The sequence below is a fragment of the Pseudomonas berkeleyensis genome (assembly GCF_014109765.1).
Taxonomy (GTDB): Bacteria; Pseudomonadota; Gammaproteobacteria; order Pseudomonadales; family Pseudomonadaceae; genus Aquipseudomonas; species Aquipseudomonas berkeleyensis.
The window spans coordinates 5,527,259-5,584,929 of the sequence record NZ_CP059139.1 but is presented as its reverse complement, the minus strand read 5'-3'; the positions used below and the strand labels follow the sequence as shown (position 1 = coordinate 5,584,929).

General features: G+C 64.8%; 46 protein-coding genes, 3 pseudogenes and 2 riboswitches (2 of these 51 running past the window's edge). Of the genes and pseudogenes, 29 read left to right on the top strand and 20 right to left on the bottom strand.

The genetic code is table 11. The features are described from left to right. The 8 genes and pseudogenes from HS968_RS25945 to HS968_RS25910 form a co-directional block, all read left to right on the top strand. Positions 1 to 25, top strand: partial view of a 2-keto-4-pentenoate hydratase gene (locus HS968_RS25945; protein WP_182369437.1) — the end only. 758 nt of this gene lie to the left of the window's left edge; only the last 25 of its 783 coding nucleotides appear in the window; the start codon falls outside the window, past its left edge; it ends in the stop codon at positions 23 to 25. A 241-nt stretch (positions 26 to 266) separates the two neighbouring features. Continuing rightward, entirely contained in the window at positions 267 to 2,126 is a 1,860-nt protein-coding gene (locus HS968_RS25940; protein WP_182369435.1) for a feruloyl-CoA synthase, read from the top strand. Then, positions 2,123 to 3,064: an acetaldehyde dehydrogenase (acetylating) gene (locus tag HS968_RS25935; RefSeq protein WP_182369434.1), complete on the top strand. Its 942-nt coding sequence runs from the start codon at positions 2,123 to 2,125 to the stop codon at positions 3,062 to 3,064. The genes HS968_RS25940 and HS968_RS25935 overlap by 4 nt, the downstream gene beginning before the upstream one ends. Then, on the top strand, positions 3,061 to 4,080 hold the full coding sequence (gene dmpG, locus HS968_RS25930) for a 4-hydroxy-2-oxovalerate aldolase (RefSeq protein WP_182369431.1): 1,020 nt from the start codon (positions 3,061 to 3,063) through the stop codon (positions 4,078 to 4,080). Before HS968_RS25935 ends, dmpG begins: the two co-directional genes overlap by 4 nt. A 10-nt stretch (positions 4,081 to 4,090) precedes the next feature. After that, positions 4,091 to 4,531, top strand: coding sequence for a hotdog fold thioesterase (locus tag HS968_RS25925; protein WP_182369429.1), 441 nt, complete (start codon positions 4,091 to 4,093; stop codon positions 4,529 to 4,531). 22 nt (positions 4,532 to 4,553) lie between these two features. Further along, the gene (locus HS968_RS25920) at positions 4,554 to 5,543 is read left to right on the top strand and encodes a CDP-6-deoxy-delta-3,4-glucoseen reductase (protein WP_238338891.1); all 990 of its coding nucleotides are present in this window, start codon (positions 4,554 to 4,556) and stop codon (positions 5,541 to 5,543) included. Between the two features lie 126 nt (positions 5,544 to 5,669). Continuing rightward, entirely contained in the window at positions 5,670 to 7,304 is a 1,635-nt protein-coding gene (locus tag HS968_RS25915) for a methyl-accepting chemotaxis protein (protein WP_182369425.1), read from the top strand. 29 nt (positions 7,305 to 7,333) lie between these two features. Next, positions 7,334 to 7,513: pseudogene (locus HS968_RS25910) on the top strand (flavin reductase); the annotation flags it as partial. 8 nt (positions 7,514 to 7,521) lie between these two features. Here HS968_RS25910 and HS968_RS25905 read toward each other — a convergent pair. After that, positions 7,522 to 8,373 carry a LysR family transcriptional regulator gene (locus HS968_RS25905; RefSeq protein WP_182369423.1) on the bottom strand — a complete coding sequence of 284 codons (852 nt, stop codon included), beginning with the start codon at positions 8,371 to 8,373 and terminating at the stop codon, positions 7,522 to 7,524. Positions 8,374 to 8,480: 107 nt separating this feature from the next. Here HS968_RS25905 and HS968_RS25900 point away from each other — a divergent pair, with 107 nt between their 5' ends. Next, positions 8,481 to 9,782: an aspartate aminotransferase family protein gene (locus HS968_RS25900; protein WP_182369421.1), complete on the top strand. Its 1,302-nt coding sequence runs from the start codon at positions 8,481 to 8,483 to the stop codon at positions 9,780 to 9,782. Positions 9,783 to 9,805: 23 nt separating this feature from the next. On the opposite strand, the gene HS968_RS25895 is transcribed toward HS968_RS25900, so the two are convergent. The 7 genes from HS968_RS25895 to cobG all read right to left on the bottom strand — a co-directional run bounded on the left by HS968_RS25895 (position 9,806) and on the right by cobG (position 16,752). Next, entirely contained in the window at positions 9,806 to 10,402 is a 597-nt protein-coding gene (locus HS968_RS25895; RefSeq protein ID WP_182369419.1) for a LysE family translocator, read from the bottom strand. 77 nt (positions 10,403 to 10,479) lie between these two features. Next, the gene (locus HS968_RS25890) at positions 10,480 to 11,319 is read right to left on the bottom strand and encodes an AraC family transcriptional regulator (RefSeq protein ID WP_179623190.1); all 840 of its coding nucleotides are present in this window, start codon (positions 11,317 to 11,319) and stop codon (positions 10,480 to 10,482) included. A 77-nt stretch (positions 11,320 to 11,396) separates the two neighbouring features. Beyond that, positions 11,397 to 12,170 (bottom strand): TylF/MycF/NovP-related O-methyltransferase, encoded by a 774-nt coding sequence (locus tag HS968_RS25885; protein WP_182369417.1) that lies wholly within the window; start codon positions 12,168 to 12,170, stop codon positions 11,397 to 11,399. A gap of 116 nt (positions 12,171 to 12,286) precedes the next feature. Beyond that, complete coding sequence (cobJ, locus tag HS968_RS25880) at positions 12,287 to 13,945, bottom strand: precorrin-3B C(17)-methyltransferase (protein WP_182369415.1); 1,659 nt, start codon at positions 13,943 to 13,945, stop codon at positions 12,287 to 12,289. A gap of 134 nt (positions 13,946 to 14,079) precedes the next feature. Further along, a complete protein-coding gene (locus HS968_RS25875; RefSeq protein ID WP_182369413.1) occupies positions 14,080 to 14,823 on the bottom strand; it encodes a precorrin-2 C(20)-methyltransferase in 744 nt (247 codons plus the stop codon). Then, a complete protein-coding gene (locus tag HS968_RS25870) occupies positions 14,820 to 15,446 on the bottom strand; it encodes a precorrin-8X methylmutase (RefSeq protein WP_182369411.1) in 627 nt (208 codons plus the stop codon). Before HS968_RS25870 ends, HS968_RS25875 begins: the two co-directional genes overlap by 4 nt. Next, positions 15,439 to 16,752, bottom strand: a complete 1,314-nt coding sequence (gene cobG, locus HS968_RS25865; protein WP_238338890.1) for a precorrin-3B synthase — start codon at positions 16,750 to 16,752, stop codon at positions 15,439 to 15,441. The genes HS968_RS25870 and cobG overlap by 8 nt, the downstream gene beginning before the upstream one ends. A gap of 95 nt (positions 16,753 to 16,847) precedes the next feature. Continuing rightward, positions 16,848 to 17,042: riboswitch (cobalamin riboswitch) on the bottom strand. Between the two features lie 56 nt (positions 17,043 to 17,098). Between cobG and cbiE the strand changes: the two genes are divergently transcribed. Beyond that, entirely contained in the window at positions 17,099 to 18,301 is a 1,203-nt protein-coding gene (gene cbiE, locus HS968_RS25860) for a precorrin-6y C5,15-methyltransferase (decarboxylating) subunit CbiE (protein ID WP_182369407.1), read from the top strand. Further along, entirely contained in the window at positions 18,298 to 19,023 is a 726-nt protein-coding gene (locus HS968_RS25855; protein ID WP_182369405.1) for a cobalt-precorrin-6A reductase, read from the top strand. Before cbiE ends, HS968_RS25855 begins: the two co-directional genes overlap by 4 nt. A 94-nt stretch (positions 19,024 to 19,117) precedes the next feature. Here HS968_RS25855 and HS968_RS25850 read toward each other — a convergent pair whose 3' ends face one another. The 3 genes from HS968_RS25850 to HS968_RS25840 all read right to left on the bottom strand — a co-directional run bounded on the left by HS968_RS25850 (position 19,118) and on the right by HS968_RS25840 (position 22,089). Next, entirely contained in the window at positions 19,118 to 19,843 is a 726-nt protein-coding gene (locus HS968_RS25850; RefSeq protein ID WP_182369403.1) for a GntR family transcriptional regulator, read from the bottom strand. Positions 19,844 to 19,948: 105 nt separating this feature from the next. Then, a complete protein-coding gene (locus HS968_RS25845) occupies positions 19,949 to 20,638 on the bottom strand; it encodes a FadR/GntR family transcriptional regulator (RefSeq protein ID WP_119694982.1) in 690 nt (229 codons plus the stop codon). 116 nt (positions 20,639 to 20,754) lie between these two features. Continuing rightward, positions 20,755 to 22,089, bottom strand: a complete 1,335-nt coding sequence (locus HS968_RS25840) for a C4-dicarboxylate transporter DctA (protein ID WP_179623181.1) — start codon at positions 22,087 to 22,089, stop codon at positions 20,755 to 20,757. A gap of 362 nt (positions 22,090 to 22,451) precedes the next feature. Here HS968_RS25840 and HS968_RS25835 point away from each other — a divergent pair, with 362 nt between their 5' ends. From HS968_RS25835 to HS968_RS25815, 5 genes are all read left to right on the top strand, one after another. Beyond that, a complete protein-coding gene (locus tag HS968_RS25835) occupies positions 22,452 to 23,150 on the top strand; it encodes a (2Fe-2S) ferredoxin domain-containing protein (protein ID WP_182369401.1) in 699 nt (232 codons plus the stop codon). 101 nt (positions 23,151 to 23,251) lie between these two features. Further along, a riboswitch (cobalamin riboswitch) is annotated at positions 23,252 to 23,445 on the top strand. A gap of 264 nt (positions 23,446 to 23,709) precedes the next feature. Further along, on the top strand, positions 23,710 to 25,818 hold the full coding sequence (locus HS968_RS25830) for a TonB-dependent receptor (RefSeq protein WP_182369399.1): 2,109 nt from the start codon (positions 23,710 to 23,712) through the stop codon (positions 25,816 to 25,818). Next, positions 25,818 to 26,585: an ABC transporter ATP-binding protein gene (locus HS968_RS25825; protein WP_182369397.1), complete on the top strand. Its 768-nt coding sequence runs from the start codon at positions 25,818 to 25,820 to the stop codon at positions 26,583 to 26,585. The genes HS968_RS25830 and HS968_RS25825 overlap by 1 nt, the downstream gene beginning before the upstream one ends. Then, complete coding sequence (locus HS968_RS25820) at positions 26,585 to 27,565, top strand: ABC transporter substrate-binding protein (protein ID WP_182369395.1); 981 nt, start codon at positions 26,585 to 26,587, stop codon at positions 27,563 to 27,565. Before HS968_RS25825 ends, HS968_RS25820 begins: the two co-directional genes overlap by 1 nt. Next, on the top strand, positions 27,562 to 28,569 hold the full coding sequence (locus tag HS968_RS25815) for a FecCD family ABC transporter permease (protein ID WP_182369393.1): 1,008 nt from the start codon (positions 27,562 to 27,564) through the stop codon (positions 28,567 to 28,569). The genes HS968_RS25820 and HS968_RS25815 overlap by 4 nt, the downstream gene beginning before the upstream one ends. A 9-nt stretch (positions 28,570 to 28,578) precedes the next feature. Here the strand turns inward: HS968_RS25815 and HS968_RS26875 are convergent, their stop codons facing one another. Then, the gene (locus HS968_RS26875; protein ID WP_407681671.1) at positions 28,579 to 29,283 is read right to left on the bottom strand and encodes a methyl-accepting chemotaxis protein; all 705 of its coding nucleotides are present in this window, start codon (positions 29,281 to 29,283) and stop codon (positions 28,579 to 28,581) included. Positions 29,284 to 29,481: 198 nt separating this feature from the next. Continuing rightward, a pseudogene (locus HS968_RS26870) lies at positions 29,482 to 30,345 on the bottom strand (methyl-accepting chemotaxis protein); the annotation flags it as partial. Between the two features lie 630 nt (positions 30,346 to 30,975). On the opposite strand from HS968_RS26870, the gene cfaB reads away from it, so the two are divergent. The 9 genes and pseudogenes from cfaB to HS968_RS25765 all read left to right on the top strand — a co-directional run bounded on the left by cfaB (position 30,976) and on the right by HS968_RS25765 (position 43,641). Beyond that, on the top strand, positions 30,976 to 32,160 hold the full coding sequence (gene cfaB / locus HS968_RS25805; protein WP_182369389.1) for a C17 cyclopropane fatty acid synthase CfaB: 1,185 nt from the start codon (positions 30,976 to 30,978) through the stop codon (positions 32,158 to 32,160). 38 nt (positions 32,161 to 32,198) lie between these two features. Further along, the gene (locus tag HS968_RS25800) at positions 32,199 to 33,947 is read left to right on the top strand and encodes a sensor histidine kinase (RefSeq protein ID WP_182369387.1); all 1,749 of its coding nucleotides are present in this window, start codon (positions 32,199 to 32,201) and stop codon (positions 33,945 to 33,947) included. Positions 33,948 to 34,133: 186 nt separating this feature from the next. Next, positions 34,134 to 35,477, top strand: a complete 1,344-nt coding sequence (locus HS968_RS25795; protein WP_182369385.1) for a sigma-54-dependent transcriptional regulator — start codon at positions 34,134 to 34,136, stop codon at positions 35,475 to 35,477. Positions 35,478 to 35,740: 263 nt separating this feature from the next. Beyond that, complete coding sequence (locus tag HS968_RS25790; RefSeq protein ID WP_182369383.1) at positions 35,741 to 36,697, top strand: TAXI family TRAP transporter solute-binding subunit; 957 nt, start codon at positions 35,741 to 35,743, stop codon at positions 36,695 to 36,697. A gap of 117 nt (positions 36,698 to 36,814) precedes the next feature. After that, a complete protein-coding gene (locus HS968_RS25785; protein ID WP_182369381.1) occupies positions 36,815 to 38,878 on the top strand; it encodes a TRAP transporter permease in 2,064 nt (687 codons plus the stop codon). After that, on the top strand, positions 38,875 to 39,282 hold the full coding sequence (locus HS968_RS25780) for a DUF1850 domain-containing protein (RefSeq protein WP_182369379.1): 408 nt from the start codon (positions 38,875 to 38,877) through the stop codon (positions 39,280 to 39,282). Before HS968_RS25785 ends, HS968_RS25780 begins: the two co-directional genes overlap by 4 nt. Before the next feature lie 281 nt (positions 39,283 to 39,563). Further along, positions 39,564 to 40,073, top strand: a complete 510-nt coding sequence (locus HS968_RS25775; protein WP_119694969.1) for a DUF3617 domain-containing protein — start codon at positions 39,564 to 39,566, stop codon at positions 40,071 to 40,073. A gap of 171 nt (positions 40,074 to 40,244) precedes the next feature. Next, positions 40,245 to 42,381, top strand: a pseudogene (locus HS968_RS26865) (TonB-dependent siderophore receptor). A 48-nt stretch (positions 42,382 to 42,429) separates the two neighbouring features. Further along, on the top strand, positions 42,430 to 43,641 hold the full coding sequence (locus tag HS968_RS25765) for a PepSY-associated TM helix domain-containing protein (RefSeq protein WP_182369377.1): 1,212 nt from the start codon (positions 42,430 to 42,432) through the stop codon (positions 43,639 to 43,641). Here the strand turns inward: HS968_RS25765 and HS968_RS25760 are convergent. Both HS968_RS25760 and cls read right to left on the bottom strand, forming a co-directional pair. Further along, on the bottom strand, positions 43,624 to 44,352 hold the full coding sequence (locus tag HS968_RS25760) for a substrate-binding periplasmic protein (RefSeq protein WP_182369375.1): 729 nt from the start codon (positions 44,350 to 44,352) through the stop codon (positions 43,624 to 43,626). The two genes, HS968_RS25765 and HS968_RS25760, sit on opposite strands and share 18 nt — an antisense overlap. A gap of 40 nt (positions 44,353 to 44,392) precedes the next feature. Beyond that, positions 44,393 to 45,838, bottom strand: coding sequence for a cardiolipin synthase (gene cls / locus HS968_RS25755; protein WP_119694965.1), 1,446 nt, complete (start codon positions 45,836 to 45,838; stop codon positions 44,393 to 44,395). Positions 45,839 to 46,123: 285 nt separating this feature from the next. Here cls and HS968_RS25750 point away from each other — a divergent pair, with 285 nt between their 5' ends. Then, on the top strand, positions 46,124 to 47,785 hold the full coding sequence (locus HS968_RS25750) for a BCCT family transporter (protein ID WP_182369373.1): 1,662 nt from the start codon (positions 46,124 to 46,126) through the stop codon (positions 47,783 to 47,785). Between the two features lie 183 nt (positions 47,786 to 47,968). Here HS968_RS25750 and sstT read toward each other — a convergent pair whose 3' ends face one another. Then, on the bottom strand, positions 47,969 to 49,240 hold the full coding sequence (gene sstT, locus HS968_RS25745) for a serine/threonine transporter SstT (RefSeq protein ID WP_182369371.1): 1,272 nt from the start codon (positions 49,238 to 49,240) through the stop codon (positions 47,969 to 47,971). Positions 49,241 to 49,584: 344 nt separating this feature from the next. Next, positions 49,585 to 50,973 (bottom strand): L-serine ammonia-lyase, encoded by a 1,389-nt coding sequence (locus tag HS968_RS25740; protein ID WP_182369369.1) that lies wholly within the window; start codon positions 50,971 to 50,973, stop codon positions 49,585 to 49,587. Between the two features lie 192 nt (positions 50,974 to 51,165). Between HS968_RS25740 and HS968_RS25735 the strand changes: the two genes are divergently transcribed. Continuing rightward, positions 51,166 to 52,086, top strand: a complete 921-nt coding sequence (locus HS968_RS25735; RefSeq protein ID WP_182369367.1) for a LysR family transcriptional regulator — start codon at positions 51,166 to 51,168, stop codon at positions 52,084 to 52,086. A gap of 206 nt (positions 52,087 to 52,292) precedes the next feature. Here HS968_RS25735 and HS968_RS25730 read toward each other — a convergent pair whose 3' ends face one another. From HS968_RS25730 to HS968_RS25720, 3 genes are all read right to left on the bottom strand, one after another. Beyond that, on the bottom strand, positions 52,293 to 52,460 hold the full coding sequence (locus HS968_RS25730) for a DUF2986 domain-containing protein (RefSeq protein ID WP_182371693.1): 168 nt from the start codon (positions 52,458 to 52,460) through the stop codon (positions 52,293 to 52,295). A gap of 208 nt (positions 52,461 to 52,668) precedes the next feature. Next, positions 52,669 to 53,376: a 3'-5' exonuclease gene (locus HS968_RS25725; protein ID WP_182369365.1), complete on the bottom strand. Its 708-nt coding sequence runs from the start codon at positions 53,374 to 53,376 to the stop codon at positions 52,669 to 52,671. After that, positions 53,373 to 55,292 carry a DUF294 nucleotidyltransferase-like domain-containing protein gene (locus HS968_RS25720; RefSeq protein ID WP_182369363.1) on the bottom strand — a complete coding sequence of 640 codons (1,920 nt, stop codon included), beginning with the start codon at positions 55,290 to 55,292 and terminating at the stop codon, positions 53,373 to 53,375. Before HS968_RS25720 ends, HS968_RS25725 begins: the two co-directional genes overlap by 4 nt. A gap of 91 nt (positions 55,293 to 55,383) precedes the next feature. On the opposite strand from HS968_RS25720, the gene HS968_RS25715 reads away from it, so the two are divergent. Together HS968_RS25715 and HS968_RS25710 are read left to right on the top strand one after the other, a co-directional pair. Then, positions 55,384 to 55,950, top strand: coding sequence for a LemA family protein (locus HS968_RS25715; RefSeq protein ID WP_119694958.1), 567 nt, complete (start codon positions 55,384 to 55,386; stop codon positions 55,948 to 55,950). Positions 55,951 to 55,952: 2 nt separating this feature from the next. Continuing rightward, positions 55,953 to 57,671: the 5' portion of a DUF2207 domain-containing protein gene (locus tag HS968_RS25710; protein WP_238338887.1), read on the top strand. 261 nt of this gene lie beyond the right edge of the window; 1,719 of the gene's 1,980 nt are visible here — the first part of the coding sequence; the start codon lies at positions 55,953 to 55,955; its stop codon lies beyond the right edge, outside the window.

Below are 57,671 nucleotides of genomic sequence, written 5' to 3'. Positions count from 1 at the left end.
CGAGGTGAGCTGCCGGTTTATCTGACCCGAGCGTGCGTGCAGGGCCGTCAGGCCCAAACCAATAAGTGCTTTGAGCCCCTTCACGGGCTAGCGAGCTAGAGCCATGCAAGGCGAAAGCAAGCGAGGAAGCGGAGTTTACGAGTTGTAAATGAGCATTCCGAGCTTGGTTTCAACGAAGCAGGGCCGACGCGCAGCAGATCGTGAAGGGGGTCATACAAGAACAACCGTATGAGCGGCGCCCGCGCCGACTCACGAGGCACCTGGATATGACCGATTTCCCGAACCTTGCGGCGCGGCTGGCCCCTGCCGAGGTGATTTTCGAACCCCGTGACAATGGCGAATTCGTCCTGCGTTCGCCGCAACCCCTGCAACCCTACGCGCGCTGCATCGGCGAATGGCTGGAGCGCTGGGCGCGCGAGCGCCCGGATCAGGTCTATCTGGCCGAGCGGCACAATGGCGGCTGGCACCGCATGACCTACCGCGAGGTGCGCCAGCGTGTCGGCAGCCTGGCCCAGGGCCTGCTCGACCTGGACATTCCCGCCGGTCGTCCGCTGCTCAACCTGTCCGATATCGACGTCGACCAGGCGCTGCTGAGCCTGGCCGCGATGCACGTCGGCATTCCCGTGGCGACCACCTCGGTGGCCTATTCACGCAGCACGGGGGACGGCTGCAGCAAGCTCAAGGCGATCATCGAGGTACTCGACCCGGCCGTGATCTTCGTCAGCGACGGCGATACCTATTACCGTGCGCTGCAACTGGTCAAACCCGACTGCCTGGTGGTGGCCGCGCGCAACGCCCAGGAATACCCCGGCGCCTGGTCGCTGGCGCAGCTGTACAAGACCGAGACGCCTGCGGTGATGGAGGCCTTCGCCCGAATCACCGGCGACACCCCGGCGCGCTACCTGATGACCTCGGGCTCGACCGGCACGCCCAAGGCGGTGATCAACAGCCACGGCATGCTCTGCGCCAACCAGCAGGCCATCGCCCAGTGCTGGCCGTTCCTCGAACAGGTGCCGGTGGTGGTGCTCGACTGGTTGCCGTGGAGCCACGTGTTCGGCGCCAACCACAACTTCAATCTGGTGCTGCGCAACGGCGGCAGCCTGTATATCGACGATGGCCGTCCGGTGCCGGGGCTGATCGAGCGCAGCATCGAGAACATCAAGCTGGTCAAGCCGACCCTGTACTTCAACGTGCCGCGTGGTTACGACGCGTTGCTGCCCTATCTGGAGCGTGACGAGGCGTTGGCCCAGGCCCTGTTCGGCCGTCTGGAGCTGCTGTTCTATGCGGCGGCTTCGCTTCCGGGCAGCACCTGGGATCGGTTGGTCGCCTGTGGCCGCACGGTACGCAGCGAGCCGCTGTTTTTCGCCAGCGAATGGGGCGCGACCGAGACCTCGCCGGTGCTGACCAGCGTGCATTACCTGATCGATCGCCCCGGCACCATCGGTTTGCCGGTGCCGGGCACGGAGATCAAGTTCGTGCCTTCCGGCGACAAGCACGAGATGCGCGTGCGCGGCCCGTCGGTGTTTCGCGAATACCTGGGCGCGCCGGAGAAAACTGCCGAGGCCTTCGATGCCGAAGGCTTCTACTGCATCGGCGATGCCGGGCGCCTGGTCGATCCCGAACGGCCCGAGCTGGGTATCCAGTTCGATGGCCGGGTCACCGAGGACTTCAAGCTCAGCAGCGGTACCTGGGTGTCGGTCGGCACCCTGCGGCCCAAGCTGGTCAGCGCCCTGGCGCCCTATGCCACGGACTGCGTGATCTGCGGCCATGACCAGGAAATGATCGGCGCGCTGATCTACCCCGGCCCGGCCCTGCGTGAGCTGGCCGGCGCCGCTGGCGCAAGCATGAGCGCCGATGAACTGGCGTTGCTGCCGGAAGTGCGCCTGGCCCTGTGCGCCGGCCTGCAGGCATTGGCCAAGGAGTGTCCGGCTTCATCGCAGCATGCCTTCCGCGCGCTGATCCTCGATACGCCACCGAGCCTGGAAGCCGGCGAGATCACCGACAAGGGCTACATCAACCAGCGCACGGCCCTGAGCCTGCGTGCCGAGCAGGTCAAGCGGCTGTACGCCGACTCTCTCGACCCTGCCGTGATTCTGTTGGCTGAAGCCTATGGAGAACCCGCATGAGCAAGAAACTGAAAGTCGCCATCGTCGGCTCGGGCAATATCGGCACCGACCTGATGATCAAGGTGATGCGCAACGCCAAGCACCTGGAAATGGGCGCGATGGTCGGCATCGATCCGGCCTCCGATGGCCTGGCCCGTGCAGCGCGCCTGGGCGTGGCGACCACCCATGAAGGGGTCGAGGGTCTGACCCGCCTGTCGGTGTTCGCCGATATCGACTTCGTCTTCGATGCCACCAGCGCCGGCGCCCACGTGAAGAACGACGCCTTCCTGCGCGGCATCAAGCCGGGTATCCGCCTGATCGACCTGACGCCGGCAGCCATCGGCCCGTACTGCGTGCCGGTGGTGAATCTTGAGCAGAACCTGAGCCAGCTCAACGTCAACATGGTCACCTGCGGCGGCCAGGCGACCATCCCGATGGTGGCGGCTGTATCGCGCGTGGCCAAGGTGCACTACGCCGAGATCATCGCCTCGATCGCCAGCAAGTCCGCCGGCCCCGGTACCCGCGCCAATATCGACGAATTCACCGAGACCACCTCCAAGGCCATCGAAGTGATCGGCGGTGCGGCCAAGGGCAAGGCAATCATCATCATGAACCCGGCCGAGCCGCCGCTGATGATGCGCGACACCGTGTTCGTGCTCAGCGAAGCCGCCGACCAGGCGCAGATCGCCGCCAGCGTCGAGGAAATGGCCGCCGCCGTGCAGGCCTATGTGCCGGGCTATCGCCTCAAGCAGCAGGTGCAGTTCGACGTGATCCCCGAATCCGCGCCTTTGAACATTCCCGGCCACGGTCGCTTCAGCGGCCTGAAGACCTCGATCTTCCTCGAAGTGGAAGGCGCCGCCCATTACCTGCCGGCCTACGCCGGCAACCTCGACATCATGACCTCCGCCGCGCTGGCCACCGCCGAGCGCATGGCGCAGTCGATGGGAGCCTCGGCATGAGCAAGAAACTCTTTATCTCCGACGTGACCCTGCGCGACGGCAGCCACGCGATCCGCCACCAGTACTCGATCCAGAACGTGCAGGACATCGCCCGTGCGCTGGATCAGGCCAGGGTCGACTCCATCGAAGTCACTCACGGTGACGGTCTGCAGGGTTCCAGTTTCAACTATGGCTTCGGTGCCCACAGCGATCTGGAGTGGATCGAAGCGGCGGCCGACGTCATCGAGCACGCGCGCATCGCCGTGCTGTTGCTGCCGGGCATCGGCACCGTGCACGACCTCAAGGCCGCCTACGATGCCGGTGCGCGTACCGTGCGCGTGGCCACCCACTGCACCGAGGCGGATGTGTCGAAACAGCACATCGAATATGCGCGCAGTCTGGGCATGGACACCGTGGGCTTTCTGATGATGAGCCATATGATCCCGGCGGAAAAACTCGCCGAGCAGGGCAAGCTGATGGAGAGCTACGGCGCGCAGTGCATCTACATGGCCGACTCCGGCGGCGCCATGAACATGAACGACATCCGCGAGCGCATGCGCGCGTTCAAGGCCACGCTGAACCCCGAGACCCAGACCGGTATGCATGCCCACCACAACCTCAGCCTGGGCGTGGCCAACTCCATCGTCGCGGTGGAAGAGGGCTGTGATCGCGTCGACGCCAGCCTGGCCGGGATGGGCGCCGGTGCCGGTAACGCGCCGCTGGAGGTGTTCATCGCCGCCGCCGAACGCCTGGGCTGGAACCACGGCACCGACCTCTACAAGCTGATGGACGCCGCCGACGATCTGGTGCGCCCGCTGCAGGATCGTCCGGTGCGGGTCGACCGGGAAACCCTCGGCCTGGGGTATGCCGGTGTGTATTCCAGCTTCCTCCGTCATGCTGAAGTGGCGGCGCAGAAGTACGGGCTGAAGACCCTGGATATCCTCGTCGAGCTGGGCAAGCGGCGTATGGTCGGCGGCCAGGAGGACATGATCGTCGACGTGGCGCTGGATCTGCTCGCCGCCCGCCGGCAAGCCTGAGGAGACGGTCATGTCGATATGGTTCGGGGGCGAGTTCCCCCTTGAATACTGCAACCGGCGTAACGCCCGCACCCTCAACGGCAACCTCGGCATCGAGCTGTTGGAAGCCGGCGCGGACTACCTCAAGGGCCGCATGCCGGTGGACGAGCGCACCGCCAATCCGGCCGGCGTGCTGCATGGCGGCGCCTCCATCGCCTTTGCCGAAACCCTGGCCTCCTGGGCCGGCGCCTTCGTGCTGGACAGTGCCACGCATCACTGCGTGGGGCTGGATATCAATGGCAACCACGTGCGCCCGGCCATGGGCGGTAGCGTCGTGTATGGCACGGCCAAGCCCGCCTCGCTGGGGCGCAAGGTGCAGGTCTGGGAAGTGCGCATCGAGAACGAGCAGGGCGGTCTGGTCTGCCTGTCGCGCGTGACCATGGCGGTGCTGGAAGGCGCCAACCGGTATTGAGGGCAGGCTCATGAGTTATGCAGTGAAGATTCAACCCTCCGGCCAGCGCTTCGAGCTGGCGGAAAACCTGAGCATCCTCGATGGTGCCCTGGCCGATGGCCTGATGCTCAAGCACAGTTGCCGCGAGGGCACCTGCGGCAGTTGCAAGGGCCGGCTGGTATCCGGGGAAGTCGATCATGGCGACAGCCCGCTGGACGTGCTCAGCGCGGCGGAGCGTGAGCAGGGGCTGGCACTGTTCTGCTGCGCGCGGGCCAAGTCCGATCTGGTCATCGACGCTCCGGAAGTCACCGAGCTGCGTGGCATCAGCATCCAGCAGACGGCTGGACGGGTGATGGCGCTGGAGAAGGTCAGCCACGATGTGATGGTGTTGCGCGTGGCCTTGCCACCGGGCAGTACCTTCCGTTACCTGCCAGGGCAGTACGTGCAGTTCCTGCTCAAGGACGGCTCGCGGCGCAGCTACTCGATGGCCACGGCCGCGCTGCGTGACAACCAGCTGGAGTTGCATATCCGCCATATGCCGGGCGGGGTGTTCAGTGGCTTCGTCTTCAACGGTCTGCAACCCAAGGCGATGCTGCGCATGGAAGGGCCGTTCGGCTCCTTCTTCCTGCGCGACACCGCTGCGCCGATGATCTTCCTCGCCAGCGGCACCGGCTTCGCGCCGATCCAAGCGCTGCTCGAGCAACTGCGCGAGCAGGGCAATACGCGACCGGTCTACCTCTACTGGGGCGGTCGTCGGCGCGAGGATCTGTATCGTCACGAACAACTGCTGCAATGGGCCGCCGAACTGCCCTGGCTCAGCTACACGCCGGTGTTGTCCGATGCCAGCGAGACATGCGACTGGCAGGGTGCGACCGGCTTCGTCCATCAGCAGGTGCTCAAGGATTTCCGCTCGCTGCGCGAGTTCGAGGTGTATGCCTGCGGCGCGCCCATCGTGGTCGATTCGGCGCGGCGCGATTACGTCGAGCAGCTCGGCCTACCGGTGGACAACTTCTTCGCCGACGCCTTCGTCTAGCTGGCCGCCAGGTTCCTGAACGAGACCCGCTCGGCGAGCAGATAACGCTCGCCGTGTTGGGCGGCTGTACGCCTTGCGTGGTGCGTCATCTGGCAGAACAACAATAAATCGAGGCCAACTCCGATCATGCTCAGCTTGAGAAATCTGCGTATCCGTACCCGCATCCTGCTGCTGACCGGCAGCGTGGTGCTGTTCATCCTCTGCCTGAGCCTGTGGTTGGGCTCGGTGCTGCAGCGCAACCTGCTGCAGGAAAAGATGTCCGGCGTCGGTACCGCGCTGGATACCGCGAGCAACCTGCTGGCGCACTATGAGCGGCAGGTGCGCGATGGTCATCTGAGCCGCGAAGAGGCGCAGCGCCAGGCAGCCGATGTGGTTAGTACCATTCGCTATCTGGGCGACAACTACCTGCTGATCCTCAACCTGGACTACCGGATGGTCATGCACCCAACCGCACCTGCGCTGGTCGGTAAGCAGGTCGAGGGTTTCAAGGATGTCAACGGCAAGCTGTTCGCTCAGGACATGATCGAGGGCGCACGCAGCAAGGGCAGTGCGATCGTCGACTACTGGTTCCCGCGTGCCGGCTCCAGCGCGCCGGAATTCAAGGTGTCCGAAGTGCGTCTATTCCAACCCTGGGGCTGGGTGCTGGCCAGCGGTATCCACCCGCAGGACGTCAGCCAGGTGGTCAACCGTGTGCTGCTGGCGCCGGGCGTGGTCGCGTTGCTGGCGCTGATCGTCATGGCGCTGTTCGCCTGGCTGCTGATCCACAGCATCATCCGCCCGCTCAACGACACGGTCTCGGCACTGTCACGGGCGACCCAGGGGCAGACCGACCTGACCTTGCGTCTACCCACTGATGGCAACGACGAACTGACCCAGGTGGCGCACAGCTTCAACCGCCTGGTCGACGCTGCCCACCAGGTGACCAGCAGCATGGCACTGGCCAGCCAGTCGATCTCACGTGCCGGTGATGACCTCGGCGAGGTAACCGAGGCCGCAGAAAGCAGCATGGCTGCGCAGCAGCAGGAAACCGACAGCGTGGTGGCGGCGATGACCCAGATGGTCGCCACCGTGCAGGAGGTCGCGCACAACGCCAGCGTCGCCGCCAGTGCCACTCAGGATGCCGAACGCCAGGCCGGTGCGGGCAGCGGCGCGGTACGCGATACCGTCGGTTCGATTCGCGAGCTGGTCGATGAGCTGGAGTCGAGTCGCCAGGCGGTGGATCAACTGGCCATCGACTCCGGCAGCGTGGGACGGGTGCTGGACGTGATCACCGCCATCGCCGAGCAGACCAACCTGCTGGCACTCAATGCCGCTATCGAGGCGGCGCGTGCCGGCGAACATGGCCGTGGCTTCGCCGTGGTCGCCGATGAGGTGCGCACCCTGGCCATGCGAACCCAGCAATCGACTCTGGAGATCCAGCAGATCGTCGAGCGCCTGCAGTCCGGCGCGGCGCGGGCAGCAGGGCGCCTCGGGGCCACCGTCGAGGCCGCGCAGCAGCCGGTACGGGCATCCGGCCGCGCTGGTGAGGTGCTGGAACTGCTCAGTGCCTCGGCGGGTACCGTCAGCCAGATGACCTTCCAGATCGCCAGCGCGGCTGAGCAGCAGGCCGCTACTGCCGACGAGATCAATCGCAGCATCACCCGCATCCACAGCGCTTCGTCCAACAACGGCCAGGCGATCCAGCGCACGCGGCAATCCTGCGAACAACTGCGAGCCCTGGCGCGGCAGCTCGAAGAACAGGTGGGGCTGGTGATCATCTGAACCTAGCGCGCCCGCCGCAGTGCTACGCCGAGCATCACGGCCAGCAGAGACTCGACCACGGCGAGGTGATCGCGGCCTGGGCCGACGAGCGCGTATTCCGCGACGGTCGCTGGCATTTCGAGACGGCCGACCTGAGCCTGCGCAGCCTGCATCACGTGGCGGGCGGGCACTACTACGCGATTGGCGAGGCGCTGAAGAGTTCTCAGTGAGGCGTCGATCAGAGCAGCGGCAGGCTGCGCCGGGTGTGCTCTGCGAAGGCTTCGCTCAACGGTGTGCTGCGGCCCAGTTTCAGGCTGATCCCGACGCTCGGCAGCGCCGGTAGCGTTGCCGTGGTGTCGAGAATGCACAGGTCAGCCGGTACGGCGGTACGTGTGAGTACGGCGATGGCCTGGCCTGAGCGCACCAGTGCGGTCAGGCCGGCCAGGCTGTCGCTGGCATAGGCGATGCGATAACCCCGGCCGGCACGGTCGAGGCTGGCGCGGGCGGCCAGGTGATCCAGGGTATCGGGGCTCGACAGCGCCAATGGCAGCGGGTCGAAATCTGCGGTTTCGGTGCCGGGACAGCCGACCCATACCAGCGGCTCGCGGCGAATGATGGTCTCGTCCGGTGCACCGTCCGGCAGGGAGATCAGGGCCAGATCCAGTGCATGTTTGTCCCATTGCTGCAGCAGTCGTGGTGTGGGCGCGCAGATTACCTCGACCAGCACGCTGGGGTGCTGGCTGGCGAACTGGCGCAGCAGGTAGGGCAGGAATACGGCGGCATAGTCGTCCGGACAGCCGAAGCGGATGGTGCCGGACAGCCCCTTGGCGGACAGATCGGCCATGGCCTCGTCGTGCAGGCGCAGAATGCGCTGGGCATGTGTCAGCAGACGCTCGCCATGAGCGGTGAGCAGCACGCCGCGGCCGGTGCGCTGGAACAGCGGTTGTTCGACGATTTCTTCCAGACGCTTGAGTTGCTGGCTCAGCGCTGACTGGGTACGCCCGACGCGGCTGGCCGCGCGGCTGAGGGAGCGTGCCTCGGAGATAGCGACGAAGGAACGCAGCAGATCGATGTCGAGGGACAGGCTCAAGTTATTCGTCTCGCTTCTATCTTGTATAAGAACTATTCGTTTCCATGAAATCAGGCCGGATGCCTAGACTGCAAGCACTGCCTTCATGTCCTTTTAGGAGAGTGCCCATGTCCCGCAACGATGATCCGGCCTTCTGGCGCAACGCACGCAATCACCTGATCCGCTACGGCGGCACCTTCGAGCCGATGATCATCGAGCGTGCTCAGGGTTGCTTCGTCTATGACGCTGATGATCGCGCCATCCTCGATTTCACCTCCGGACAGATGAGCGCCGTGCTCGGCCACAGCCACCCTGAAGTAGCGGCGGTTATCGCTGAATACGCCGGTCGGCTAGATCATCTGTTCAGCGGCATGCTGTCGCGTCCGGTGGTCGATCTGGCCAGCAAACTGGCGGAGGTCACCCCGGCCGGGCTGGATCGTGCGCTGCTGTTGAGCACCGGGGCGGAATCCAACGAGGCGGCGATCCGCATGGCCAAGCTGGTCACCGGCAAGTACGAGATCGTCGGCTTTGCCCAGTCCTGGCACGGCATGACCGGTGGCGCCGCGTCCGCCACTTACAGCGCCGGACGACGCGGCGTCGGGCCCGCAGCGGTGGGCTCCTTTGCTATCCCTGCGCCATTCCCCTACCGCCCGCGCTTCGAGCGTCATGGCGAGTATGACTACCTGGCCGAGCTGGATTACAACTTCGACTTGATCGACCGCCAGTCCAGCGGCAACCTGGCGGCCTTCATCGCCGAGCCGATTCTCAGTTCCGGCGGCATCATCGAACTACCGCCGGGCTATATGGCGGCGCTCAAGCGCAAGTGTGAGGAGCGCGGCATGCTGCTGATCCTCGACGAGGCACAGACCGGCGTCGGCCGCACCGGGCTGATGTTTGCCTGCGAGCGTGAAGGCGTTACGCCGGACATCCTCACCCTGTCCAAGACGCTGGGCGCTGGCCTGCCGTTGGCGGCAGTGCTGACCTCGGCGGCGATCGAGGAGCGTGCCCATGAGCTGGGCTACCTGTTCTACACCACCCACGTCTCCGATCCGCTGCCCGCTGCGGTGGGCCTGAAAGTGCTCGAGGTGGTCGAGCGTGACGGCCTGGTGGCGCGAGCCAACCTGATGGGTGAGCGTCTGCGCAACGGCCTGCTGCGTCTGCAGGAGCGCTTCGAATGTATCGGTGACGTACGTGGCCGTGGCCTGCTGCTGGGAATGGAAGTGGTCAAGGATCGGGTGACCAAGGAGCCGGCCGATGGCCTCGGTGCGAAGATTACCCGCGAATGCATGAACCTGGGCCTGAGCATGAACATCGTGCAGTTGCCGGGTATGGGTGGAGTGTTCCGCATCGCCCCGCCGCTAACGGTCAGTGAGGCGGAAATTGACCTCGGGCTCGGCTTGCTGGAGCAGGCAATCGAGCGTTCGATCTAGTGGGTTGTTGAACACTCGATCGCTCAGCGCAGTAGCAGCGGCAGCCACACCGAAGCCAGCAGCAACAACGCCATGGCCCGGTTGAACAGCAGCAGCCTGGCGGGCTGTCGCAACAGGTGTGCGCCGCCCACGCCGAGCAGCCCCCAGACCAGCAGGCATGGCGTGGACACCAGCAGGAACAGCGCGGCATAGGCCGTCACGGCGGCGAATGAGGCGTCGCCGCCAAGGAAGATCGCCGTGACCGAGACGGTCATCAGCCAGGTCTTGGGGTTGACCAGTTGCAGGCCGGCACCGTGGATGAAGCCCTGGCGCCGGTCGATGGGCTTGTCGTCGATACCGGCCGCATCGCGGCGCATCAGCTTGCAGGCCATCCAGCTGATCCAGGCGACGCCGGCCCAGGTCATCGCCGTTTGCAGCAGGGGGGTACGTAGCAGCAGTTCGCCCAGGCCGAGGCCGATCACCAGCAGCATGAGGCTGGCGCCGACGCAGGCACCAAGGGCGATGGCCAGCGCAACAGGCAGCCCGAAGCGTGCGGCGCTGCCGAGGATCAGCAGGTTGGTCGGGCCGGGGGTGATCGACGCCACCGAAGCGAACAGGATAAAGGGCAGCCACTGGTTCATGGCTGGGCCCGGCAGGTGGTGAAAGGCATTGGGCGTCGCTCCATATGGGTTATGGCGCGATTGTCCGGCTCGCTCGGTCAGTGGTCTTGAAGCTTTGTGCAGAGGTTGCGGTAGGCGCCCGGGGTGAGGCCGTTGGCGCGGCGGAACCAGCGGCCCAGGTGGCTCTGGTCGGCAAAACCCAGGTCGCTGGCGACATCCGCGGGTGACGTGCCGATGGCCAGCAGGCGCCGCGCGCGTACCAGACGCAGCTGGATCAGGTAGCCATGCGGGGCGATGCCGAAGGCTGCCTTGAAGGCACGGCTCAGCCGGAAGCGGTCGACGCCGCAGACCTGCGCCAGTTCGTCGAGGCCGATGTTTTCGTGAAAGTGAGCATGCAGGTAGTCGCGAGCACGCAGGGCCACACTGGCGATCTGTGGGTTGCCCGACAGGCGCTGGCGCCAGTGCAGACTGCGCGAGATGCGTTCCAGCAGTGTATCCAGCGCGGCGTCGCGCACCATGCGTGGTTCACCGTCGCGCAGCGCCTGCAGGGCGTTGGCGATACATGGCAGTAATCCGGGGTCGTCCGGCTGGGTGCGCGGCACGCCGGGTAGGCAGTCGGCGGGTGCCTGTTCGAACAGCGCTGGCAATGCCTTTTCCAGCCAGGCTGGCTCAAGGTAGAGCGTGGAGTAGGTGAAACCGCCCGGCGTCGGCGCGTGGCCGTCGTGAATATCGCCGGGCTCGAGGAAGAAGGTCTGCCCGGGGACGCTACTGAACAGCGCGCGGCGGCAATGGAACTGCTGCACACCCTGTTCGGTGAAGCCGATCAGGTAGCTGTCATGCCAATGCGGATCGTAGGCGTGGCCCTCGAAATGCGCACGGATCACCTCGATGCCGGTATCGGCATCCTGCTTGAGGTCGACCCATGATTGCGCGTTCATCGCCTGTTGCCTGTCACTGCTTGTGAACGCCTGAGCTTAGCGCGTTCGCCGAGCAGGGCTAGAAGGTTTGTGCTGGGCTAGTACAGCAACAGCATGCCGCCGGTCTGTCCGGCCAGGGCCAGCTTGGGTGGGTACTCGGCGATGAATTCTTCGACAGCGGTCGTGGCGCCTGGGAAATGACTGGCGGCATAGTCGTCGACCACGATGACGCCACCCTCGCTCATGCGCGGGCCGAAAAAGCGCAAGGAAGCCAGGATCGGGGCGTACAGGTCAACATCGATGTGCACGAGGGCGAAGCGGCGTGAAGCGAGATCCGCTGCCTGCTCGAAAACCTCGGGAATCCAGCCCTTGTGCAGCTCGACGAAGTCAAACGGGCTGAGGACATTGGCCACTGCCTCCTGATTGGATGAAAACAGGAGTTTTTGCTTGAGCGTTTCTTCCGGGCTGGTATCACCCAGTTGCGTGCGATCCTGCGCGGTCTTGTCGGAAAGGCCGCCCTCGAAACTGTCGAAGATCAGGAAACGGCCCGACCAGGCGCTGGTAGCCAGCGCGCTGGCGATCATGTGGCTGGAGTGCCCTCTCCAGCAGCCACACTCGGCAATATCGCCGGTGACCTGCCCGTTGGCTACGCGCTGCACTGCCTGCATCAGCGTATGAAAGCGCATCTGCTTGGCCAGGTCGTCGCTGGAGGCGGTGAGGCGCCGGGAGTGCTGGTAGGCCTCCAGGTAGGCATCGCCCGTGCGTGGGTAATTCCAATAGCGCTCGATATCGTCGAGATTGAGTTTGCTATCGATGCGGCCTGTGGCCTTGTTGAACAGAAAACGCAGCCGCGATAACCAATTGATCGCCATTCGCCTCTCCAAGGCATATCCATGTAGTGAGACCACGGACAAGTATCCAGGCCTCGAACCGGCGGTACGTTAATGGAGTGGCTGCAGCAGCACCAGCTCTATGATGTGATTTTGCCTTAGTCGGTAGTGAGTGCCGGATACCAGCGCGGCGTATACACCCACTCACCACCATCGGCGCGGGGGAAGCGGCGGGTCTGGCTGGAGCCGATGATCACCAGGGTGCGCATGTCGACCATCTCCGGTGTCAGCTCGCCGAGGGTGAGGCTGCGTAGCGCCTCGGCAGGGCGGCCGATATCGCGGCCGAGCACCACCAGGGTTTCCGGCGCGCGGTGTTGGTGCAGCAAGTCGAGCGCGCGGCCGAGTTGCCAGGGGCGGGATTTGGAGATCGGGTTATAGAAGGCCATGGCCAGGTCGGCCAGGGCAGCGTGCTCCAGGCGTTTCTCGATCACCGCCCAGGGCTTGAGGTTGTCCGATAGCGAGATCAGGCAGAAGTCATGACCCAGCGGCGCGCCGGCCTTGGCGGCGGTGGCCAGAGCGGCGGAGACGCCCGGCAGTACCTCCAGCTCGACGCCTTGCCAGGCCTCGCTCTGCGGGCTTTCCAGGGCCTCCATCACGGCGGCGGCCATGGCGAACACGCCGGGATCGCCGGAGGAGATCATCACCACCCGGCGGCCGCTGGCGGCCAGTTCGAAGGCGTGGGCGGCGCGCTGCAGCTCCTCGCGGTTGTCGCTGGGATGCAGGCATTGATCGGCGCGCAGCGGGCCGGCCATCTTCACATAGGTGTCGTAGCCGAGCAGGTCTTCGGCCTCGTCCAGGGCACGGCGTACGGCGGGGGTCATGTGCTCGGCGGCGCCAGGGCCGAGGCCGACCACGCTGAGACGGCCACGGCGTTGGCCAAGGCGTTCGATATCCAGCGGTTGTTCACTCAGCAGCAGGTGCAGGCCGTCGCCGGCATGGTGCTCGGGCGGCAGTTCGGAAGTGCTATGGATAAAGCGCAGTGGCAGCTTCAACTCGGCTGCGGCGGCGTGCAGCTCGGTGTTGGCCATCCAGCTTTTCTCCGCGAGCAGGCAGGCCAGCGCTTGTGGTGCCAGGTTGGTGGTGCTCAGTGCTTGCTGCAGTCGAGCCGGCAGGTCGGCGCTGGGGCGGTCGATCAGCACGGCGACGCTGCGCGGATGGATCAGCAGTTCATCGGGCTGCGCCGGGCGGGTCTCGGGGGTGATATGGATAATCCGGCTGGCGGCGTTATCCACAGGCAGTTGTGCCGCTTCCAGCCAGGGCGCCTGGCCTTCGATGCGTACCGTCTCGCCGCCGAGCAGGTCGCTGACGAAGCGCTTGCCCTGCTGCAGGTCGGCCAGGGCGTAGCCGGCCGGTGGCTCCAGCAGGCAGGTGCCGAAGCGCAGCTCGCCACTGGTGGTGATGGCCGGTGTGACGCCCAGGTGCGCGGCGATCTCGCGGGCTAGGCGGTTGACCCCGGCCAGGCCGCCAAGCAGCGGCACCACGGCGCTGCCGTCTTCGGCCAGGGCGAGCACCGGCGGTTCAGCGCCTTTTTCCGCCAGCAGCGCGGCGAGGCTGCGGATAACGATACCGGCGGCGCACAGCACCACCAGCGGCTGGTCAGCGCGGTAGAGGGCGCGCAGGTGCTCGCCGAACTCGTCGTAGTGGCGCTCGGCGCCATCAGCACGGCCTCGCAGACCATGGATCACGGCCTGTGGATAAAGTGCCTTGAGGCGTTGTGCAGTGGCCAGCGCGCTGGCGCCGAGGATGACGATGTTCATGCGGTAAATCCTGTAGCCCGGATGCAATCCGGGGAATGGGGTTCCCGGATTTCATCCGGGCTACGGCCTTGTGACGGGTAGGGCGGGTATAACCCGCCGGTTCGCTGTCGGCGGGTTGCACCCGCCCTACGGGATTAGCCCCGCCATTTCTGGCCGGGCACCAGAATCATCGAGAAATACGGCGAATCCATCGGCTCTACCTCGTCCAGCGGCACGATCTTCTGGCTGGCCATGGTGGCGCGTTCGACGTAGTGGGCGCGGTCGTCCAGACCGAGCTTGCGCAGCACGCGGCGCACCTTGTCGAAGTTGCGCCCGAGCTTCATCACCACCGCCGCTTCGGCATCGCGCAGGCGTTGTTCCAGTTCGTCTTCCGGCAGCACGCCGGAGAGCACGCTCAAGCTCTGGTTGCGATACACCAGCGGCGTGCCGAGCACCGAGGCGCAGCCGAGCATCGAGCACACGCCGGGCACCACCTCGACGTCGTAGCGTTCGGCCAGACGGTCGTGCAGGTACATGTAGGAGCCATAGAAGAACGGGTCGCCCTCGCAGATCACCGCCACGTCCTGCCCGGCATCGAGCAACTGGGCGATCTGCTGCGCGCAGGTGTCGTAGAAATCGGCGATCACATCTTCGTAGCTCAGCGGCGGGGCGAGTTTCTCGGTGGTCACCGGGTAGACCAGCGGCAGGCGCTGCTGGGCCGCGTCCAGGTGCTCTTCGATGATGCCGAAGGCGTTACCGCCGTGGCCGGCGTTGTGCTTGGCCTTGGCCACGAAGTAGGCCACCACTGGCGCCGACTTCAGCAGGCGCAGAGCCTTGAGGGTAAGCAGCTCGGGGTCGCCGGGGCCGACGCCCAGACCAAGCAGACGGCCAGCCATCATTCCACCTCCGAGGCGAGTGCGTTGACCGCGGCCACCGCCATGGCGCTGCCGCCACGGCGACCACGGACGATCACGTAGGGCACGCCGCGGCTGTCTGCGGCCAGGGCGTCCTTGGATTCTGCCGCGCCGATAAAACCCACCGGCATGCCGACGATCAATGCCGGTTTCGGCGCGCCGGCGTCGAGCATTTCCAGCAGGTAGAACAGGGCGGTGGGGGCATTGCCGATCACCACTACGCTGCCTTCCAGATGTTCACGCCAATGTTCCAGGGCCACCGCCGAGCGGGTGTTGCCGACTTCGCGGGCCAGCTCCGGTACGCCGGCGTCGTGCAGGGTGCAGATCACCGCGTTGTTCGCCGGCAGGCGCGGGCGGGTGATGCCTTCGGCGACCATGCGCGCATCGCAGAGGATCGGCGCGCCGGCCAGCAGGGCGGCGCGGCCAGCGGCGCCAGCACCGGGGGAGAAGCGCAGATCCTCGACCACGTCGACCATGCCGCAGGCGTGGATCACCCGCACGGCGAGTTTTTCCAGGTCGGCGGGTATGCCTTCGAGGTTGGCTTCGGCGCGGATGGTGGCGAAGGAGCGGCGGTAGATTTCCTGGCCGTCGCGGATGTAATCAAGCATCGGGGGTTCCTGCGGGGTGTTGGCGGGCGAACCAGGCGCCGGCCTCGTCGATGGTCATGGCCGGCACCAGCAGACGACCGAAACCGGGCGCCTCGGGTGTGCGTCGATAGAGCTGATAGTGGTCGGGAGTGCTGGCGAGCAGGGTATAGGGCTGCACGCGAGCGCTGGCGCAACTGCGTGGGCAGGCGCTGAGGTGCACTTGCGGGCGGGCGCCGCTTTCGCGCAGCAGGTCGGCCAGGTGCAGGGCGTGGTGCTTGCTGTCGGCCAGACCGCGGGCGCAGGCCGCCGAACCGGTGCAGGCGACCAGGCCGAGAAGCGGTTCGTCGGCATGGTTCAACAGGCCCAGTTCGCCCAGAGCGGCCAGCACTTCGTCGGCCTGTTCCTCCGCCACATTGCCCAGCAGCACGCCTTGCCAGGGGGTCAGGCGCAGCTCGCTGTCGCCATGTCGCTCGCTCAGATCGGCGAGGGCGAGGAGTTGCTCGGCATGCAGACGGCCCAGCTGGGCGCCAGCTGCGACCATGCACAGGCCTCTCTGTGCTTGTGGATAAATACCTGCCGGTGGGCGCATGAGCGTCGCGCTGGGCCGCCAATTGGCCGGTGCCGGTTGCAGAGGGAAATCCAGTCGAGCTTGCAGGTGTTGCAGCAGGTCGTCAGGGGCGATGTGTGCCAGCAACTGGCGCATGCGCGACTGTTCGGGTGTGGCCTGTTCGAGGAACAGCAACAGGAATTCGCGCACCACGTCGAGCGCCTGCGTTGCCTCAATGCGAGCCAGTGGTTCGTCACCGGGGCAGCCGGCCAGGCCCAGCAGCAGGTGCTGGTCGTCTTCGGCAGCCAGCCACAGGTCATGGGGATGTTCGCGCATGGCCAGGGCTTCGCCGCCGTCCAGTTGCAGGGCGAACTTGGGTGACAGGGCATGCAGCGCCGGGGTGTCCTGCAGCAGATCGAGCAATTGGTTGGCCAACGGACGCACGTTCATCCGTGCCTGCGGGTCGAGGCCGGCGGCGGGACTGAGCATCAGGTTGCGTACATCGTCGGCGGCGGCCACTCGCGGGCCGAGCTCGGCGTCGAGCAGGGCATCGATCAGCGGTGCTTCCTGGCCGGGCAGCACGCCACGGATCTGCAGGTTGCTGCGGTTGGTCAGCTCCAGCACGCCGCTGGCATGGCGCCGTGCCGCCTCGGCAAGTGCCCGCGCCTGGGTGCTGCGCAGCACGCCGCCGGGCAGCTTGACCCGGCAGATGCCACCGTCCAGCGCAGGCACGATGCGCAGCAGGCCGGGGCAGGCGGAAGGGCGGATGGAGGCGTTCAAACGGTCACCTGTGGATAACGACGCGGCGACCGAACCAGCGAAATTCCCCGTAGGGGATTTCATGGCATCGGTACACCCCGCCCGATGTTGGCACTCGCGACCAGCGTTCGTCGGCAGGTCTCCTGGCTGACAGGTCTTGGTCTGTTGCGGCCTTCCCGGAAATCCAGTGGCGTGGGTGCAGCAGACTCGCTGTTTACAGTTGCGGGGGCAGCCACGGTTTAGCCGTGTTCCCTCTTAGGCCCGTTGCAGAGTCGTATCGACTCAAGGGCACCGACGAAGGCTGTATTATGCCCGCTTTGCCCGGCGCCGCGACACGCGCCTTGTCGGCTACTTGTGAGGTAGGTGGATGAAACCCTGGTTGACCCTGGTCGGCATCGGCGAAGACGGCTATCCCGGTTTGGGCAAGGCCGCGCGCCGTGCCCTGCTGGCGGCCACCCGTATCGTTGGCGCGCCGCGCCAGCTGGCGCTGCTGCCGCCGTGCATCAGCGGCGAGCGGGAAACCTGGCCGAGCCCCTTCGACCTGCAACCGCTGCTGGCCCGGCGTGGCGAGGCAGTGTGCGTGCTGGCCAGCGGTGACCCGATGTTCTATGGCGTCGGCGCCAGCCTGGCGCGCCAGGTGCCGGCCGATGAGTTGCAGGTGTTGCCGGCACCGTCCTCGGTGTCGCTGGCAGCGGCGCGCCTGGGCTGGCCGCTGCAGGAGGTGGAGGTGCTGTCGTTGGTAGGCCGGTCGCTGGCCACGCTCAACGCCCGGCTGTATCCCGGCACGCGCCTGCTGGTATTGAGCGCCGATGGCGACACGCCTGCGCAGGTCGCCGAAGCCCTGCGTGCGCGTGGTTTCGGCGCCAGTCGGCTGACCTTGCTGGAGCATCTTGGCGGGGCGGATGAGCGCCGACTCGATGGTCAGGCCGCGAGCTGGGACCTGCCGCGTGGCGCCGATCTCAACCTGCTGGCTGTGGAATGTTTGGCCGACGCTGGGGCGCAATTGCTGCCACCGACCTGCGGCCTGCCGGACGACGCTTACCGCCACGACGGCCAACTGACCAAGCGTGATGTGCGCGCGGTCACCCTGGCGCGCCTGGCGCCGCTGCCCGGCGAGCTGCTATGGGACGTTGGCGCCGGCTGCGGTTCCATCGGCATCGAGTGGATGCGCGCGCACCCGGCCTGCGGAGCTATCGCCATCGAGGCCAACGAGGGGCGCCAGGAACACATTCGCCACAATCGTGATGCCCTCGGTGTACCCGGTCTACAACTGGTCGCCGGGCATGCACCCGAGGCCTTGGCCGGACTGCCGGCGCCGGATGCGATCTTCATTGGCGGTGGCGTTACCGTGCCTGGCGTGCTCGATGATTGCTGGGCCGCGCTCAAGCCGGGCGGGCGTCTGCTGGCCAATGCCGTGACCATTCAGAGTGAGGCGGCGTTGGTCGCCTTCCGTGAGCAGCATGGCGGTGAGCTGCTGCGCCTTGTCGTAGCCCAGGCGCAGCCGCTGGGCAGCTTCGACACCTGGCGTGCAGCGCTGCCAATCACCTTGCTGGCGGTGCGCAAACCTTGAACCGGCGCATTCTGCTGCTCGGCGGCACCACCGAGGCGCTGCGCCTGGCGCGCCGGTTGGGGGCGGAGGCGATCTACAGCCTGGCCGGCCTGGGTCGTGTGCCGGATGACCTGGCCTGCCGCGTGCGGGTCGGCGGTTTCGGTGGCGCCGATGGCCTGGCTGCCTTTATCGCCAATGAAGGCATCGAGTTGCTGCTGGATCTGACTCACCCCTATGCGGCGCAGATCAGTCAGAACGCTGCGCGTGCTGCCGAGATCGCAGATGTGCCCTGTTGGGCGCTGCGTCGCCCTGGCTGGCAGGCCGGCCCTCAGGATGACTGGCGTGAGTTCGAGGATTGGGACGATCTGATCCGCCTGCTGGCGCCTTTCAGTAGGCCTTTCTTCACCTCCGGGCGTGAGCCGCTGGCGCATCTGCATGAAATACCCGAACACCAGCACTGGACGGTGCGCTGCCTGCAGGTCGAGCCGGCGCCAACCCGTGCCGAGGTGATCGGTGCGCGCGGGCCATTCAGCCTGGAAAGCGAGCGCGAGCTGTTTGCCCGTATCGCCTGCGACGTGCTGGTGAGCAAGAACAGCGGCAGCCACTCCACCGAGCCGAAGTTGCAGGTCGCCCGCGAGTTGGGCCTGCCGGTGCTGCTGCTGCGTCGGCCGGCGCTGCCGGTGGTGGATCGGGAGTTCGCCGAGATGGGGACATTGTGGGAGGCGCTGCAGCAGCGGCTCTGATACGGGGTCTGATAGCGACGTACCCTGACCTACCCTGTGTGTACGCGGGAAGCTGGTGCGCGTGGCGCACCCTACGGGGAGTCGTGATGGCTGATCAGGCTGTGCGTCTGACCTTGAATGCGGCATGCAGATCCGCCGTCGGCGTGGGCGCGAAGCACATCCTGTCGAACACGCCATGCAGGTGGTCGACCAGCAGTTGGGTCGCGCGGGTAATGTCGCCGGCTTGCAGCGCCGTGATCAGCGCCAGGTGTTCCTCGCAGGTTTGCGCCGAATAGACCGTACCCCTGCTCAGCGCGATGCTCAGCGATGATCGCGACAGCAGACCGCGGAGGAAATCCAGCAGCAGCTTGTTACCGGCAAGCTCCGCCAGCTTCAGGTGGAACTGGCCGGCCTGCTCGATCAGGCCGGCGCCATCGCCGGCAGCCAGGCAGCGCTGCTGGTTTTCCACCAGGGTGTGCAGTTCGTGCAATGGGCTGTCCGCCAGGTGCTTGCCGAGTTGGCGGATGACTTCCACTTCCACCAGCAGGCGCGCCTCCAGCACCTGTCGGGCCTGGCGTTCGCTGGGCCTGCTGACCTGGGCGATCTGCCTCGGTTCGAGGGTCACCGCGCCTTCTTCGGCGAGCTTGGTCAGGGCGCGTTGCACCGTCCATTCACTGACGCCGAAGATCCGCCCAAGGGTGCCTTTGTCCAGCTTGGCTGTGGGCGTCAGGCGTTTTTCCAGAATCGCCGCGTAGATGCTCTGGTAGACGAAGTGGCTGGTGGGTCTGCCTTCCTTGCGGGCAGTCTGGATTGGCTGCTGAACAGCTGCGTTTGCACTCATGATCACACCTGTCGACTGGTTCGGGGCTGCGTGCAGGCGAGCGCCTGTACCCACGTAGCGCCTGGGTGAAGAAGTTGTCTGGTTTGCCTGCCGGTTGGCGGCGGTTTATGCCTGCGGCACGCGCAGGTTGATGTTCAAGCGAGTGCCTTCGTTGAGGATGTGCTGGCGCATCGCCTGGCTGGCCTGCTCGCTGTCCTGGCGGCGAATGGCACGCAGGATCGCCTCGTGTTCCTGAAGGATTTCCTCGGCATATTCCGGGTGGCGCAGCATCAACTGATCGCTCTGTTCCAGGGCGCTACCGATCTGCTTGGAAACACTAAGAAAGATCGGGTTGGAGGTGAGCGCCACCAGCTTGCGGTGGAAGCTGGTGTAGGTGCCCGCCAGCGCTTGCATGTCGCCGTCCTCGACCGCCTCACGCATGTCCAGCAGCAGCAGGCGCAGCTGGCTCAGCTCGGCGCCGTCGAGTGTCTGCGCGACCAGCCCGGCCATGAACGGCTCCAGCGCATAGCGCAGCTGCAGCACATCGGCCATGGTGGCGCTCGGCGGCGCCTTCACTTCCGGCAGGGCAGCGCCCCGGCGTTCCAGCACCATGACGCCCTTGCCGGGCAGTGAGCGCAGCACGCCGAGGGTTTCCAGCACCGTGATCGCCTCGCGCAGGCTGGGACGGCTGACCTCCATCTGCTCGGCCAGCTCGCGTTGACCCGGCAGCATCTGGCCCGCAGGCCAGAGCCCCTGATCGATGGGTTCGAGCAGCTTGCGGACGACCGAATCGACCAGCTTGGATGAAGAAAACATGGGTCCCCCCTAATCAGCGAAACGATACGAGCGGCCGCACGCGCGGGCAGGGCGGCACTCACCGCCATGGGCTCCAGGCGCCGTGGCGATAAGAGCAGACCGAGCCCAGGTTGTCATCAGCCGCGAGCCTCACTCTCTTGCGGCAGCGCTACGCGCATGCTGGCCGAATCGTTGCTGGCGCTGGCTTGCACAGGTTTGCCGTCCAGCACCGCGTGGGCGCGTTGCAGGTCGATGTCATTGTCCCAGCGGGCGATGGCCACGGTGGCGGTGCAGTTGCCGATCAGGTTGGTCAGCGCACGGCCGATGCCCATGAACCAGTCGACCGCGAGCACCAGCACCAGGCCGGCGGCGGGAATCGCCGGCACGGCGGTCAGGGTCGCGGCGAGGATCACCAGCGCCGAACCGGGAATGCCGTGAGCGCCCTTGGAGGTGATCAGCGAGACCAGCAGGATGGTGATCAGGTCGCTCATCGCCAGATCGGTGCCGGTGGCGTGGGCGATGAACACCACCGCCAGGGTCAGGTAGATGGAGAAACCGTCCAGATTGAACGAGTAGCCGGTGGGAATCACCAGGCCGACCGTGGAGCTGCGCACGCCCATATGTTCGAGCTTGCGCATGATCTGCGGCAGCACGGCGTCGGACGAGGCGGTGCCCATGACGATGGTCAGCTCTTCGCGGAAGTAGCGCAGGAAAGGGAACAGGCCCACGCCGCACAGGCGCAACACGCCGCCCAGCACGATCAGCACGAACAACACGCAGGTCACGTAGAACACCGCCACCAGGGCGCCCAGGTGCTTGAGCGAGTCGATGCCGTACTTGCTGGTGGTGAAGGCGACGGCGCCGAACACGCCGATCGGCGCCAGGCGCACGATCATGCCCATGATGCGGAAGATCACATGGCTGAATTCATTGATCAGCCGGGCCACGCCGCTGGCCTGCTCACCGACGAGGTTCAGCGCGCTGCCGAACAGCACGGCGAACAGCAACACCTGGAGGATGTTGTTCTCGGCGAATGCGCCGAGTACCGAGGAGGGGATCAAGTCCATGATGAAGGTCGCCGGGCCGTGCAGCTCCTGGGTGCGACTGGCGTAGAGCGCGGCATCGCTGGCCGACAACTCGTTGAGGTGGAGGTTGGCGCCAGAACCCAGGCCCAAGCCATAGGCCACCACCAGCCCGAGAATCAGAGCGAAGGTGGTCAGCACCTCGAAATAGATCACCGACTTCAGGCCGATGCGGCCCACTTTCTTCAGATCACCGGCACCGGAAATGCCGCTGACTACCACGCAGAACACGATCAGTGCGATGAGCATCTTGATCAGCTTGATGAAGCCGTCGCCCAGGGGTTTGAGCTGGGTGGCCAGCTCCGGCAGGCTGAGGCCGCACAACACGCCAAGCACCAGGCCTATCACGACTTGCAGGAATAGCGAGCGGGGAAGCAGTTTCATGAACATTGCGGGGGTCTCCGTTAGGCGCGTTGATCCACGCCCGCACGGAGGCCCGGAAATGAACGCCTGATTTTTTTTATGGTATTACCGGTATGACCAGTTCAGGCTATGCGCAATCGCCAGGGCTGACAACCCCCTCTCTGTGAATGCCATGAGCAGTGGCGACGAACGGGAATACGAAGGCCGTCAGCAACTGGTAAGACCGGGCTAGCGTCGTGACTGAAGTCCCTCCGCGCATCGAGATTGGTGTGGTTGGCGGTGCGCGCGGCGCACCCTACGTAGGGTGTTGGTGGGGCGACCCGGATTGCATCCGGGCTACGACTGGCGCGCCATTGCCGCTAGACTGCCGGCCCGTTTTGGAGACCGTCATGAGCCAAGCCCCCTACGCCCGCGTTCTGTTCATCGGCCCCGGCCTGGCTCGTGGGGCGTCGGCCGAGCGTCTGCAGCAACGCATCGAAGCGCTGTTGGGCGAGGCGCACCTGCATGACACGGATCAGGACGATTGGTTGCAGGCCATCGATGAGGCGCCGCGACCGTTGCTGGTGGTCGATCTGGAACCGCGCGCCGATGCCGCGCATCGCGACTGGCTGCGCGAGCGTATCGCCGAGCGCGGCGACGGGGCCGAGGTGTTCGTGGTCTGCACGGCGCTGGAGGACACCTGGCTCGATGGTCTGGGCGCGTTGCTGGCGCATCGTCAGGCGCATCTTCCCTGCAGCGACGTGCCGCCCGTGCCGGCGCACCACGCCTGGTCGCAGATTCCGCCACACGCGCAACGCCTGCTGCTGTGCAACGGCCCACGCTGCACGCGCAAGGGCGCACTGGGCCTGTGGAAAACCCTGCGTCAGCGACTCAAGGCCGCCGGCAAGCTGGAGTGCGAGGGCGGGGTGCACATCACCCGCAGCCAGTGCCAGTTCCCCTGCGACCTGGGGCCGACCGCGAGCCTTTATCCACAGGGCGAGTGGTACGGGATCAAGGATGAAGCGGCAGTGATTCGCCTAGTCGACGAACGCCTGGTGGTGGGCAGGGCGCTGCCGGAGTTGCGCATCGACGAGCAGGGCAACAATTAGCAACCCGGATTACGCCTGCGGCGAATCCAGGCTATGAGCAATCGCCGCTAAAGCGCCTCCCACAATTGCCCCGTGCCTTGACTTGAGCGGAGTCGGATGGTCATATCCGCCCCGCTTCAGGTGTCTCACGCCGCCGTGCGTGAGGTGAAACGGGAAGTCGGTTGAAGTCCGACGCTGCCCCCGCAACGGTAAGCGAGCGACCGCATCGAAACGCCACTGTGCGCCACGCGCATGGGAAGGCGATGCGTTCATGACCCTCGCAAGCCCGGAGACCGGCCTGGAGTCGTTTGTGTCTGGCAACCCGCGGTGGGCGGGCGTTGACTCCAGCAGGGCGCCCCCGTGCCTCTGTCTGCTGTTGCGCATTTCCATCGGATTGCCGTGCCTTTTCCCTGACGATGGAACACTCATGGCGCGCCATTTCCGTTTCAAACAATCCTTCCAGGCCGTTTCGGCTGCAGCACCCGTTCGCCTGCCTTCCCGGCTGCGAAGATCGATAATGTTATGTTATAACACTAACATTTCATCTCTCGATTCTCCGCGCAACAACGGAAGTTCTGCCGTGCGAAACCCTGTCCTTCACTGCACCTGGCCACTGGCTCTGCTGCTCAGCGGCCTGGTCATGGCCAACGAAGCCGTCGATCTGCCCGAACTCACCATCCAGGCCAAGACCGCCGAGGAGGGTGCTACCGACCTGCATACCCCGACCGTCGCCGGTTCGCGCCTGGGTCTTACGGCCCTGCAAACCCCGGCCAGCAGCACCAGCCTCAGCGGCGCGGAGGTGCGCGAACGCAACAACCGCAGCGTGCAGGATGCGGTGACGCGTACGGCGGGTATCAGCGATATCGGCGCGCCCGGTAACGGTGGCACGGCGCTGTCGGCGCGCGGTTTCACCGGTCATGCCTCGGTGATGACGTTGTTCGATGGCATCCGCATGTACACCGGCATGGGCACCGTGTCGTTCCCGCACGATCCCTGGATGGTCGAGCGTATCGACGTGCTGCGTGGCCCGGCCTCGGTGCTGTACGGCGAAGGCGCCACGGGCGCGGTGGTCAACGTGCTGGCGAAGAAGCCCTTCGAGGGCGAAATCAAAAACCATGTGCGCTTCGGCTACGGCTCGTTCGACCGCAATCAGCAGGCGCTGGATAGTGGCGGTTCGCTGAGCGACACCCTGAGTTACCGCCTCAATCTCAACCGTGAGGCCAGCCATGGCTGGGCCGATCGCGACGATTCGCAGAACCTGGGCCTGAGCGCTGCGTTGCGCTGGCAAGCCAACGATGACCTGGCATTCACCCTGGCTCACGATCAGGGCAAGCTGCAGCCCGGTAGTTACTTCGGTACTCCGCTGGTCGATGGCAAGTTGCGCGACAGCCTGCGCGAGAAAAACTACAACGTGCGCAACGCCGAGATCGCCTACCACGAGCAGTGGACGCGACTGACCACCGACTGGACGCTTTCCGATCAGGTCAGCGCCAGCAACCAGCTTTACTACCTCAAAGCGCGCCGCTACTGGCGTAACGCCGAGAACTTCACCTGGGACGCCGCTCAGGGTCAGCTCAACCGCCGCGAACATCTGGAGATCAAGCACGGTCAGGAACAGATCGGCGACCGCCAGACGTTCACCTTCAACCATTCGTTGTTTGGCCTGGCTAGCCGCACCCTGATCGGTGGCGAGTACAACCGTGTACGTTTCAACCTGAGCAACAACTCGCCCTACACCGATGTTGGCCCCGACTACATCGATCCCTGGAACCCGGCACCCGGTTATTACCAGAGCGCCGACGCATACAGCCCGCTCTCGCGTAGCCAGCTCAATACCTTTGCCGTGTTCGCCGAGAACCAGTTGCAGCTCACTGAGCGCTGGTCGCTGATCACCGGCATTCGTCGCGACCAGAACCATATCGATCGCGATAACCTGCGTGACGGCAGTCGCAGTGACCGCAGCCTGAGTGGCGGTAACTGGCGCGCCGGCCTGGTGTTCGCTGTCACTCCGCAACTGTCGCTGTATGGCCAGTATTCCACCAGCGAGGACGGGGTGAACAACCTGCTTACCCTCAACCCGACCCAGCAGCAGATGGATCTCACCGAGTCCAAGCAGACCGAGTTCGGTCTCAAGCAGGCGTTCTGGAATGGCCGTGGTGAATGGACGCTGGCGGCCTACCACATCGTCAAGAAGAAGCTGCTCAGCCGCGAAACCCCAGCCTCGGCGACTGTGCAGATCGGCCAGCAATCGTCCGATGGCCTGGAAGCGACCCTGGAGCTGGCGCTCGACGGCGGTTGGCAGGTGTCGGCCAACGCAGCGTTGGTGCGCGCCGAATACGATGACTTCGTCGAAGGCGGCGGTGATCGTAGCGGTAATCGTCCGACCGATGTGCCGCGGCGTACCGCCAACCTGTGGCTGAACAAGGATCTGGGACAGGGTCTGGAGGCCGGTATTGGCGCTCGCTATGTCGATGCCCGCTACGCCGATACTGCCAACACCGTGGACGTGCCGGGCTATACCGTGGTCGATGCCCATGTTGCCTGGCAGGTGCAGCCGGATGTGCGCCTGGGCCTGCAGTTGAACAATCTGTTCGACCGCACCTACGCCCGTAGCCAGATGCACAACGGCCAGCAGTGGCTGCTCGGCCAGCCGCGCTCGTTCTTCGTCACCGCGGACTACAGCTTCTGATGCAGCGCCTGCGCATCCGCGAGCTGGCCTGGTCGCCCGATGGCCAACGGCCGCTGCTCGACGGCATCGACCTGGCGGTCGACGACGGCGAGCTGGTGGGGATGATCGGCCCCAACGGCAGCGGCAAGACCAGCCTATTGCGCTGCGCCTATCGCTTTCAGCGGCCCAGCGCCGGCCAGGTCGAACTGGATGGCGAGGCGCTGTGGCAGCGCTCGCCGCGCTGGAGCGCGCAGCGCGTGGCGGTGGTGCTGCAGGAATTCCCGCAGGACTTCGGCCTGCGTGTGCACGAACTGGCGGCCATGGGCCGCACGCCGCACAAGGGGCTGTTCGATGGTGACGATGCCGAGGATCGGCGTCTGGTCGACGAGGCGCTGGCTCGCGTCGGTCTGAGCGACTTAGCGCAGCAGCCCTTCGCCCGGCTGTCCGGGGGCGAGAAACAACGCGTGCTGCTCGCCCGTGCCCTGGTGCAGCAGCCACACCTGCTGATCCTCGACGAGCCGACCAATCACCTCGACCCGCGTTACCAGCTGGAGCTGTTGCGGCAGATCAAGGCGCTGGGCCTGGCGACCCTGGCCAGCTTCCATGACCTCAACCTGGCGGCGGCCTTCTGCGACCGCCTGTGCGTGCTCGACCAAGGCCGCCTGGTGGCCGTTGGCAGGCCCACCGAAGTGCTGACCGCCGAGCTGCTGCAGCAGGTGTTCGGCCTGCAGGCGCTGGTCGACACCCATCCACTGGCGGGGCACCCGCGCATTACCTGGATAGTCTGATGAGTCTGTGCCATTCGCGGCTGAAGCCGCTCCTACCCACGCTCGTGCTCTCGTCTCTGTTGCTGGCCAGCCCCGCCAGCCCCGCCTGGGCCGCCACCGTGACCAGCTGCGACCGTCAGGTAACCATCGAGCAGCCGCCGCAGCGTGCGGTCAGCCATGACGTCAACATGACCGCCATGTTGCTGGCCCTGGGCCTGCGCGAGCGCATGGCCGGCTACACCGGCATCAGCGGCTGGAAGACCCTCGACCCGGACATGCGCGCGCAACTCGACGGCCTGCCCGAACTGGCCGCGCGCTACCCGTCGCTGGAGAACCTGCTCGATGCCGGCACCGACTTCGTCTTTGCCGGCTGGAACTACGGCATGCGCATCGGCGGCGAGATCACCCCGGCCAGCCTGGCGCGCTTCGACATCCCGGTTTACGAGCTGAGCGAGTCCTGTGCGCATGTCATGCCCGGCCGCGTTGCCAGCCTCGACGATGTCTACAACGACCTGCGCAACCTCGGCCGTATCTTCGCCGTCGTGGATCGCGCCGAGGCCCTGGTGCAGGGCATGCAGGTGCGGGTGGCGGCGGTGCAGGCACGTCTGGGCGTGCAGCCGACGCGGCCGCGGGTGTTCGTCTACGACAGCGGCGAGGACGTGCCCTTCAGCGCCGGGCGTTTGGGCATGCCGCAGCCGCTGATCGAGGCGGCCGGCGGGCGCAATGTGATGGACAGCGTCGCAGCCAACTGGATGAAGGTCGGCTGGGAGTCGGTGGTCGAGGAGGATCCCGAGCTGATCCTGATCGTCGACTATGGCGAGCGCACGGCCGCACAGAAGCGCGACTTCCTCCTGCAGCATCCGGCCTTGCAAGGCGTCACGGCGATCCGCGAGCAGCGTTTCGTGGTGCTCTCCTACCTCGCCGTCACACCGAGCCTGGATAACGCCGCCGCTATCGAGACCCTGGCTGCCGCGCTGCATCCCGAGGTTTTCGCCCAGTGAGTCGCTATCGCCTGTTGCTGCTCGGGTTGATCGTGTTGCTGGCGCTGTCCTGTGCGGTTTCGCTGGGTTTCGGCGCGGCGCAGGTGCCGCTCGAACGCGTGCTGGCGATCCTCGGCCAGCACCTGTTCGGCATCACGCCCGCTGCGCCGGTCAGCAGTGGGCAGGACAGCATCGTCTGGCAACTGCGCGCGCCACGGGTGCTGCTCGGCGCGCTGGTGGGCGCCGGGCTGGCGCTGGTCGGCACCGCTTTGCAGGCGGTGACGCGCAACCCGCTGGCTGACCCGCACCTGCTCGGCGTCAGCTCCGGCGCGGCCTTCGGTGCGGTGCTCGTGGTGCTCTACCTGGGCGAGTTCGCCGGGCTGCTCAGCCTGCCGTTGGCGGCCTTCGTCGGCGCATTGGCGAGCATGCTGCTGGTGCTGGCCATCGCCAGTCGCAGCGGGCGGCTGGAGAGCGACCGCCTGCTGCTGGCCGGGGTGGCGGTGTCGTTCGTGATGATGGCGGCGAGCAACCTGCTGCTGTACCTGGGCAACCCGCACGCGGCCAGTTCGGTGCTGTTCTGGATGCTTGGCGGCCTCGGCCTGGCGCGTTGGGAACTGCTCTGGCTGCCGGCCGTGTGCCTGTTGCTGGCGCTGGCCGTGCTGCTGGGATTGGGGCGCGCGCTGAACGCGCTGATGGCTGGCGAGCAGAGCGCGGTAAGCCTCGGCCTTGAACCACGCCGGGTGCGTCTGCTGGTGTTCGTGGTGGCCTCGCTGCTGACCGGCGTGCTGGTGTCGCTGTCCGGCGCCATCGGCTTCGTCGGCCTGATGCTGCCGCACGTGGCGCGTTTCCTGGTCGGCGCCGAGCACCGCCGCCTGCTACCGGTGGCGGCGCTGCTCGGTGCGCTGTTCCTGGTCTGGGTCGATGTCGCGGCGCGCACCTGGCTGGCGCCGCAGGATCTGCCCATCGGCATCGTCACCGCCGCCATCGGCGGGGTGTTTTTCGTGGCCCTGCTCAGGCGTCGTTAGCCAGCGGCCTCACAGTCGAAAACGCTGCACCTGGTTTTGCAGCGTACTGCCGAGGCGGGCCAGCTCCAGGCTCGCTTGGCTGGTCTGTTCGCTGGCGGTGTAGGCCTGCTCGGTGATGCTGCGCACATTGAGCACGCTGCGGTTGATTTCCTCGGCGACGGCGCCTTGTTGCTCGGCGGCGGCGGCGATCTGCTGGGTCATGCCCTGGGCGTTGCCGATGCTCGCGGTGATGCTCTGCAACGCATCGCCGGCCTGACGGGCCAGCTCGACGCTGTTGTGGGTCAGGCTGCGGCTGCCTTCCATGCGTTGCACGGCCTTGAGCGTGCCTTGTTGCAGGGCGGCGATCAGCGCCTCGATTTCCTGGGTGGACTGCTGGGTGCGCTGGGCCAGACCACGCACCTCGTCGGCGACCACGGCGAAGCCGCGCCCGGCTTCCCCGGCACGGGCGGCCTCGATGGCGGCATTGAGGGCCAGCAGGTTGGTCTGCTCGGCGACCGACTTGATGACGTCGAGCATGCTGCCGATGCGCCCGCTTTCCTCGGCCAGGGCACTGATGGCCTCGCCGGTCAGTTCGACTTCTCCGGACAGGCTGTTGATCTGTTCGATGGCCTTCCTGACGATCTGCGCGCCGTTGCTGGCGTCCTGCGCGGTGAGTTCGACCGCGTGCGCCGTTTCGACCGCATTACGCGCCACGTCCTGCACCGAGGTGGCCATCTCGTGCATGGCGGTGGCGACCTGGTCGGTTTCCAGTTTCTGCTCGTTGGCACCGGCACGGGTCTGCTGGGTGATGGCGGAGAGTTCTTCGGTGGCGCTGGCGATCTGCGTCGCGCCGTCGCCGATATGCCCGATCAGTTGCCTCAGGCTGCTGGCCATGGCGCTGACGCCATGCTGCAACTGGCCGATCTCGTCCGTACGCTGCACGTTGTCCTGATGGCTGAGGTCGCCGCTGGCGATGCGCTGCACGTTGTGCAGGGCGTTGCGCAGAGCCGGGACGATCTGCCGGGTGATCAGCGTTGCACCGGCGATCCCGAAAACCAGGGCCAGGCCCAGGCAGGTGAGCAGTATCCAGGCGGCATGACGGGTGTCTTCAGTGCGCTGCTGCATCTGGTTTTCATACAGCGCCAGGCAGTTCTCGACCATCGACAGCACCAGTTGCTGAGCCTGCTGCAGATCACCGTCGATGCGTTGCAGGGCGGCCTGGTGGGTGTCGAGCGTATCGCGGTAGGTGCGGATGGATTGCTCCATCGCCTGGAACAGCTCGGGCGGCGCATCGCTCAGCGTTTCCCGCAGGGGCTGGAGATTGGCAAGAGTCTTGTCGATGGCATCGACGGTGGACTGGTACTGATCCTTCTTGCCGCTGTAGCTATAGGCGCGTGTCTCGAAACGGGCGTAGAGGAACTGCATCTGGATGGTCTTCACCACCTTGTAGCGTTCGTGCGTGCCGAGCATGTCCTGCGTATCGTCGCTGACGTAGCCGTCGAGCTTGTCCAGTGCGGCGAGGGCCTGGTCGCCGCTGCTGCGGCGTTCGTTACGCGAGGTCGCGATCTGCTGGTAGGCCCCTTGCAGGTCTTGAATGATGGCCTGGTAGCTGGTCAGGGCCTGATCCATCTGGGCGATCCGCTGCCGGTTGGCGTCGGTCGTGAAGAAGCCGCGCAGGCCCGCCAGGTTCTGCTCGATGCTGGCGATCTTCTGCTTCAGCTCGCTGGCGCTCTTCTCGTCTCCACCGCTCTGCAGGTAGGCGGCGCGCGCCAGGCGCATTTCCGAGAGATCCTGCATCAGGTGGTTGACCGCGCTCATGCGATCCATGCGGTAGGACAGGTTGTTGATGGAGTCCCAGCCTGCCCAGAAGATCAGAAGGCTCATCAGCAGCAGCAGGCCGAAGCCCGTCATCAGTTTTCTGCCGACACTCAGATTGGCAAGCCAGCGATACATAGGACGCACTCCTGATTCGTGAGGGGGATGGGACGTCTCGTGCAACGCGCTGCGCGTTCAGGGGCAGGCATGCCGCGGTTCGGCTCCCCTTCGATCAGGAACCACCGGCGCATGGCGAGGTGGAGGTTTTGCGGAGGCAGGCAACGAGAAAAAGTCATGGGTGGTCGTTATTCTTTTCGGCAGCTCGAATGGCTGATCGGCGCCGTTTTATTGGGGTAGGACGTGAATCTGAGCCTGTGCGAGAACCTGGCAAGTGGCACGAGGGTGCTTGGGACTATGGCAGGGCGTTATAAATCCATCCAATGCATTTTTAATGGATTTTGTTTTGTTTTACGCATTAATTGGGCGCATGAAATTGCTTGCCGTCGCGTGTTGCCGCCGCTGTTCGAGCCGTTAGTCGCAATGAACGAACCAGGCCAAATTGCTCAGGTCATCTGCTTCAGGTTCCATGAAACCTGGCCAGGAGGGATGACCATGCTCGCGCAATTGCCCGCTGCATTTCGTGATCTGCAACTACCGCTGCGCCTGAAATTATGGGACGGCAAGCAGATCGATCTGGGGCCGAAACCCAGGGTGACGCTGGTGGTGAAAGATCCCGCGCTGGTCATGCAACTGGCTCACCCCAGCCTGGATGCGCTGGGCGCGGCCTATGTCGAAGGCCGGGTGGATCTGGAAGGCCCCATAGAAGAGGCGATCGAAGTCGGTGACGCGCTGAGCACGGCGCTGCTCGGTGATGAATCCACCTCCACCGAGTTGTACACCGTCCACGACAAGGGTAGTGACGCCGCCGCCATCAGTTACCACTACGACCTGTCCAATGAGTTCTACCGCCTGTGGCTGGATCGCGACATGGTCTACTCCTGCGCCTATTTCGAAACCGGCCAGGAAGACCTCGACCAGGCCCAGCAGGCCAAGTTGCGTCACCTGTGTCGCAAGCTGCGCCTGCAGCCAGGCGACAGATTGCTCGACGTCGGTTGTGGCTGGGGCGGCCTGGCGCGTTTCGCCGCACGCGAGTTCGATGTCGAGGTCTACGGCATCACCCTGAGCAAGGCGCAGCTGGAGCTGGGGTTGCAACGTGTGGCCGAGGAGGGGCTCAGCGAACGCGTCACCCTGGAACTGCTGGATTACCGCGACCTGCCGCAGGACGGACGCTTCGACAAGGTGGTCAGCGTCGGCATGTTCGAGCACGTCGGCCATGCCAATCTGCTGCTGTATTGCGAGCGTCTGTTCGGTGCGGTCAGACCCGGTGGCCTGGTGATGAACCATGGCATTACCTCGCGTTTCACCGACGGCCGCCCGGTGGCGCGTGGTGCGGGCGAGTTCATCGACCGCTACGTCTTTCCCCAGGGTGAGTTGCCGCACCTGGTGACCATCGCCAAGGCGATCAGCGAGGCCGGGCTGGAGGTCGTCGATGTCGAGAGCCTGCGTCTGCATTACGCGCGCACGCTGCAGTTGTGGAGTCAGGGCCTGGAGCGACAGTTACAGGCCGCCGCGCAGTGGGTGCCGGAAAAGTCGCTGCGCATCTGGCGTTTGTACCTGGCCGGCTGCGCCTACGGCTTCCAGCATGGCTGGATGAACCTGCACCAGATTCTCGCGGTGAAACCCTACGCGGACGGCCATCACGACCTGCCATGGAGCCGCGCTGACCTCTATCGCTGATGGGGTAACATGCGGCAGTCCTCGCCATCGAGCTGCCCATGTCCACGTTGCTGCAACGCCATCGCGTGCTCTTCACCGTCCTGCCGATTCTGGTCGGGCTGGTGTTGAGCGTGTGGCTCGCCGGGCGTTATGCCGAGCAGCGTGCATGGGTCGAACGCAGCCTGGAGGCGCGCGGTCAGCTGCAACTCTATGCGCAGTCGATTCGCACGCTGGTCGAGCGCTTCAACTCGGTGCCGGAGGTGCTGTCGCTGGACAGCGATATCCGCAGCCTGCTGCGTGCGCCGGAGGATCGCCACCTGCGCATGGCGCTCAACCTGCGTCTGGAGCGCCTGAACAAGGCGGCCGGTTCCACCGTTCTGTACCTGCTCGACACCCAGGGTGAGACGCTGTCGGCCAGCAACTGGCGCGACTGGAGCAGCTTCGTCGGCAACAACTACGCCTTCCGCCCCTATTTCCAGAATGCGTTGCGCGAAGGTGGTGCCCGTTACTTCGCCGTCGGTGTGACCACCGGCATACCCGGCTACTTCCTGTCCCATGTCGTGCGTGACGACGATGGCAGCCTGATCGGCGTGTTGGTGGTCAAGCTGGAGCTGGAGGAATTGCAGCGCGAATGGGTGGATCAACCCGGCGTGCTGCTGGTGGCCGACAGTCACCAGGTGGCGATTCTCAGCAATCGTCCGGCCTGGCGTTTTCGTACCTTGCAGGCACTGGACGATCAGGCGCGCGCCGAGCTGATCGACGTGCGCAAATACGCCGAGCAGGCGCTCAAGCCCTTACCCAGCCGTGTTCATCGCTATATCGACGACGAGACGGCCTGGACGCGCCTGGACGGCCCCGATGGGCCGCGCGATTACCTCTGGCAGCGGATGACGTTGCCCGATGAAGGCTGGACGCTGCATCTGCTCAGTGATCCCAGCAACCTGGCCGATGCTCGCCTCAGCTACAGCCTGGCGGCGGCCGGTGCCTGGCTGGCGCTGACTTTCCTGCTGCTGTTCCTCGCCCAGCGGCGCAAGAACCTGCGTCTGCAGGCGAACATTCGCGAGCGCCTGGAGCGCGAAGTGGAGTTGCGTACCGCCGAGCTGCGCCAGGCCCAGGAGGGCTTGGTGCATGCGGCCAAGATGGCGGCGCTGGGGCAGATGTCAGCGGCCATGGCGCATGAGATCAACCAGCCGCTGACCGCCTTGCAGATGCAGCTGGGCAGCCAGCGGCTGTTGCTCGAAAGCGGGCGGCCCGAGGCCATGCGCGAAGGCCTGCAACGCATGGATGGCTTGTTGCAACGCATGGCGGCGCTGACCGGGCATTTGAAGACGTTCGCCCGCAAGACCCCGGCCGGCCTCAGTGAGCGCTTGCGCCTGGGCGACGTGCTGGAGCAGGCGCTGCAATTGCTGGCGCCGCGCATTCGCAGCGAGCAGGTGGAGCTGCACGTCGAGGTGGCCGCCGATGCGTTGGTTCTGGGCGATGCCATTCGCCTGGAGCAGGTGCTGCTCAACCTGCTGCACAACGCGCTGGATGCGATGGTCGACAGCGAGCGGCGCAGCCTCGACGTGCGCATCGTGCGGCTGGGTGATGAGTGCCGCCTGATGGTCGAGGACAGCGGTGGCGGGATTGCCGAAGAGACCTTGGGCCACGTGTTCGAACCCTTCTTCACCACCAAACCGGTGGGTCAGGGCCTGGGCCTGGGTCTGGCGGTGTCCTATGGCATTGTGCGGGAACTGGGCGGCACGTTGAGCGCAACCAATGGTGAGCACGGCGCGGTATTCACCTTGAGCCTGCCGGCCGCGCCGTAGGGTGCGCCGTGGCACGGCAGCCATCGATGCGCCATGGGTTATGCCTCTGCGCTATGACATTACCGGTGCGCGCAGCGCACCCTACGGTCTGTCGCCGTTGCGCCGAGGGTGACGCTCGTCACACCCGGGGTTGCTCCCCTGGAATTCATCCGGGCTACACTGCCGCGGTTCATAACGGGAGGTGCCATGAGCGATCAGGTGATAGTGGTCGATGACGAAGCGGCGATTCGCGAGGCGGTTCAGCAGTGGCTGGAGCTGTCTGGCTTCGAGGTGCGCACCTGTAGCAGTGCCAGAGAAGCGTTGGCGCTGGTCGACCGCGACTATCCCGGTATCGTCGTCAGCGATGTGCGCATGCCGGGCAGCGATGGCCTGCAATTGCTGGACAAGCTGCTGCAAGTAGATGCCGACCTGCCGGTGATTCTGGTCACGGGCCATGGCGACGTGCCGATGGCGGTGCAGGCGTTGCGTCAGGGTGCTTACGATTTCATCGAGAAGCCCTTCACCCCCGAGCGTTTGCTCGATAGCGTGCGCCGCGCGCTGGACAAGCGCCGCCTGGTCTGTGAGAACCGCCAACTGCGTCGTCAGGTGGCCGACAAGGGCCGCATCGAAAACCAGCTGATCGGCATTTCCCGGCCGATGGAAAATCTGCGGCGGCAGATCCTCGAACTGGCCGGCACCTCGGTCAACGTGCTGATTCGCGGTGAAACCGGCAGCGGCAAGGAACGCGTCGCGCGTTGCCTGCACGACTTCAGCCCGCGTGCCGGCAAGGCCTTCGCCGCGCTCAACTGCGCAGCGATTCCGGAAACCATCTTCGAGAGCGAGCTGTTCGGCCACGAGAGCGGCGCCTTTACCGGTGCCCAGGGCCGGCGCATCGGGCGTATCGAGCACGCCGACGGCGGCACGCTGTTCCTCGATGAGGTGGAAAGCCTGCCGCTGGCGCAGCAGGTCAAGCTGCTGCGCGTGTTGCAGGAGAAAACCCTGGAGCGCCTGGGCTCGAACAAGAGCATCAAGGTCGACCTGCGGGTGATCAGCGCGGTCAAACCGGATCTGCAGGACGAGGTGCGCGCCGGGCGTTTCCGTGAGGATCTGCTCTATCGCCTCAACGTCGCCACCCTGCACATTCCGCCGCTGCGTGATCGCCGCGAAGACATTCCGTTGCTGTTCGAGCACTTCGCCGCCGAAGCTGCGCTGCGTCATGAGCGTGAGGCGCCGCCACTGCCACCGAGCGAGCTGGCGCGGCTGCTCAGCCATGACTGGCCTGGCAACGTGCGTGAGTTGGCCAACGCTGCCGAGCGTCATGCGCTGGGGCTTTCCAATTCGTCCTCGAACGAGCAGGTGGTGGATCAGTCACTGGCGCAGCAGATGGAGACCTTCGAGGCGCAATGCCTGCGCAACGCCCTGCTGCAATGCCAGGGCAACATTGCGGCGGTGATGGAGATGCTGCAACTGCCACGCCGCACCCTCAACGAGAAGATGCAGCGCCATGGCCTGAGCCGCAGCGATTACCTGCCTGGCGGCGAAGAAATATAGGGTGGCGTGGGGCGAACGCACCCTAGAACGGCGGTGTTCGCTCGGTGCGCATGGCGCACCCTACGGGAGCCTCTGCCATAAGCGGAATTTTGCCTATGGCCGCGTTCGAGGTCGGCGGAATCTTGCGCACCTCTCTCCGTGTTCGTTGTTGAAACCCCTCTGGCCCGGGGTTTTCCGGTTCTGGCATGACGCCTGCTAAAGGCTCTGTGTGCCTAGGTTCATGTCTGAGCCGGCAACCATAACAACAATGGAGATTTTCCCCCATGCGACTGACCAAGCGTCTGAGTCTGTTCGCCGCTGCCGCGGCCATCACTGCCAGCACTGCGGCCATTGCCGCTCCCACCTTCATCAACGTCCTCACCGGCGGCACCAGCGGGGTCTACTACCCGATTGGCGTGGCCATGTCGCAGATCTATGGCAACAACATCGAGGGCGCGAAAACCTCGGTACAGGCGACCAAGGCCTCGGTGGAAAACCTCAACCTGCTGCAGTCCGGCCGTGGCGAAATCGCCTTTGCCCTGGGCGACTCGGTGGAAGACGCCTGGAACGGCGTGGAAGACGCAGGCTTCAAGGCGCCGCTGACGCGCATTCGCGCCATCGCCGCGACCTACCCGAACTACATCCAGATCGTTGCCAGCAAGGAATCCGGGATCAAGACCCTGGAAGACCTGAAAGGCAAGCGCATCTCCGTCGGTGCACCGAAGTCGGGTACCGAGCTCAACGCCCGGGCGATCTTCGAGGCTGCCGGCCTGAGCTACAAGGACATGGGCCGTGTGGAATTCATGCCCTACGCCGAGTCGGTCGAGCTGATCAAGAACCGCCAGCTGGACGCTACCCTGCAGTCGTCCGGCCTGGGCATGGCGGCCATCCGTGACCTCGCGTCGATGGTGCCAATCACCTTCGTCGCCATCCCTGAAGAGGTCGTGGCCAAGATCGACAGCCAGGCCTACCAGGCCAAGGTCATCCCGGCCGGCACCTACGACGGCCAGGATCAGGACGTGCCGACCGCGGCCATCGTCAACCTGCTGGTCAGCCACGAGAAGGTCTCCGACGACGTTGCCTACCAGATGACCAAGCTGCTGTTCGACAACCTTCCGCGTCTGCGTACCGCCCATTCCGCGTCCAACGACATCAGCCTGGAAGCGGCTACCGAGGCGCTGCCGATTCCGCTGCACCCGGGCGCCGAGCGCTTCTACAAGGAAGTCGGCGTTCTCAAGTAACAGGGATGCCTGGAGAGCCGGATCGAGAGTCCGGCTCCCTTCGTCACCGTATCGGCGTCCGGTCGTTGCCTGGCGGTAATGACCCGCTGTTATTCCAGCTGCATCGAGAGTCTATCCATGAGCGATCATCCAGGTCTGACCGGTAACCCCAGTCAGTGGCCCAAGGCCGTGTTTTACGTCGCGATCCTGTTTTCGGTCTATCAGATCATCGGGGCCGCGTTCCATCCGTTCTCCAGCCAGGTGCTGCGTGCCGGGCACGTCGGCTTCGTGCTGCTGATGGTTTACCTGTGCTTCCCGTCGCACGGCCAAGGCCGGCCATGGGCTCCGGTGGCCTGGGCTCTGGGCTTGGCTGGTATGGGCACGGCGCTCTACCAGTGGTACTTCGAGGCGGATCTGATCCAGCGCTCGGGTGACCTCACCACCTTCGACATGGTGGTCGGCATCACCTTGCTGGTGCTGGTGTTCGAAGCGGCGCGACGGGTCATGGGCCTGGCCTTGCCGATCATTTGCGGTTGCTTCCTGGCGTATGGACTGTTCGGCGAGTATTTGCCGGGCGACCTGGCGCACCGTGGCTACGACCTCGACCAGATCATCAACCAGCTGTCCTTCGGTACCGAAGGGCTCTATGGCACGCCGACCTATGTGTCGGGTACCTACATCTTCCTGTTCATCCTGTTCGGCGCCTTCCTCGAGCAGGCCGGGATGATCAAGCTGTTCACCGATTTCGCCATGGGCATGTTCGGTCACAAGACTGGCGGCCCGGCCAAGGTATCGGTGGTGACTTCGGCCCTGATGGGCACCATCACCGGTTCGGGTGTGGCCAACGTGGTCACCACCGGCCAGTTCACCATTCCGCTGATGAAGCGTTTCGGCTACAAGGGCACCTTCGCCGCTGCCGTGGAGGCTTCGGCCAGCATGGGCAGCCAGATCATGCCGCCGATCATGGGCGCCGTGGCGTTCATTATGGCCGAGACCATCAACGTGCCATATGTGGAGATCGCCAAGGCGGCGCTGATCCCGGCCCTGCTGTGGTTTGGCTCGATCTTCTGGACCGTGCACCTGGAGGCTCAGCGCCTGAAGCTGACCGGCCTGCCGAAAGAAGAGTGCCCGGATCCGTTCGCGGCCATCAAGGAGCGCTGGTACCTGCTGATTCCGCTGGGCGTGCTGGTGTATCTGCTGTTCGCCGGTTTCACCCCGATGTTCTCCGGCACCGTGGGCCTGGCCCTGACCGCCATCGTGATTCTGGGCACGGCCATCGTCATGCGTGCCAGCAACCTGTGGCTGAAGATCGCCTTCTGGATCGCCCTGGGTCTGGTCAGTTCCGGCTTCCTCAAGTACGGCATCGGTGTGGTGTTCGGTGTGATCGGCGTGCTGGTTGCCGGCTGCTTCTACGTCAAGGGCGGCCGTGAAACCCTGCGCGCCTGCGTCTGGGCGCTGGCCGATGGCGCGCGCCATGCGGTACCGGTCGCCGTCGCCTGCATCCTGGTGGGTGTGATCATCGGCGTCGTGTCGCTGACCGGCATCGCCACCACCTTCGCGGGCTACATCATGGCCATCGGCGAGAACAATCTGTTCCTGTCGCTGGTGCTGACCATGCTCACCTGCCTGGTGCTGGGCATGGGCATTCCGACCATTCCCAACTACATCATCACCAGCGCCATCGCCGCGCCGGCGCTGCTGGAGCTGGGTGTGCCGCTGATCGTCTCGCACATGTTCGTCTTCTACTTCGGCCTGATGGCCGACCTGACACCGCCAGTGGCGCTGGCCTGCTTCGCCGCGGGTTCGATCGCCAAGGAAAACGGCTTGAAGATCAGCCTGTGGTCGGTGCGTATCGCCGCGTGTGGCTTCGTCGTGCCGTTCATGGCGGTGTACGACCCGGCGTTGCTGATGCAGGGCGACGACTGGGGCGCGATCATCTACATGTTGCTCAAATCGGTGTTTGCCGTGGGCCTGTGGGGCATGGCGGTGGTGGGCTACTTCTCGGCGCCGATGCGCGCGTGGGAACGCCTGCTGATCTTCGCCGCCGGTGCCTCGCTGGTGATCCCGGCCTCGGTATTCAGCTATGACCTGCTGGGCCTGTACAGCGTGACCACCGATGAAATCGGCTTCCTGGTCGCGGCGGTGGTCATCGCCCTGCACGTGCTGCGCGCTCGTCGCCAGCTGGCGCCGGCGGCCGCGTGATCGGATTGTGCCTGGGGTTGGCCGGGGTGGTCTGGGCAGAACTGCCCGTGCCGGCCTTCACCCTGGCCTGGACGCACACCATCGAGAAGATTCGCTGGGAAGAGGATTACCGCGTCACTGCCGAAGGCCTGGTTCTCGGTGAGGCGCGGGTCAAGGGTTCCGGCGCCGGTATGGAGATTCCCGACGGCGCCGAACTGCGCAATGGCAGCTGGCACTACCAGCGTCAGCTACCGCCTTTGCAACCCCTGCGAGTGGGGCGTACGCCCGAAGCCGGGGATTACCAACTGTGTATCGACCAGCGTTGTCGCCCGATGAGCGACTGGCTAGGCCCGCCACAAGCGAGCCAGCCAACGCTGGAACTCTGGAGCTGCGAGCTGGGCTCCGCCTCGTCTGACGCGAAGTAGGTTCGCCAGAGCGAACCAGGCTCCCGGCGCCACAAGCGTCGGTGGAAAAGAAGAGAACCCCCATATGGTGTGAGCCTGTGGGGGTTTTGTTCTTTATGCTGTCTAAGAACCTGTTCACGATCTGCTGCGCGTCGGCCATGCTGCGTTGAAACCAAGCTCAAAATGCTCATTTACAGCTTGTAAACTGTGCTTTTTCGCCTGATTTCGCCTTGCCTGGCTCTAGCTCGCGAGATCGTGAACAGACTCTAAGCTTTTTCAGACCCTTGCACTGGAGCACCACCATGCGTCGTCACACCCGTTGCGCCTTGTTTCTCACCTTCGCCCTGGCCCCAGCACTGGCCAGCGCCGTACAGCTGCAGCCCGGTGTCTGGGAGGTCAGCGCGCACAACATGCAAGTCGGCGGTCAGGCGATGCCGGGCATGGATCAGATCCTCGCGCAGATGAAGAACCTGCCGCCGGAGCAGCGCCAGATGATGGAAGGCATGATGGCCGAGCGCGGCGTGAAACTCGGTGCCGGCGGAGTGCAAATCTGCCTGACCGAAGAGCAGATCAAGGCGCAGGACATTCCCCTGCAGGATCCCAACTCCGGTTGTAACCAGCAGATCACCGAACGCAGCGGCAACCTGTGGAAATTCCGTTTCACCTGCCCGCAGGCTCAGGGTGAAGGGGAGACACGTTTCATCAGCGACAAGGAATTCACCACCCAGGTCAAAGGTACCTACAAAGGTCAGCCAAGCAGCATGGAGAGTCAGGCGCGTTGGATCGGGGCGGATTGTGCGGCGCTTAAATAAAACTGATATTGATTTGCAGATGTAATTTATTTGTATTGACGGGTGTAACGGCTTGTTGCGAGAATTTTGTCGATAATTATTAGCATTTGCAATGTGCGAGTGCGCCAGTGAGGCACCCAGCTGCAAAGGGACTATCCGCGGCTATCGACAGCGCATCAGGAGTACACCCCTTTGTTCAGCAAAAAGACCCACCTGGCTGTGGCCATCGCGGCTGCTTGCAGCTTTACCCAGGCCATGGCCGAGGAAACCAACCAGCTGGAGCTGGACGCCCAGACTGTCGTCGGCAGCAGTGCCGCCGCTGATCGCGACAGCTACCGTGCCCAATCGAGCAGCGCCGCGACCAAGCTGGATCTGACCCCACGGCAGACGCCGCAGGCGGTTTCCACACTCAGCGGCGCGCAATTGCGCGACTTCAATCTCACCAGCGTCAACGACGCGCTCAAGGCCGTGCCGGGCGTGCAGGTGCAGGAAGTCGAGACGGATCGCACCTATTACACCGCGCGTGGTTTCGACATCACCAACTTCCAGTACGACGGCATCTCCGTGCCGTTCGTCTATGGCAACGTCGAGGGTGATCTGGATACCGCCATGTACGAGCGGGTCGAGGTGATTCGCGGCGCCAACGGCCTGATCTCCGGCACCGGCAACCCTTCGGCGACCGTCAACTTCGTGCGCAAGCGCCCGACGGCAATCCCGCAGGCACGGGTCGACCTGACCGCCGGCTCCTGGGACAAACGCCGTATCGATACCGACGTATCCGGCGCGCTCAACGACGCTGGCACGTTGCGCGGCCGCGTGGTGTACGCCAACGAAAACAAGAACTCCTACCTCGACCGCTATTCGCGCGAGAAGAACATGTTCCATGGCGTGCTGGAGTTCGATCTGAATGACAGCACGATCTTCACCCTCGGCCACACCCTGCAGACCAGCGATGCCAACATCGCCGATGTGGGGGGCGCTGCCGTTGGTCTATCAGGATGGTGGCAAGACCAACTATTCGCGCTCCACCAGCACCGCCACTGACTGGGCTTATTGGGACAATCAGGAAAATCGCACCTTCGCCGAACTGGCGCATACCTTCGCCAACGGCTGGCAGGCCAAGACCGTGCTCACGCGTGTGGAGAAGAAGAGCGACGGTTCGATGTTCTACATCTACGGCACGCCCAATCGTGCGACCGGCGCCGGTCTGTATTCCTACCCTTCCGAGTACAAGGAAAAGAACACCCAGCTGATCGCCGACCTGCAGGCCAGCGGCCCCTTCAGCCTGGCCGGACGCGAGCATGAGGCGACGCTGGGTGCCAGTTGGTCGCGCTCCGAACTCGAGGATCGTTCCTGGTACGACTCGACTACCGGCACCATGCTGCCGCCACTGGAGGACTGGAGCGGCGATTACGCGAAACCGCGCAATGACAACGGCAGCGCCGGCAGCGATTTCACCGACCGCATGAAGAGTGCCTACGCTGCGGCACGCTGGAGCCTGACCGACGATCTGAGCCTGATCACGGGCGCCCGCGTGATCGACGTGAGGAGCAACGGCATCAACTACAGCCTGGCCAAGTCCTCGAAGAACAGTGGCAAGGTCGTACCCTATGCTGGCGTGGTCTACGACCTCACCGAACAGTACTCGCTGTACGCCAGCTATACCGAGATCTTCGATCCACAGACCAAGGTCGATATCACCGGCTCACGTCTGGCGCCGGTAGAGGGTGTCAACTATGAGGCCGGCATCAAGGGCGAGCTGTTCGACGACAAGGTCAACGTTGCCTTGTCGGTATTTCGCACCGAGCAGGACAACTTTGCCGAGCAGGCCGGTGTCATTGGGGGCGTGGCCTACTACCGCGCTATCGAAGGCCTGACCAGCGAAGGCTACGAGCTGGAGTTTTCCGGTGAACCGCTGGATGGGTTGCAGCTCAGCGCCGGCTACACCTTCGTCGACATCACCGATGCCGATGACGCGCATGCCGTGACCTACTCGCCGAAGCACATGGTCAAGGCCGCGGCTACCTATCGCGTACCGGGTATGGACAAGCTCAAGGTGGGCGCTGCCGTGCGCTGGCAGGACAGCATAAAAACCGCAGTACCGTTGACGGCCGATGATGGCCGCACTTCCATCGGCAGTGCCGACGTCACGCAGAAGGCCTACGCCGTAGTCGACCTGATGGCCAGCTACGACATCGACCCGAACTGGAGCGTGTCGGCCAACCTCAACAACCTCACCGACGAGAAGTACCTGAGCAGCCTGTACTGGACTCAGGCCTATTACGGCGCACCGCGTAACGTCAGTGCCACCCTGACCTGGAAGTACTGACTGGAAGGGCGGCCCTCGGGCCGCCCTGCTGGTTGACGAGAAAATCTCATGCGTCCGATTCTGGTATTGCTGCACCGCTGGTGCGGCCTGTTCATCGCCCTGTTCCTGTTTACCGCCGGTTTGACCGGCGCCGTCATTTCCTGGGATCACGAACTGGACGAGTGGCTCAATCCACACTTGTTCGACGCGCAGAGCGCCGGCCCGGCCCAGGATCCGCTGCAATTGGTCGATGCGCTGGAGGCACGCGACCCGCGCCTGCAGGTGAGCTTCATGCCGCTGGCGCTGGAGCCGGGCCATGCGCTGGGGATCTTCGTCGACCCGCGTATCGATCCTGCGACGGGCAAGGCGTACAAGCTGGGCTTCAACCAACTCGGGGTCGATCCGGTAACCGGCGATATTCAGGGGCAGCGTGAGTGGGGCGCGATTTCCCTGAGCCGGGAGAACCTGCTGCCGTTTCTCTACAAGCTGCATTACAGCCTGCATATCCCCGAGGGTTTCGGCATCGAGCTGGGCGTGCTGTTCTTCGGCATCGTCGCCCTTGTCTGGTGCCTGGATTGCTTGGTGGCGCTGTGGCTGTCGTTCCCCAACCTGCGCAGCTGGCGCAAGTCGTTCGCCTTTCGCTGGCGCCAGGGTGGCTACAAGCTGAACTTCGATCTGCATCGCTCGGGCGGCGTCTGGGTCTGGCTGTTGCTGCTGATCCTCGCTGTCACCTCGGTATCGATGAACCTCGAACGCCAGGTGGTTCGCCCGCTGGTGGAGCTGTTCTCGCCGCTGACGCCGAGCCCCTTCGCCAGCCGCACGCCGGTGACTCTGGACGAGCAGATCGTGCCGCAACTCGACCGGCGCCAGGCCATCGCCGTCGCCTCGGCCGAAGCCCGGCGTCTTGGCTGGCAGGCGCCGCCCGGTGGGTTGTTCCACTCGGCCGAATTCGGTGTCTATGGCGTCGGCTTCTATGCGCCGGGCGATGATCATGGCAGTGCCGGCCTGGGCAACCCGTGGATCTACGTCGACAGCCGCAGCGGCGAACTGGCCGGCGCGCACGTGCCGGGCACCGGCAGCGCCGGCGATATCTTCCTGCAGGCGCAGTTCCCGCTGCACTCCGGGCGCATCATCGGTCTGCCAGGGCGCATCCTGGTGTCGTTGCTGGGGCTGGTGGTGGCGGGGCTGTCATTGACCGGGCTGGTGATCTGGGCGAAGAAGCGGCGCTCGCGTGTGCTGGCCGATCAGCGCAGCCGCGCTGCGTCACAGGCCATGGCGTAGGCGCAGCGCCGCGACCAGTTCGGCGCGCTCCTGGAGAAAGCGGTCGAAGGCCGCGATCACCTGCGGGTGGTTGATGCTCGACAGGTAATAGTGATCGCGCACGTGATCCAGCTCGGGATCGAAGACCAGGATATCGGCCGGCAGGCGCATCTTGCGCAGTTGATGGGCGACCACCTGCGGGTTGAGGTAGACGGCATCGACGCGGTCACTGACGGCCATGCGCAACAGCGAGTCGATCTGGTTGGCCTGGATCAGCCGGATGCGCCCGGAGCGAACGTCCGCCAGGTAGGGCCAGGGGGTGAAGCCGTTCTGCGTACCGAGCAGGCGGATGTGCCCCTTGCCCAACCCCAGGTAGTTCGGTTTAAGCAGAATGCCGTCGATGTAGGGCGCGGCCGGCTGGCTGTAGTGAATGTCATGGCCGGCTTTCTGGTTCGCGTTCCATTGCGGGTGATCGGGAAACTTGAGATCGACCCGGCCGGAGAGAAAATCACTGAGCAGCCGTCGCACCGGCAGCGGCGTGTAGACGAAGTGGTAGCCGTACTCCTCGGCGAAGGCATCCAGCAGATCGCGTGCGTAGCCGCGGTACTCGCCGTTCTGCACGTCGGAATACGGCTGATAGGGCTGCAACTCGACGCCGACGCGAAGCTCCTCCTGCGCCAGGACGGGCCAGGCGTACAGGCTGAGACAGAGCAGGATGAACAATCTTTTCATGAAGGTGCGACCGACTACGGAGCGGCCCCTTAACCATAGCTCAGAGGATGGGTGAGATCAGTCGCGCCACGCGCATGCCCAGTTGCTGCAGGCGATGCACGTTGCGCCGGTCGGCATTGACCAGTTCGCGCGAGCGGCTGAAGTCCTCTTCCAGCATGTCGGCGACCTTGGCGTTGAAGCCTTCGTCGAAGGTCAGCAGGCTGACCTCGAAATTCAAGCGGAACGAGCGATTGTCCAGGTTGGCGCTGCCCAGCACGCAGGCGTCGTGGTCGATCAGCAAGGCCTTCTGGTGCAGGAAGCCGGGTTGGTAGCGGAATACCCGCACTCCGGCACGCAACGCCTCGAAGGCATACAGGCTGGAAGCGGCGTAGACGATGCGATGATCCGGGCGCGCCGGCAGCAGCAGGCGTACGTCGACGCCGCGCATCACCGCCAGGCGTAGCGCGGCGAACAGCGCCTCGTCGGGCACGAAGTACGGGCTGCTCAGCCAGACCCGTTCGCGCGCCGCATGAATCGCCTCGACGAACAGCAGCGAGCAGGTTTCCTGCGGGTCGGCCGGGCCGCTGGCGATCACCTGGCAGAGCAGGCCGGGCTCGTCCTGCTTGCTCGGCATCAAGAGCGGCGGCAACTGCTGGCAGGCCCAGTACCAGTCTTCGGCGAACGCCTCCTGCAGGCTGGCCACCACCGGCCCGCGTACCTCCACGTGGGTGTCGCGCCAGGGCGAGAGCGGCGGTTTCTGGCCGAGGTATTCGATGCCGACGTTGAGGCCGCCGAGAAAGCCGATCTCGCCGTCGACCACGACGATCTTGCGGTGGTTGCGGAAATTCAGCTGGAAGCGGTTGAACAGCCCGGAACGGGTAGGGAAGGCGTGCACCTGTACGCCGCCACGGCGCAGGCGGTCGATGAAGGCGCTGGACAGCGAGTGGCTGCCGACGCCGTCGTACAGCACATGCACCTTCACCCCGGCGGCCGCGCGCTCCAGCAGGATGTCGTGCAGGCGCCGGCCGAGGCTGTCATCGCGGATGATGAAGAACTGCAGCAGGATCACCTGCTGGGCGCTGGACAGGGCTTCGAAGAGGGCGGCGAAGGTGGCCTCGCCATCGATCAGCAACTCGGCGCGGTTACCGGTCAGGCCGGGCAGGTGCGACAGCCGGGGCAGGGCGCGCAGGCGATCATAGGCTGGTGACAGGTGCGCGGCCTTGGCCTCTTCGACCCAGGGGCGCCAGTCCTGTGCGGCCATGGCGTGGTGCATCTCCTTGTCCGCTTCGCGGCGCGCCTTCACGTAGGCGTCGAAGCGGCTGCGGCCGAAGATCAGGTACGGCAGCAGGGTCAGGTACGGCATGAAGAACAGCGACAGGCCCCAGGCCAGCGCGCCCTGGGCGGTACGCACGGTGAGCACGGCATGGATGGCCGCAAGCGTGCCGAGCGCGTGAATGGTGGCGATCAGGTAGGCGAACAGGTGGGGAATGCCGAAATCCGCAGGCATGCAGGGGCGTCCTTCGCATGGGCTGTGTGCAGCTGACCACGGGCTTTGCGCGGTGTTCGCCGACCATCCTGCCACGGCTACCCAGGGAATGGCAGTGGCGGGCAAATTGCCATGCCCTGGGGAATTATTCGGGTGCTTCACGTGTCTTGAGATCTGAGTGAGCGGAATTCATGTGTTACCCTCCCCGGTTCGACCCGTTTGTGGGTCGTCTTTAATTGGAGGAGGGCATCCGTCCTGTTCACGCTCGTCTAGCGAGTAAAAAACGCATCAAGGAGCACGCCACGTATGGGAAACGTCCCTTCGCATGACACGACCCCGCCATCCCCTGTGGAAGCCGCAGACGGCATTCCAGCACCGTCCGGTGAAGCCAATCTGATCGACACCGACTACGTCATCGGCCAGGACAACATCAAAGGGCAGTTCGTCTTCGCCCTCGACATCCACGGCAAAGTTTTCACCATCTCCGCGCTGGTCGCGGTCATCTTCGTCATCCTCACCCTCGCGCTGCAGACCGAAGTCGAGCCTCTGTTCACCGCATTGCGTGACTGGCTCACGCACCATATGGCGTGGTTCTTCCTCGGCGTTGCCAACATCTTCGTGCTGCTCTGTCTTGGTCTGATCGTCTCGCCGCTGGGCCGGGTGCGTATCGGCGGCAGGGACGCGACGCCGGACTTTTCCTACCTGACCTGGTTCGCCATGCTGTTCGCCGCCGGCATGGGCATCGGCCTGATGTTCTACGGCGTGGCTGAGCCGGTGTCGCATTACACCGCTGCCCTCGGTGGCGTGACCGTGGAGAACGGCGTGCGCACCGACTGGGCACCCCTTGGTGGTGCCGCCGGCGATGCTGCCGAGGCGCAGCGTCTGGCCATGGCCGCGACCATCTTCCACTGGGGCCTGCACCCCTGGGCGATCTACGCCATCGTCGCCCTGGCGCTGGCGATCTTCTCCTTCAACAAGGGCTTGCCACTGGCGATCCGCTCGATCTTCTACCCGGTTCTCGGTGAGCGCGTGTGGGGGTGGCCGGGCCATGTGATCGACATCCTCGCGGTGTTCGCCACCCTGTTCGGTCTGGTCACCTCACTGGGTATCGGCGCGGAGCAGGCTGCCGGTGGTATCGAGCACCTGTTCGGCATCGAGGCTACCAACGCCAGCAAGGTATTGCTGATCATCGCCATTACCCTGGTGGCGCTGTGGTCGGTGGTTTCCGGGCTGGAGAAAGGCGTACGCCGGCTTTCCGAGATCAACATCTTCCTGGCCTTCCTGTTGCTCGCTTTCGTCGTCGTCACCGGGCCGACACTGGCCATCGCCCTTGGTTTCTTCGAGAACCTCGGTGCCTACCTGACGCACCTGCCGGCGTTGTCCAACCCGGTCGGGCGTGAAGACGTCAACTTCACCCAGGGCTGGACGGCCTTCTACTGGGCCTGGTGGATCAGCTGGTCGCCGTTCGTGGGTATGTTCATCGCTCGCATCAGCCGTGGTCGTAGCGTGCGTGAGTTCCTTATCGCGGTGCTGCTGGTACCGTCGCTGGTGTCGGTGCTGTGGATGACCACCTTCGGTGGCAGCGCTTTCACCCAGATCGGCGCAGGCTTGGGTGAGGTCGCCGATGCGGCGCTGGAGCTGAAACTGTTCGCCCTGCTTGCCGAGCTGCCGCTGAGCGGCATCATGTCGTTCCTCGCCGTGGTTCTGGTGATCCTGTTCTTCATCACCTCGTCGGACTCCGGTTCGCTGGTGATCGACACCATCACCGCCGGTGGCAAGGTCAACGCGCCCGTGGTTCAGCGGGTGTTCTGGGCCAGCATTGAAGGGGTGATCGCCATCGCCCTGTTGCTCGGCGGCGGTCTGGTGGCGTTGCAGGCGATGGCCGTGTCCACCGGCCTGCCGTTCGCCCTGGTGCTGCTGGTGGGTTGTATCTCGGTGGTACGCGGGCTGATGAGCGAGCCACGCTAGCCGCTTGGCTCATGCCGCAAAAGAACGCGCCTTCGGGCGCGTTCTTTATGGGGCGCCGCCTGGCCTGGGTATGGCCAGCCTCAGCGGGTAGGGTGGGCTTCAGCCCACCAGACAGCTGTGTAGTCGCCCTGAAACGAAAAAGCGCGCCCTGAGGCGCGCTTTCTCATGAGTGCAACAGATGCATCAGGCGCTGACGTCAGCCTGCGCAGCATTGCTCTGTGCCGGCACTGCACTGCCTGCTTCCTGCGCCTGGTTGGCGTAGGACACGGCCGCAGTGAAAACCACGTCGGTGTGCGAGTTCAGCGCGGTCTCGAAGGAGTCCTGCACCACGCTGATGACGAAGCCGATGCTGACCACCTGCATGGCGATCTCGGCATCGATGCCGAACAGGCTGGTCGCCATCGGAATCAGCAGCAGCGAGCCACCGGCCACACCGGATACGCCAGCAGCGGCCAGCGAGGACACCACGCACAGCAGCAGCGCGGTCGGCAGATCCACCGGAATGCCCAGGGTGTGGGTCGCAGCCAGCGCCATCACGGAGATGGTCACGGCCGCACCGGCCATGTTGATGGTGGCGCCCAGCGGGATGGTGATCGAGTAGGTGTCGCGATCCAGCTTGAGCTTCTCGCACAGACGCAGGTTGACCGGGATGTTGGCCGCCGAGCTACGGGTGAAGAAGGCGGTCACCGCGCTCTCGCGCAGAACGGTCATCAGCAGCGGATAGGGGTTGCGACGCATCTTGATGTAGGCGATCAGCGGGTTGATCACGAAGGTCACGATCAACATGCAGCTCACCATCACGATCAGCAGGCGAGCGTAGGTGATTAACGCTTCGAAACCGGAATCTGCCAGGGTGCTGGCGACCAGGCCGAAGATACCGATGGGCGCCAGGTTGATGACGAACTGCACGGCCTTGGTGAAGGCATTGGAGACGTCGGTCAGCATGGTGCGGGTGCTCGGTGCGGCATGGCGCAGGAACACGCCCAGCAGCACGGCCCAGGCCAGGATGGCGATGTAGTTGGAGGTGTTCAGTGCCTGCACCGGGCCGACGAAGATGCTGGTCAGCAGGTTGTGCAGCACCTCGATGATGCTGCCGGGCGGGTTACCCTCGGCGCTGCTGACATCCAGAGTCAGCAAGGTCGGGAACAGGAAGCTGGCGCATACCGCCAGCGCTGCGGCGCTGAAGGTGCTGATCAGGTACATCATCAGCACCGGGCGGATATGGGTGGGTTGATTGCTCTGGCGCGATGCCAGCGAGGCGGTTACCAGCACCAGCACCAGGATCGGCGCCACGGCCTTCAGGGCGAGGATGAACAGCTCGCCGAACAGGCCGACCTTGAGCGCTGCGGCAGGTGCGATCCAGGCCAGCAGGGTGCCGAGTACCAGGCCGATGAAAATGCGCAGCACCAGGCTGGCGTTGGAGTAATAGGCAGCTAGAAGTTTGAGGGCATTCATGAGTCTTACGCTTTCCGTATTCGATTCTTGGCGCCTGGCAAAAACGCTCCCGCTGCCGCGCAGGAAGGTGCGCGCAGAACGGGGTCGCTGCATGGCGGGGGCGTGATTATAGGGATGAGAGGAAAAGCGTGGTGACTTATGTAGGTTCGAGGGTCATGGCAGGGGCTCGCTTATTCTTGTTTTTACGGTTTTTTGGCTTGTGGCCGGTGAAGCTGGGTCGTGCAGGTGAATCCGTAGGGTGTCGCAGGACCTCCTAGGCCGTGCGCACCGCCTGCCGCGCGGGCTTGGAGTTGAAGCGCTTCAGCAACGACTGACGCGCTTCCCACCCGCGCCCTCCGGCGTGATCAGCACTCGACGATATTTACCGCCAGGCCGCCACGGGCGGTTTCCTTGTATTTGGTCAGCATGTCGGCGCCGGTTTCGCGCATGGTCTTAATCACCTTGTCCAGGCTCACGTAGTGCGAGCCGTCGCCGTACAGCGCCATGCGCGCGGCGTTGATGGCCTTGACCGAGGCGATGGCGTTGCGCTCGATGCAGGGGATCTGCACCAGTCCGCCGACCGGATCGCAGGTCAGGCCCAGGTGGTGTTCCATGCCGATCTCGGCGGCGTTCTCGACCTGTTCCGGGGTTCCGCCGAGCACCGCGCACAGCGCGCCGGCCGCCATCGAACAGGCCACGCCGACCTCGCCCTGGCAGCCCACTTCGGCGCCGCTGATCGAGGCGTTTTCCTTGTACAGGATGCCGATCGCACCAGCGGTCAGCAGGAAGTCGATGACACCACGCTCACTGGCGCCGGAAATGGCGTTGGCGTAGTAGTGCAGCACTGCCGGGATGATGCCGGCGGCGCCGTTGGTCGGCGCGGTGACCACGCGGCCACCGGCGGCGTTCTCTTCGTTGACCGCCAGGGCCCAGAGGTTGACCCAGTCGAGCATGCGCAGCGGATCTTCCAGGGAGCTGCGCTGGAAGCCGCCCAGCTTGCGCGCCAGGATCGCCGCGCGGCGACGCACCTTGAAGCCGCCGGGCAGGATGCCCTCGGTGCGGCAGCCACGGTCGACGCAGGCTTGCATCACCTTCCAGATTTCCAGCAGACCGGCATCGGTTTCGTCATCGGTACGCCAGTGGCGCTCGTTGCGACGCATGATCTCGGCGATGCCGATGCCATGTTCGCGGCTCAGGCGCAGCAGATCGGCACCGCTGCGAAACGGCAGCGGCAGGCTGGTGGCGTCCGGGGCGATGACCTTATGTTTGGAGCCGTCGGCGAGAATTGCCTCGCTGACCACGAAACCGCCGCCCACCGAGTAGTAGGTGGCCTCGTGCACCTGGATACCCGCGGCATCGAAGGCGGCGAAGCGCAGGCCGTTGGCGTGCAGCGGCAGCGCCTTGCGGAACATTTTCAGGTCGGCTTTTTCGTCGAAGGTGACGGCATGCTTGCCGGCCAGGACGATGCGTTTGTCGCGACGGATGGCCTCGATATAGCCAGGTACCTGGTCGACATCGACGGTGTCCGGCTCATAGCCGCTGAGGCCGAGCAGCACCGCCTTGTCGCTGCCGTGACCCTTGCCGGTTGCGCCCAGCGAGCCATACAGCTCGGCGGCTACACGGGTCACCTGCGGCATGTAGCCGTGGTTTTCCAGGGCATTGGTGAACAGCACGGCGGCACGCATCGGGCCGACGGTATGGGAGCTGGAAGGGCCTATGCCTACCTTGAACAGGTCGAAAACGCTGATAGCCATGGCGAGAGTTCTTCTTTTATGGGCGCTTCTGAAACCTGGCGACTACGCGCGTTTCAGAGAACCCTTATGTGGGTGAACCACGTGCCCGGCACGCACGTGTGGATAACCCTATCTAAGAACGGCTTTATCGTTATGTATACTGATTTATTTTTAACGTATTCATTAGCATTACTTACCTATTGAGATTTCCTCATGGACATCACCCGCCTTCGCACCCTGCGTGAACTGGCCCGCTGCGGCACCATGGCGGCCACTGCCGAGTCGCTGCACCTCACGCCTTCTGCGGTTTCACAGCAGGTCGCCCAGCTCGAACGCGAAGCCGACGTGGCGCTGATCGAACGACGTGGCCGTGGTGTGGTGCTGACCCCGGCGGGCGAGCGCCTTGTGGGACACGTCGAACGTATCCTGATGGTGCTCGACGAAGCGCGCTCGGAACTGGCGCAGCTGCGCAGCGAGATTGCCGGTGAACTGCGCGTCGCGGCGTTTCCCTCGATTGCCGTGGCCGTGGTGGCGGAAACCGTGCGCGCTCTGCGTGCGGCCTATCCACGGCTGGAAGTGGTGGTGGTGGAGCTGGAGCCGCAGGAAAGCCTGGGCGCCCTGGCCGCCTGGCAGATCGACGTGGCGGTGATCGACGACCTGGCCGTGGAGTTGAACGAGAAGCACGAGAACTACGCACAGATCCCGCTGACCCAGGATCTGTTGCACGTGCTGCTGCCCACCGACCACCCGCTGGCGGCACGCGACGGCCTGACCATCGCCGACCTGCGCGACGAGGCCTGGGCACTGGACTCCACCAGCAGCTCGTTTGGTGAGTTCATCACCAACCTGTGCCGCCGCTCGGGCTACGCGCCAAGGATCAACGCCCACTGCGCCGGTTTCGAGATGGTCGCGGCGATGGTCGCCTCGGGCAACTCCATCTCCGTCGTCTCCGGCTTGCGCCTGGTGCACCCATTGCATGGCGTCACCGCCGTCCGCCTGCTGCCGGGTATCCAGCGCGGCGTCTTCCTCGCCTACCGCAAGGGCGAACGCGATCACCCGGCGGTGAATGTATTCCTCGACGAGGCGGTGTACACCGCCGATAAAGTCCTCGGCCAACCGCAAAGCAACGTGTAGGAGCGGCTATAAGAGTGGCGTAGGAGCGGCTTCAGCCGCGAAGCTTTTGCTCCCCTCTCCCATTCATGGGAGAGGGTGCTTTTGCTGGTACTCACGCGTTGCGTGGACACCGAGAGCTTGCGCTGCTCCGCGTCGTGCCTGGAAGGGTTGTAATGAACGCAGAGCGTGGGAACGATCAATCAACCATCAAGCTTGCCTTCTGAGTTCTACTCTACAGGCATGGCCGTGACGGACTCTTGAGCCGCTTCTGCCTCCAGCTTCGCCCTGTCAGCTTTGCTGATGTACTTGGGTTTATTGCTTTTAGGCGCGAGTTTGGCGTTGGCCTTCTTGGCGTGGGCTTCGAGTAGTTGCTTGATCTTTTTGCGGCGATTCATGGGCTTGTGTCTACGTTGTGCTAAATCGATGGTGTCCACACGTTGTGTGGGTAGCTCGCGCCCCTCTGCGCTGTGCTTGGCGGGGCTAAACCTGCGCGAATCGTAACGGGTGTAGAGCATCTTGGACTGCATTACTAGGCAGAGCTTGGGAGCGATCAAAGCCAAAAGCCTCGCGGCTGAAGCCGCTCCTACAGGGTGGGGCTGGCAGTCAGCTCCAGAGAGCGCTGATCGGCGTATCCCCTGAGTAATGCGTCGCGACCTGCGCCTGCAGCAGTTCACCACAGGCCAGGGCGTCTGTCAGGGCATGGTGTGCCGAGTACAGCGGCAAGCCATAACGCAAACGGCTGTCGGCCAGGCGGATGGAGGTGGGTTCGCGGCCGCGCAGGCGATCCCACCAGCTCACCCTGCGCTTGGGGTGCAGGCGGGCTTCCAGTTCCATGGTGTCGATGATCGGGAAGATCAGCCCTTCGCCCAGGTGCTGGCGCACGGCCTGGTCGAGGAAGCTGCGTTCGATATTACGGTAGTGCACGACCACCACCTTGCCGGCCAGGGCTTCCAGCAACTCTTCGAGCACGCTGGCCAGGCGTGGGGCGTGGCGGATGTCGCTGTGGGTGATGTGGTGGAAGGTGACCGATTCGGCGCTCAGCTCGCCGGTGGGTTTGACCACCCAGTAGCGCGACTCGGCGCAGCGGATACGTTGCAGGCTCAGCGGCACCAGGCCGAGGCTGACGATGGCGTGCTCGCGTGGGTCGAGGCCGGTGGTTTCCACGTCCAGTGCCACCAGCGGCACTTCCGCCAAGGGTGTATCGGCCGCCACGCAGCCGGCGCCGTAGTAGGCCCGCAGGCGCGGGTCGCGGCTGCTTTCGGCGAGGCTGGCGAACAGTTGCGGCCAGTTCTGGGCGGCGCGCTCGCTCATCGCGGGCGGCTCGCCGGTTGCGCCGGGTAGCGAAAGCGCAGGAATTTCTGCGCGTTGCTGATCACCTGGAAGGCTTCCTTGAGGTGCTGGCGTTCGCTGGCGCTGAACTGTTCCGGCTCAATGTAGTTGCTCGGCGCGTTGCCGGCCTCGACTTCACGGGCCTGGTGGCGGACGCGTACCAGGCTGAGGAACTCGAAGGCGTAACGCAGGTGCTCCAGCGCCTCCCTGGGCAGCAGCTTGGTGGCAGCGATGGCGTCGAGGCGATCCAGCGAGTTCTGCGCCTTGGAGCCACAGGCTAGGGCGTGCACGCGGATCAGGTCGGTGAGCGGTGCGGTACCGCGGCCCTTGAGGTTGATGATGTTGCGGTGGCGGCCGTCGGTTTCCATCACGAAGGTGCGGAAGAAACCCAGCGGCGGCGTGCGGTTGAGTGCATTGCGCGCCAGCGCGGCAAGGAAGGCCGGGCTGGTGCTGGCCTTCTGCGCCAGTAGATCCTTGAGGTTCTCCACCAGCTCGGTTTCGCCGTAAAGGCCGTCGAGGTCGAAGAAGATGCTGGCGTTGAGCAGGGTTTCTGGGTTGGGCCGTTCGATCCACTCGCTGAAGTACTGCCGCCATACCTTCAGCGGCTGCCGCCATTTGGGGTTGCTGGCCATGATGCCGCCCTTGCAGTAGCTGTAGCCGCAGGCGGCCAGGCCGTCGCTGACGAACTGCGCCAGTTCGGCGAAGTAGGCGTCGTGCTCGTCGGGGTCGAAGCTATCGTCGAGCACCAGGGCGTTGTCCTGGTCGGTGAGCAGCAGTTGTTCGTCGCGGGCCATGGAGCCGGCGGCCATGAAGCAGTAGGGCACCGGCGGTGGGCCGAGTTTCTGTTCGGCCAGTTCCAGCAGGCGCTGGCTGAAGGCGCGGCCGATACCGCTCATGGCGCTGCCGACCATGTGTGCGCTGGCGTCGTCGGCGACCATGCGCACGAAGGTGGCGCGCAAGTCCGGCAGCAGGCTCTTGAGTCCGTCCACCGAGGTCTTGTTGAAGATGCTGTTGACCAGGTACAGGCTGCTGCGCGACTCGTAGCGAATGATGTCGGCCAGTGCCACCACGCCCACCGGGCGCCGGCGATGGAGGATCGGCAGGTGGTGGATGTTGTTGCGCAACATGCACAGCATGGCCTCGAACACCGAGTCGTCGGCCTGCAGGGTGATGGGGTTGGGCGTCATGATCTGACTGACCGGAGTGTCGCTGGGCAGGCCGGCGGCGACCACGCGGGTGCGCAGGTCGCGGTCGGTGAGGATGCCGGCCATCACCTGGCTCTGCTGCTCGGCCACCTGCACCTGATTCGGGTCGGGCCACTGCGTGCCGGGGTCGACGACGATCACCGAGGACACGCTGTGCTCGGTCATCACCTGCGCCACCTGCTGGATCGGTGTATCCAGCGGCACGCTGACCGGCTTGCGTGAGATCAGCTTGCGCACTTTGATCTTCATCAGCTCGCTGGCCTTGCCGTGGCTGTCTTCCAGGGCGGACTTGAGCCGCGACTGGCCTTCGGCCTCGACGAAGTCGGCAAAGCTGTCGAACTGTTCGCAGAGCTGATGGAACAGGGCACCGGGGATGAAGTAGATCAGGCAATCTTCCAGGGCCGTGGCGCCCAGGCGCACCTTGTTGCCACGCAGCAGGCCGGCCTGGCCGAAGATGTCGCCTTCGGTGAGGCGGTTGTGCAGCTCGCCATTGCGCCGGTGCACTTCTACCGCGCCACTGCGTACGTAGTGCAACTCGTGGATCGGCGCACCGACGGCGAGGATTTCGCTGCCGGCCTTGAAGTAGCCCACTTGCACCTGGCGGGCGATCTCGTCGAGAGTCTGCTCCGGCAGATTGTCGAAGGGGGCGAAGCGATTCAGGTGGTCGCGGATCTCGATCAACTCGATCTGCATGCGGGCCTCGCTGACTGGCTGGCACTACAGGATACGGGCTGCCAGGATGTCAGTGCAAAGCGACTGGCCGTCGTCAACTCAAGGAGAGGTTATGCAGGGTTCGGGGCTTTGGTGGGTGGTGGGTGTGCTGCTGGTGCTCGGCGGCGCAACGGTTTTCTACTACAACCGACTGGTGTTCAACCGTCACCGCGTGGCCGAGGCCGCCAGCGGTATCGACGTGCAGCTCAAGCGCCGCTCCAGCCTGATTCCCGCGTTGGTGGAATGCGTGCGGCAGTACATGGGCTACGAGCAGAGCACGCTCGAGGCGTTGGTTCAGGAGCGCATGCGCGCGGTGCAACTGGCCGATTCGCCGCTGGGCCAGCGCGCGCCGGTAGAGGCGCAGTTGAGCAGCCAGTTGCGGCAACTGTTCGCGTTGGTCGAGGCCTATCCGGATCTCAAGGCCGACAGCCAGTTTCGCGAGTTGCAGAGCAACATCAGCGAGGTCGAGAACCATATCCAGATGGCCCGGCGTTACTACAACGGCGCGGTGCGTGAGCTGAACGTGCGGGTGGAGTCGGTGCCGAGCAACCTGGTCGCGCGTCTGTTCGCCTTTACCCAGGCCGAGTACTTCACGCTGGATGATCCGCGTGACGGCCAATCACCGAAGATGGAGTTCTGAGCATGCAGGGATGGTTGCGTGGGCTGTTGCTGATTGCCTGTCTGCTGCCCGGCCTGGCGCTGGCGCAGGAGGCCATCGAGGACTTTGCCGTCAGCCTGCAGGTCGAGGCTGACGGCAACCTGCTGGTGACCGAGCGCATCACCGTGCGTGCCGAAGGCGACAATATTCGTCGCGGCATCTACCGCGATCTGCCGGTCAGCTACGCGCTGCCGATGGGGCTGGAGCAGAGCAGCCCGATCACTCTGTTGGGCGTGACTCGCGATGGTCGTGAAGAGGCCGTGCACAGCGAGCGCAACGGCGCCTGGGTGCGCTTCTACCTGGGTTCGGCTGACACGCTGCTCGACACTGGTCGCTATCGCTACGAGCTGCGCTATCGGGTCGGGCGCGCGCTGCTGCATCACGCCGACACCGACGAGCTGTACTGGAACGTCACCGGCAACGGCTGGATTTTTCCGATCCGCCAGGCGTCGGTCGACGTGCGCCTGCCAGCGGGTGCGCACATCGGCCAACTGGCCGCTTATACCGGCGCTCAGGGCGATCAGGGGCAGGACTTCCAGATAGTCGAGCGCGGCGATGATTACCTGCGTCTGGCCACCACTGCGGAGCTGCCTGCCCACCATGGCCTGACGATAGCCGTGGATTGGCAGGCCGGGCTGGTGCCGCGGCCAAGCGCCACGGACAACGCCACGCGTGCGCTGCTGGACAACCTGGGCGTGGGCATCGGCGCGCTGCTGCTGATCGGCCTGCTGCTGTTCTATCTGAGTGCCTGGAATCGTGTTGGCCGCGATCCACAGAAGGGCGTGATCATCCCGCTGTTCGAGGGCCCGCAGGGCATGAGCGCGGTGCAGGCCGGCTACCTCTGGCATCGCGGGCTGCGTGGAGGCTTTCCGGCGGCGCGGGCATTCGGTGTATGGCTGACCGACATGGCCATCCACAAGCATCTGCAGATCGCGGACAGGCCGCGCAGCGGATTCATCCTGTCACGCGCTGGCGCAGCTCAAGGCGAGCTGAGCGTGCTGGATCGAGAGCTGAGCGAGCGCCTGTTCAAGGCTGGCAAGGACGGCGACTCGATCTCCATCGGCAAGAAATACGAGCCACGCCTGGCCGATGCGCTGAGCCGCCTGGAGAGCCAGTTGCAACAGCAGGGCAAGGCCTGGTTCAGCAATAATCGCGGCATCTGGAGTTTTGGCTTGCTCTGGGCGGTGCTCGCCTGTGTGGTGATGCTGGCGATGAGTGCCCATGGTGACGACTTGGCCACCGGGCTGGCCGGGCTGGTGTTCAGCCTGGGGTTCGGTGTGCCTTCGCTGCTGTTCATTAATACGGCTCGGCGCCAAGCCAGCTTTGGCAAGAAGATCAGCCTGGGGCTGGTGGCGCTGATGTTCGTCTGGCCGGTGCCGGTGGGGCTGTTGATGATTGCCGAGGCCGCGTCCCTGCCGGCCTTGTTGTTGATCGTGCTGTATGTCGCGCTGGTGGTGGTTTTCTATTACCTGATGCCGGCGCCGACCCTGGACGGGCGACGTTTGCTCGATGCGCTGGAAGGCTATCGCAACTACCTACAACTGGCGGAACAGGACGCCCTGGCGCTGGCGGCCGACGCCCCGGCGATGAGCATCGCCCTGTACGAACGCCACCTGCCCTTTGCCATGGCACTCGGTGTGGAAGACAAATGGAGCGCGCGTTTCAGTGAAGCCCTGGCCAGCGGCCTGATCGACCCGACGCAG

Excerpts from the sequence above, each read along its gene's own strand:
- HS968_RS25940 (WP_182369435.1), top strand. The coding sequence starts at position 267 with ATGACCGATTTCCCGAACCTTGCGGCGCGGCTGGCCCCTGCCGAGGTG.
- HS968_RS25935 (WP_182369434.1), top strand. The coding sequence starts at position 2,123 with ATGAGCAAGAAACTGAAAGTCGCCATCGTCGGCTCGGGCAATATCGGC.
- dmpG (WP_182369431.1), top strand. The coding sequence starts at position 3,061 with ATGAGCAAGAAACTCTTTATCTCCGACGTGACCCTGCGCGACGGCAGC.
- HS968_RS25925 (WP_182369429.1), top strand. The coding sequence starts at position 4,091 with ATGTCGATATGGTTCGGGGGCGAGTTCCCCCTTGAATACTGCAACCGG.
- HS968_RS25915 (WP_182369425.1), top strand. The coding sequence starts at position 5,670 with ATGCTCAGCTTGAGAAATCTGCGTATCCGTACCCGCATCCTGCTGCTG.
- HS968_RS25900 (WP_182369421.1), top strand. The coding sequence starts at position 8,481 with ATGTCCCGCAACGATGATCCGGCCTTCTGGCGCAACGCACGCAATCAC.
- HS968_RS25895 (WP_182369419.1), bottom strand. The coding sequence starts at position 10,402 with ATGAACCAGTGGCTGCCCTTTATCCTGTTCGCTTCGGTGGCGTCGATC.
- HS968_RS25890 (WP_179623190.1), bottom strand. The coding sequence starts at position 11,319 with ATGAACGCGCAATCATGGGTCGACCTCAAGCAGGATGCCGATACCGGC.
- HS968_RS25885 (WP_182369417.1), bottom strand. The coding sequence starts at position 12,170 with ATGGCGATCAATTGGTTATCGCGGCTGCGTTTTCTGTTCAACAAGGCC.
- cobJ (WP_182369415.1), bottom strand. The coding sequence starts at position 13,945 with ATGAACATCGTCATCCTCGGCGCCAGCGCGCTGGCCACTGCACAACGC.
- HS968_RS25875 (WP_182369413.1), bottom strand. The coding sequence starts at position 14,823 with ATGATGGCTGGCCGTCTGCTTGGTCTGGGCGTCGGCCCCGGCGACCCC.
- HS968_RS25870 (WP_182369411.1), bottom strand. The coding sequence starts at position 15,446 with ATGCTTGATTACATCCGCGACGGCCAGGAAATCTACCGCCGCTCCTTC.
- cbiE (WP_182369407.1), top strand. The coding sequence starts at position 17,099 with ATGAAACCCTGGTTGACCCTGGTCGGCATCGGCGAAGACGGCTATCCC.
- HS968_RS25850 (WP_182369403.1), bottom strand. The coding sequence starts at position 19,843 with ATGAGTGCAAACGCAGCTGTTCAGCAGCCAATCCAGACTGCCCGCAAG.
- HS968_RS25845 (WP_119694982.1), bottom strand. The coding sequence starts at position 20,638 with ATGTTTTCTTCATCCAAGCTGGTCGATTCGGTCGTCCGCAAGCTGCTC.
- HS968_RS25840 (WP_179623181.1), bottom strand. The coding sequence starts at position 22,089 with ATGTTCATGAAACTGCTTCCCCGCTCGCTATTCCTGCAAGTCGTGATA.
- HS968_RS25835 (WP_182369401.1), top strand. The coding sequence starts at position 22,452 with ATGAGCCAAGCCCCCTACGCCCGCGTTCTGTTCATCGGCCCCGGCCTG.
- HS968_RS25825 (WP_182369397.1), top strand. The coding sequence starts at position 25,818 with ATGCAGCGCCTGCGCATCCGCGAGCTGGCCTGGTCGCCCGATGGCCAA.
- HS968_RS25820 (WP_182369395.1), top strand. The coding sequence starts at position 26,585 with ATGAGTCTGTGCCATTCGCGGCTGAAGCCGCTCCTACCCACGCTCGTG.
- HS968_RS26875 (WP_407681671.1), bottom strand. The coding sequence starts at position 29,283 with ATGGCCACCTCGGTGCAGGACGTGGCGCGTAATGCGGTCGAAACGGCG.
- cfaB (WP_182369389.1), top strand. The coding sequence starts at position 30,976 with ATGCTCGCGCAATTGCCCGCTGCATTTCGTGATCTGCAACTACCGCTG.
- HS968_RS25800 (WP_182369387.1), top strand. The coding sequence starts at position 32,199 with ATGTCCACGTTGCTGCAACGCCATCGCGTGCTCTTCACCGTCCTGCCG.
- HS968_RS25795 (WP_182369385.1), top strand. The coding sequence starts at position 34,134 with ATGAGCGATCAGGTGATAGTGGTCGATGACGAAGCGGCGATTCGCGAG.
- HS968_RS25790 (WP_182369383.1), top strand. The coding sequence starts at position 35,741 with ATGCGACTGACCAAGCGTCTGAGTCTGTTCGCCGCTGCCGCGGCCATC.
- HS968_RS25785 (WP_182369381.1), top strand. The coding sequence starts at position 36,815 with ATGAGCGATCATCCAGGTCTGACCGGTAACCCCAGTCAGTGGCCCAAG.
- HS968_RS25775 (WP_119694969.1), top strand. The coding sequence starts at position 39,564 with ATGCGTCGTCACACCCGTTGCGCCTTGTTTCTCACCTTCGCCCTGGCC.
- HS968_RS25765 (WP_182369377.1), top strand. The coding sequence starts at position 42,430 with ATGCGTCCGATTCTGGTATTGCTGCACCGCTGGTGCGGCCTGTTCATC.
- HS968_RS25760 (WP_182369375.1), bottom strand. The coding sequence starts at position 44,352 with ATGAAAAGATTGTTCATCCTGCTCTGTCTCAGCCTGTACGCCTGGCCC.
- cls (WP_119694965.1), bottom strand. The coding sequence starts at position 45,838 with ATGCCTGCGGATTTCGGCATTCCCCACCTGTTCGCCTACCTGATCGCC.
- HS968_RS25750 (WP_182369373.1), top strand. The coding sequence starts at position 46,124 with ATGGGAAACGTCCCTTCGCATGACACGACCCCGCCATCCCCTGTGGAA.
- sstT (WP_182369371.1), bottom strand. The coding sequence starts at position 49,240 with ATGAATGCCCTCAAACTTCTAGCTGCCTATTACTCCAACGCCAGCCTG.
- HS968_RS25740 (WP_182369369.1), bottom strand. The coding sequence starts at position 50,973 with ATGGCTATCAGCGTTTTCGACCTGTTCAAGGTAGGCATAGGCCCTTCC.
- HS968_RS25735 (WP_182369367.1), top strand. The coding sequence starts at position 51,166 with ATGGACATCACCCGCCTTCGCACCCTGCGTGAACTGGCCCGCTGCGGC.
- HS968_RS25730 (WP_182371693.1), bottom strand. The coding sequence starts at position 52,460 with ATGAATCGCCGCAAAAAGATCAAGCAACTACTCGAAGCCCACGCCAAG.
- HS968_RS25725 (WP_182369365.1), bottom strand. The coding sequence starts at position 53,376 with ATGAGCGAGCGCGCCGCCCAGAACTGGCCGCAACTGTTCGCCAGCCTC.
- HS968_RS25720 (WP_182369363.1), bottom strand. The coding sequence starts at position 55,292 with ATGCAGATCGAGTTGATCGAGATCCGCGACCACCTGAATCGCTTCGCC.
- HS968_RS25715 (WP_119694958.1), top strand. The coding sequence starts at position 55,384 with ATGCAGGGTTCGGGGCTTTGGTGGGTGGTGGGTGTGCTGCTGGTGCTC.